This window comes from Acidobacteriota bacterium (assembly GCA_039028635.1).
GTDB lineage: Bacteria > Acidobacteriota > Thermoanaerobaculia > Multivoradales > JBCCEF01 > JBCCEF01.
The window spans coordinates 1-49,245 of sequence record JBCCHV010000050.1; the positions used below are offsets into that span (position 1 = coordinate 1).

Annotated in this window: 41 protein-coding genes; 20 read left to right on the plus strand and 21 right to left on the minus strand. The window is 68.0% G+C overall.

Annotated elements, in window-relative coordinates; genetic code table 11:
• Positions 1-366 precede the first annotated feature (366 nt).
• From AAF604_18150 to AAF604_18160, 3 genes are all read right to left on the minus strand, one after another.
• Positions 367-903, minus strand: a complete 537-nt coding sequence (locus AAF604_18150; GenBank protein ID MEM7051596.1) for a GNAT family N-acetyltransferase — start codon at positions 901-903, stop codon at positions 367-369.
• Between the two features lie 84 nt (positions 904-987).
• Positions 988-1,542: a DUF899 family protein gene (locus tag AAF604_18155; GenBank protein ID MEM7051597.1), complete on the minus strand. Its 555-nt coding sequence runs from the start codon at positions 1,540-1,542 to the stop codon at positions 988-990.
• Positions 1,543-1,618: 76 nt separating this feature from the next.
• Positions 1,619-3,172 (minus strand): 3,4-dehydroadipyl-CoA semialdehyde dehydrogenase, encoded by a 1,554-nt coding sequence (locus AAF604_18160; protein ID MEM7051598.1) that lies wholly within the window; start codon positions 3,170-3,172, stop codon positions 1,619-1,621.
• Positions 3,173-3,331: 159 nt separating this feature from the next.
• Between AAF604_18160 and AAF604_18165 the strand changes: the two genes are divergently transcribed.
• The 5 genes from AAF604_18165 (at position 3,332) to AAF604_18185 (ending at position 6,805) form a co-directional block, all read left to right on the plus strand.
• A complete protein-coding gene (locus tag AAF604_18165) occupies positions 3,332-3,877 on the plus strand; it encodes a hypothetical protein (protein ID MEM7051599.1) in 546 nt (181 codons plus the stop codon).
• A 28-nt stretch (positions 3,878-3,905) separates the two neighbouring features.
• Positions 3,906-4,556, plus strand: a complete 651-nt coding sequence (locus AAF604_18170) for an RES domain-containing protein (protein MEM7051600.1) — start codon at positions 3,906-3,908, stop codon at positions 4,554-4,556.
• Between the two features lie 107 nt (positions 4,557-4,663).
• Positions 4,664-4,993: a 4a-hydroxytetrahydrobiopterin dehydratase gene (locus tag AAF604_18175; protein ID MEM7051601.1), complete on the plus strand. Its 330-nt coding sequence runs from the start codon at positions 4,664-4,666 to the stop codon at positions 4,991-4,993.
• A 28-nt stretch (positions 4,994-5,021) separates the two neighbouring features.
• Positions 5,022-6,137 carry an alpha-hydroxy acid oxidase gene (locus AAF604_18180; GenBank protein MEM7051602.1) on the plus strand — a complete coding sequence of 372 codons (1,116 nt, stop codon included), beginning with the start codon at positions 5,022-5,024 and terminating at the stop codon, positions 6,135-6,137.
• Positions 6,134-6,805 (plus strand): peptidylprolyl isomerase, encoded by a 672-nt coding sequence (locus tag AAF604_18185; protein MEM7051603.1) that lies wholly within the window; start codon positions 6,134-6,136, stop codon positions 6,803-6,805. The genes AAF604_18180 and AAF604_18185 overlap by 4 nt, the downstream gene beginning before the upstream one ends.
• 4 nt (positions 6,806-6,809) lie before the next feature.
• Here the strand turns inward: AAF604_18185 and AAF604_18190 are convergent, their stop codons facing one another.
• Positions 6,810-7,976, minus strand: coding sequence for an alanine--glyoxylate aminotransferase family protein (locus AAF604_18190; GenBank protein MEM7051604.1), 1,167 nt, complete (start codon positions 7,974-7,976; stop codon positions 6,810-6,812).
• Between the two features lie 143 nt (positions 7,977-8,119).
• Here AAF604_18190 and AAF604_18195 point away from each other — a divergent pair, with 143 nt between their 5' ends.
• Both AAF604_18195 and AAF604_18200 read left to right on the plus strand, forming a co-directional pair.
• Entirely contained in the window at positions 8,120-9,718 is a 1,599-nt protein-coding gene (locus AAF604_18195; protein ID MEM7051605.1) for a VCBS repeat-containing protein, read from the plus strand.
• Complete coding sequence (locus tag AAF604_18200) at positions 9,715-11,118, plus strand: hypothetical protein (protein ID MEM7051606.1); 1,404 nt, start codon at positions 9,715-9,717, stop codon at positions 11,116-11,118. Before AAF604_18195 ends, AAF604_18200 begins: the two co-directional genes overlap by 4 nt.
• On the opposite strand, the gene AAF604_18205 is transcribed toward AAF604_18200, so the two are convergent.
• The gene (locus AAF604_18205) at positions 11,091-11,459 is read right to left on the minus strand and encodes an Hpt domain-containing protein (protein MEM7051607.1); all 369 of its coding nucleotides are present in this window, start codon (positions 11,457-11,459) and stop codon (positions 11,091-11,093) included. The genes AAF604_18200 and AAF604_18205 overlap by 28 nt on opposite strands.
• 55 nt (positions 11,460-11,514) lie before the next feature.
• Between AAF604_18205 and AAF604_18210 the strand changes: the two genes are divergently transcribed.
• The 4 genes from AAF604_18210 to AAF604_18225 all read left to right on the plus strand — a co-directional run bounded on the left by AAF604_18210 (position 11,515) and on the right by AAF604_18225 (position 14,587).
• Complete coding sequence (locus tag AAF604_18210; GenBank protein ID MEM7051608.1) at positions 11,515-12,711, plus strand: SpoIIE family protein phosphatase; 1,197 nt, start codon at positions 11,515-11,517, stop codon at positions 12,709-12,711.
• Positions 12,708-13,178 (plus strand): ATP-binding protein, encoded by a 471-nt coding sequence (locus AAF604_18215; GenBank protein MEM7051609.1) that lies wholly within the window; start codon positions 12,708-12,710, stop codon positions 13,176-13,178. The genes AAF604_18210 and AAF604_18215 overlap by 4 nt, the downstream gene beginning before the upstream one ends.
• Before the next feature lie 95 nt (positions 13,179-13,273).
• Complete coding sequence (locus tag AAF604_18220; protein MEM7051610.1) at positions 13,274-14,038, plus strand: class I SAM-dependent methyltransferase; 765 nt, start codon at positions 13,274-13,276, stop codon at positions 14,036-14,038.
• A 9-nt stretch (positions 14,039-14,047) separates the two neighbouring features.
• The gene (locus AAF604_18225) at positions 14,048-14,587 is read left to right on the plus strand and encodes a GNAT family N-acetyltransferase (GenBank protein ID MEM7051611.1); all 540 of its coding nucleotides are present in this window, start codon (positions 14,048-14,050) and stop codon (positions 14,585-14,587) included.
• 26 nt (positions 14,588-14,613) lie between these two features.
• On the opposite strand, the gene AAF604_18230 is transcribed toward AAF604_18225, so the two are convergent.
• On the minus strand, positions 14,614-15,510 hold the full coding sequence (locus AAF604_18230; GenBank protein MEM7051612.1) for a haloalkane dehalogenase: 897 nt from the start codon (positions 15,508-15,510) through the stop codon (positions 14,614-14,616).
• Between the two features lie 78 nt (positions 15,511-15,588).
• Here AAF604_18230 and AAF604_18235 point away from each other — a divergent pair, with 78 nt between their 5' ends.
• Positions 15,589-15,759 (plus strand): hypothetical protein, encoded by a 171-nt coding sequence (locus tag AAF604_18235; GenBank protein MEM7051613.1) that lies wholly within the window; start codon positions 15,589-15,591, stop codon positions 15,757-15,759.
• Positions 15,760-15,783: 24 nt separating this feature from the next.
• Here AAF604_18235 and AAF604_18240 read toward each other — a convergent pair whose 3' ends face one another.
• From AAF604_18240 to AAF604_18295, 12 genes are all read right to left on the minus strand, one after another.
• Positions 15,784-17,019, minus strand: a complete 1,236-nt coding sequence (locus AAF604_18240) for a hypothetical protein (GenBank protein ID MEM7051614.1) — start codon at positions 17,017-17,019, stop codon at positions 15,784-15,786.
• A gap of 61 nt (positions 17,020-17,080) precedes the next feature.
• The gene (locus tag AAF604_18245; GenBank protein ID MEM7051615.1) at positions 17,081-17,371 is read right to left on the minus strand and encodes a hypothetical protein; all 291 of its coding nucleotides are present in this window, start codon (positions 17,369-17,371) and stop codon (positions 17,081-17,083) included.
• A 311-nt stretch (positions 17,372-17,682) separates the two neighbouring features.
• The gene (locus AAF604_18250; protein MEM7051616.1) at positions 17,683-20,154 is read right to left on the minus strand and encodes a tetratricopeptide repeat protein; all 2,472 of its coding nucleotides are present in this window, start codon (positions 20,152-20,154) and stop codon (positions 17,683-17,685) included.
• Positions 20,144-20,719 (minus strand): sigma-70 family RNA polymerase sigma factor, encoded by a 576-nt coding sequence (locus AAF604_18255; GenBank protein MEM7051617.1) that lies wholly within the window; start codon positions 20,717-20,719, stop codon positions 20,144-20,146. Before AAF604_18255 ends, AAF604_18250 begins: the two co-directional genes overlap by 11 nt.
• A gap of 260 nt (positions 20,720-20,979) precedes the next feature.
• Positions 20,980-21,561 (minus strand): nucleotidyltransferase family protein, encoded by a 582-nt coding sequence (locus tag AAF604_18260; GenBank protein ID MEM7051618.1) that lies wholly within the window; start codon positions 21,559-21,561, stop codon positions 20,980-20,982.
• Positions 21,552-22,592 (minus strand): XdhC/CoxI family protein, encoded by a 1,041-nt coding sequence (locus AAF604_18265; protein MEM7051619.1) that lies wholly within the window; start codon positions 22,590-22,592, stop codon positions 21,552-21,554. The genes AAF604_18260 and AAF604_18265 overlap by 10 nt, the downstream gene beginning before the upstream one ends.
• Positions 22,593-22,644: 52 nt before the next feature.
• A complete protein-coding gene (locus AAF604_18270) occupies positions 22,645-23,541 on the minus strand; it encodes a lysophospholipid acyltransferase family protein (protein MEM7051620.1) in 897 nt (298 codons plus the stop codon).
• A gap of 67 nt (positions 23,542-23,608) precedes the next feature.
• Entirely contained in the window at positions 23,609-23,839 is a 231-nt protein-coding gene (locus AAF604_18275) for an acyl carrier protein (protein MEM7051621.1), read from the minus strand.
• A 52-nt stretch (positions 23,840-23,891) separates the two neighbouring features.
• Complete coding sequence (locus tag AAF604_18280) at positions 23,892-25,583, minus strand: AMP-binding protein (GenBank protein ID MEM7051622.1); 1,692 nt, start codon at positions 25,581-25,583, stop codon at positions 23,892-23,894.
• Entirely contained in the window at positions 25,580-25,708 is a 129-nt protein-coding gene (locus AAF604_18285; GenBank protein ID MEM7051623.1) for a hypothetical protein, read from the minus strand. The genes AAF604_18280 and AAF604_18285 overlap by 4 nt, the downstream gene beginning before the upstream one ends.
• Positions 25,709-25,893: 185 nt before the next feature.
• Positions 25,894-27,039 (minus strand): VWA domain-containing protein, encoded by a 1,146-nt coding sequence (locus AAF604_18290; GenBank protein MEM7051624.1) that lies wholly within the window; start codon positions 27,037-27,039, stop codon positions 25,894-25,896.
• Positions 27,040-27,062: 23 nt separating this feature from the next.
• Positions 27,063-27,953, minus strand: coding sequence for a MoxR family ATPase (locus AAF604_18295; GenBank protein ID MEM7051625.1), 891 nt, complete (start codon positions 27,951-27,953; stop codon positions 27,063-27,065).
• A gap of 223 nt (positions 27,954-28,176) precedes the next feature.
• Here AAF604_18295 and AAF604_18300 point away from each other — a divergent pair, with 223 nt between their 5' ends.
• Positions 28,177-29,931 carry a hypothetical protein gene (locus AAF604_18300; GenBank protein MEM7051626.1) on the plus strand — a complete coding sequence of 585 codons (1,755 nt, stop codon included), beginning with the start codon at positions 28,177-28,179 and terminating at the stop codon, positions 29,929-29,931.
• A gap of 150 nt (positions 29,932-30,081) precedes the next feature.
• Here the strand turns inward: AAF604_18300 and AAF604_18305 are convergent, their stop codons facing one another.
• Entirely contained in the window at positions 30,082-30,819 is a 738-nt protein-coding gene (locus AAF604_18305; GenBank protein MEM7051627.1) for a PDZ domain-containing protein, read from the minus strand.
• 296 nt (positions 30,820-31,115) lie between these two features.
• On the opposite strand from AAF604_18305, the gene AAF604_18310 reads away from it, so the two are divergent.
• The 4 genes from AAF604_18310 to AAF604_18325 all read left to right on the plus strand — a co-directional run bounded on the left by AAF604_18310 (position 31,116) and on the right by AAF604_18325 (position 38,355).
• Positions 31,116-32,843 carry a CRTAC1 family protein gene (locus tag AAF604_18310; GenBank protein ID MEM7051628.1) on the plus strand — a complete coding sequence of 576 codons (1,728 nt, stop codon included), beginning with the start codon at positions 31,116-31,118 and terminating at the stop codon, positions 32,841-32,843.
• Complete coding sequence (locus AAF604_18315; protein ID MEM7051629.1) at positions 32,840-34,423, plus strand: tetratricopeptide repeat protein; 1,584 nt, start codon at positions 32,840-32,842, stop codon at positions 34,421-34,423. The genes AAF604_18310 and AAF604_18315 overlap by 4 nt, the downstream gene beginning before the upstream one ends.
• Before the next feature lie 321 nt (positions 34,424-34,744).
• Entirely contained in the window at positions 34,745-36,382 is a 1,638-nt protein-coding gene (locus tag AAF604_18320) for a hypothetical protein (protein MEM7051630.1), read from the plus strand.
• A 134-nt stretch (positions 36,383-36,516) separates the two neighbouring features.
• Positions 36,517-38,355, plus strand: coding sequence for a methyltransferase domain-containing protein (locus AAF604_18325; GenBank protein ID MEM7051631.1), 1,839 nt, complete (start codon positions 36,517-36,519; stop codon positions 38,353-38,355).
• Positions 38,356-38,384: 29 nt separating this feature from the next.
• Here AAF604_18325 and AAF604_18330 read toward each other — a convergent pair whose 3' ends face one another.
• Positions 38,385-40,214 carry a sulfatase gene (locus AAF604_18330; GenBank protein ID MEM7051632.1) on the minus strand — a complete coding sequence of 610 codons (1,830 nt, stop codon included), beginning with the start codon at positions 40,212-40,214 and terminating at the stop codon, positions 38,385-38,387.
• Positions 40,215-40,449: 235 nt separating this feature from the next.
• On the opposite strand from AAF604_18330, the gene AAF604_18335 reads away from it, so the two are divergent.
• From AAF604_18335 to AAF604_18345, 3 genes are all read left to right on the plus strand, one after another.
• Complete coding sequence (locus tag AAF604_18335) at positions 40,450-43,875, plus strand: glycosyltransferase (GenBank protein MEM7051633.1); 3,426 nt, start codon at positions 40,450-40,452, stop codon at positions 43,873-43,875.
• Positions 43,865-45,241 carry a hypothetical protein gene (locus AAF604_18340; GenBank protein ID MEM7051634.1) on the plus strand — a complete coding sequence of 459 codons (1,377 nt, stop codon included), beginning with the start codon at positions 43,865-43,867 and terminating at the stop codon, positions 45,239-45,241. The genes AAF604_18335 and AAF604_18340 overlap by 11 nt, the downstream gene beginning before the upstream one ends.
• Positions 45,242-45,320: 79 nt before the next feature.
• The gene (locus AAF604_18345) at positions 45,321-47,081 is read left to right on the plus strand and encodes an ATPase, T2SS/T4P/T4SS family (protein MEM7051635.1); all 1,761 of its coding nucleotides are present in this window, start codon (positions 45,321-45,323) and stop codon (positions 47,079-47,081) included.
• Between the two features lie 1,254 nt (positions 47,082-48,335).
• Here the strand turns inward: AAF604_18345 and AAF604_18350 are convergent.
• A partial coding sequence (locus tag AAF604_18350) for a hypothetical protein (GenBank protein MEM7051636.1) occupies positions 48,336-49,245 on the minus strand: 910 nt, incomplete at its 5' end.

Below are 49,245 nucleotides of genomic sequence, written 5' to 3' on the forward strand. Positions count from 1 at the left end.
CGGGCCCGACGGTCCAACTTGGGATGAGGCCGCACGACATGGGCGCGCTGGCGGGCCGCGCAGGCCCGAGGGGGGAGCCTCTAGCCACTGCTGGCCGGGCCCCCCTGAAAGAGACAGCAGGCTCTGAACAAGTCGCGAAGCGGACTATTTCACCCGCCTGCTAGCTGGCTGCTTAAATAGTTCTGGTGCGTGGACTCCCGGCCCGGGGGGCCCCCCGCGCCCAGCGGGCGTGGCGGCGCCTTTGGCGCCGAGGACGGGGGTGAAGGCGCGCGACATGCGCGCGCGCCTGAGGGGGGCGCCTTTTAGCCCCCCTGAAACAAACAGCAGGTGCTGAATAAGCCGCCACGCGGCTTTTTCAGCAACCTGCTAGAGCGCGAGGACCATCTTGGTCATGTCGTGCGCCTGACCGTCCGGGTCGGTACCGTAGCCGGGGAACTCGGTCGGCTTGAAGCCGAGGCCCTTGAGCACCTTGACGGCGTCGTCCTCGAGGTCCGAGATCAACATGCAGGTGAGGTGACGCAGGCCGTTGGCCCGGGCGATGTCGATGAAGTGGTTGACCAGCAGGGAACCCAGTCCCATCTTGCGATAGTCCGGATCGATCAGCCACTTGATGCGGCCGACGAGACGCAGCGGTCCACCGGCACGGCGGTGCAGGGTGGCATCGGCGACGACGTTGCCGCCGTCGATGACGAGCAGCGGAAAGGCCTTGCCGTAGTCGAGGTTCCGCCCCCAGGCTTCGACCAAGCCACGATCATCGATACGGTCCCAGGCGAACCGGCGGGTGTCCTCCGGCAGGGTGCGGAAAAACTCGTAGAGGGCATCCGTGTCCTTCTCCGTGAAGGGTCGGAGCAGGACACGGCGGCCATCCCTCAGAGCCGCCTCCTGTGGATATCGGCTGAGCATGCTTCCTCCTCGAACTGAGTGTCATGACCGGCACCGAAGTCGGCGACGCCCACCCGCGGGGCGCCCCTGCGACCGGAGCCTCGGTCAATATTTCATCTTCGGCTCCCAGCCGGCGACGCCGTCCGGAAGCAATTCGAACAAATGCCATGGACTGCAAAAATCGTCCCCGGGACCGAAGGAAGTCCAACCGGTTCGTTCGATGCCGGCCTCGCCACGGCGGAAGAAGGAAGCGCCCGGCAACCAGGCGCCCTCTTCCCCGAAGCCCATCTCCTGGGTGAATTCCGAATCGCGGGTCGAGACCATGGGGAATCGCCAACCGCGCGCCGTCGCCAAGGCGGACTGCTCTGCCGGCGAATCCGGCGACGCGACCACGAAGGGCGCCCGGTTCTCGAGGTGATCGAAGACGCCGTTGAACCCGTCGGCCCACAGCGTGCAGTAGCTGCAGCCGCGCCCCATGTTGTGCACCACCACCAGCTCGGAGTGCGTACCGAAGAGCTCCGACAGGCGCACCGATCCACCCTCCGAGGTCACCAACTCGTAATCTCGGACCGGCGTGGGTGGGCGCTCGCGGCGCAGCTCCGCGAGGCGCTTCTTGAGTTCCAGGATCTGGTGTTCGAGACGTTCGATCTCGCGATCCATCATCTCCTCGTGTCGTCTTTGCGCACCCACGATACCTCAAGACCGGGCTGCGGTCGAACTCTCGTCAGGGCGCCGCCTACTCGGCAACGCCGGCGAGGGCCTCGACCTGCTGCCGACTGCCCTGCAGGGCGACGCGCTGGAGATAGATGCCGAGGCCCACCTCGCCGCCCAGCTCCTCTCCCCCACCGGCCCGGCCAGGGCCGCCATGGAGGGTCTGGGGCAAGGCCACGCCGGAGCCCGGCGCCTCCTCCGCCGCCGCCTGGGAGCCGAGATAGACCCGACCGGTGGTGCAAGCCCCGTCGGCGAGGAACTCCGCCACCCACTGGCGATCGTCGCCATAGACGGAGGTCACCAAGGTGCCGCCGCCAAGGGCCACCAGGGCGGCCGCCGAAGCCGCCCGGCCGTCATAGGGAATCACCGTCGCCACCGGGGCGAAGACTTCGCGCTGATGCACCGCTATCGCCGCCGCCGAGGCCTGTAGCAGGGTCGGCGCGAAAAAGAAGCCGCGGCCGGCCGGCGCACCTTCACCGTCGACGCGCCGGCCGCTGCCGAAGAGAACTTCGGCGCCGGCCGCGACCAGCTCCGCTACCCCCTCCTCGGCGTCGGCGAGCTGACTCGCCGTCGCCAACGGCCCCATCCTCACGCCGTCTGCCGCGGGGTCCCCGGTGACCACCTTCGAGAGGCGCTCCGCGAGGGCTTCCCGAACCGTCTCCAGCTCTGCCTCGGGAACCATGATGCGGCGCACGGCGGTGCACTTCTGCCCCGCCTTCTGGGTCATCTCACGAGTTGTGTCCTTGATGAACAGACGAAAGGTCTCGGCCTCGAAGTCGGGCGCCAGCACGGCGGCGTTGAGGCTGTCCGCTTCGACGTTGATGCGGGTGTTGGTACGGCGCAGATTGTCGCGATCGCGCAGCGCCAAGGCGGTGTCGGCGGAGCCCGTGAAGGCCAGCACATCCTGCGCCCCCAAGCGATCGAGCAGATCGCCGGTGCGACCGCAGATGAGCTGCAGGGAGCCCTCCGGCAGCAGATCCGCGGCGATGATCAGCTCGACCATGCGAGCCGCCACCAGGGACGTCGCCGTCGCCGGCTTGGTGATCACGGGCATGCCCGCGAGGAGCGCGCAGGCGGCCTTCTCGGCCAATCCCCAGGCCGGAAAGTTGAAGGCATTGATGTGCACCGCCACACCGTGCCGCGGCACCAGGACGTGCTGGCCCCAGAAGCCCTCGCCGCGGGAGAGCTGGATGCCATCGCCCTCCGCCAGGAAGCGACGCGGCCCGAGCTTCTTGCCGACGAAGGCGTAGTAGGCGAGGGTACCGCCGGCCCCGTCGACGTCGAAGGATCCGTCACCGCCGGTGGTGCCGTTGCACTGCCGGGAAAGATCGAGGAGCTCGTCCCGGTGCTCACGCAGCAGCTTCGAAATCGCCTTGAGCAGGGCTCCTCGCTCGGCGAAGGTCAAGGCGCGCAGGGCAGGCCCGCCGACATCGCGAGCGTGGTCCAGCACCCGGGCGAAGTCGACTCCGTCACTCGAGGCGCGAGCGATCACTTCCTCGGTCGAAGGATCGACGAGCGAAGCGAAGCCCGACTCGGCCTCGTGCCAGGCCCCGTAGACATAGCTCTTGAGGGTCTTCATTGGGTCTCTCCTGCCTCCTTGGAAGATGACGACGGAACCGCCGCACCTGGCGAAGAGTACACCAATTCGGGCTCCTTGACCACGCTCCGGAAGGCCCCCCTTGACAACCTTGCACTTGACGACCTTGACAAGGCTTTGGACAGGCTCTATCCTGCCTCCATGGCCGGCCCGAACCCCACCCCTGCTCGTCACTATCTGGAGCGCCTGACCCATTACCTGCGGGAGGGTCTCGAAGAGCGTCTGGCGGCCTACGACCGCAGCGGTCACTCCCTGCACGAGATCGGCCCGGCGGAGGACATTGCCCGGCGCATGCTGCAGTCGGTGCCGGAGCCCTCGCGCTGGGACGATCTGCTGGGCCCCTTCTACACCACCCGCCAGATCTCCGAGCTGTTCGGCGGCATCAGCCGACAGGCGGTCGCCGACCGCCGTCAGCGGCGCACCCTCCTCGGCCTGCGCACGGCCGACGGAGTGGTCGTCTTCCCGACCTTTCAGCTCGACGACGAGCAGCGCGTTCTCGAGGGTCTGCCGGCGGTGCTGCGCTGCTTTCCGGCGGATCTCGTCGACGAGTGGACCCTGGCCGGATGGCTGGTAGCGCCGCAGCACAGCCTCGGTCGCCGGTCGCCGATCGACTGGCTGCGCCGGGGAGAGGATCCCGAGCCGGTGATCGCCCTGGCCCGCGACACGGCGCGCCGCTTCGCCCAGTAGCTTTCCCCGATCAACTTCCCCTGCCTTCATGTCGCGCCGTCGCCGACGCCCGACCCTCGCGTCGCCACCGCGAGCCGAACGCCTGCAGGCTTTTCCGGCCCGCTCCCTCGGCCTCGAGCGTCAGCTCTTTCGGGTCGTCCGGCGAGGCCGAGGCCCGTGGTGGTTCGGCAGCTCCATGGCAGGGCGGTTCGATCTCCCCAAACCCCACGGGACCTGCTACCTGGCGAGTGACGAGATCGCGGCGCTGCTCGAGGTCATCGGCCCCAATCGTCTCGGCGGCGGTGTCTGCCGCGAGTTCTTCGACGCCCGCCGGCTACGCCGCCTCAGGCTGCCTGCCAAACGCCGCCTGGCGGACCTCGTCGCCCGCCGCGCCGCCGCCTTCGGGATCACCGGAGAGATCGGCAGCCTGGTGCCCTACGACCTGCCGCAGCGCTGGGCCCGACGTCTCCATCGAGCGACCTTCGAGGGCGTCATCTTTCATCTGCGTCACGATCCCAGTGCCGCCGAGGGCTTGGCCCTGTTCGGCCCCACCGGCGAGCGCAAGGCCTGGCGCCGCGGCCGCGAAGAGCCCCTCGACGATGAATTGCTGGGCCGCCTGGAGCGCGATTGCGGCCTCGAGATTCTCGATCGGCCGCGCGCCTCGCAGCTGCGTTTCGCCGACCTCCCCCGCCCCTCTTGAGGCCACCCGGGCTGCTATCCTCGAGCTCTCGAAACACGCGCCCCGACCTTCTCAGCAAGCCCACCGGCGCCGATTGATCCAGCGCACCACCCGAGGAGCAACGAACCGTGACCGACCTGGCCTCCAAGAACTGTGTCCCCTGCCGCGGCGGAGTGCCGCCGCTGGCCGGCGAAGAGCTCGCCGATCTCCATCGACGCCTGGGCGCCGACTGGCACCTGGTGGATGAGCACCACCTCGAGAAGGAGTTTCGCTTCCCCGACTTCCGTGGCGCCCTCGACTTCACCAACCGCATCGGCGAGCTCGCCGAGGAGCAGGATCACCATCCCGAGATACTGCTCACCTGGGGGCGGGTGAAGATCACTATCTGGACCCACAAGATCGACGGTCTGACGGAAAGCGACTTCGTGTGGGCCGCCAAGGCTGAACAGCTCGCCTGACCACGGTTCGACAACCGGCTCCCCGGCGATGGAATCCGCGATCAATCTCTTCGACCTCGAGGCGGCGGCCCGCGAGGCCCTCGACCGGATGGCCTACGACTACTACGCCAGCGGCGCCAACGACGAGCTCACCCTGCGCGCCAATCACCGCGCCTACGAGAAGCTCTCCCTCGCCTACCGGGTGCTGGTGGACGTGTCGCGGCGGGACCCCGCCACCACCCTCCTCGGGGAGCCCGTCGCGATGCCCATCGCGGTCGCTCCGACGGCCTTCCACGGCCTCGCCCATCCGGAGGCCGAGCGCGCCACCGCCCGCGCCGCCGGCGAGGCCGGCACGGTGATGATCCTCAGCACCCTGTCGAACTCGCCGGTCGAAGAGGTGGTCGCCGCCAGCCGCGGACCGGTCTGGTTCCAGCTCTACGTCTACAAGGACCGCGGCGCCACCGAGGCGCTGCTGGAGCGGGTCCAGGACGCCGGCTGCCGCGCCATCGTGCTGACCGTCGACGCGCCGGTTCTCGGGCGCCGCGAGCGCGACGTGCGCAATCGCTTCCGGCTGCCGCCGGGCCTCGCCGTCAGCAACCTCTCGGCCGCCGGTTACGGCGAGGTCGCGGCGAGTGCCGACGACTCGGGCCTGGCCGCCTACGTCGCCGACCTGCACGACCCCTCGCTGTCCTGGGAAGACCTCGACTGGCTGCGCTCGGTGACCGACCTGCCGCTCCTGATCAAGGGCATCGTGCGCCCCGACGACGCCCTGCGCGCCGCCCGCGCCGGCGTCGCGGGCATCGTGGTGTCGAACCATGGTGGACGTCAGCTCGACACCGCGCCGGCCCCCATCGAGGTGCTGCCGGAAATCGTCGACGGCGTCGCGACCGACCACCCGGAGGTGGAAGTCCTGATCGATGGCGGCGTCCGCCGCGGTACCGACGTGCTCAAGGCCATCGCCCTCGGAGCCCGCGCTGTCCTGGTGGGACGGCCAGTGCTGTGGGGACTGGCGACGGGCGGCTCGCCAGGAGTTGCCGCGGTTCTCGCCTTGCTGCGCCAGGAGCTCGACGTGGCGATGGCCCTGTGCGGCTGTCGCGAGGTCGCCGAGATCACTCGCGACCTGATCTGGCAGCCGACCTCCCATCAGCTCGGAGACCGACCATGACCCTCGACCCCTACACCGGCGCCCCCCGTCCCGGCGCCCCCTGTCCCGCCGACCCCCGCCCCGCAGCGACCGCACCCCGGCACCGGCTCACCGGCCTCGTCCTGGCGCTGGCCCTCGCCCTCGGCTGCGCGACGGCAGCTCCCGAGGCCGACCTGCCGCGGGTCCGTTTCGAGACCTCCTTGGGAACCATCGACGTCGAGATCGACCTCGCCGCGGCACCGGTGACCGCCGGCAATTTCCTGCGCTACGTCGACGAAGGGCGTTTCGCCGACGCCCACTTCTATCGCGTCGTGACCCCCGACAATCAGCCCAACAACGACATCCGCATCGAGGTGGTGCAGGGCGGATTGGGATTCGATCCCCACCCCAGCAGCCTGCCGGCAATCGCCCACGAGACCACCGAGGCGACCGGCCTCCGCCATCTCGATGGCACCCTCTCGATGGCTCGCAACGAGCCCGGCAGCGCCTCTTCGGAGTTCTTCTTCTGCCTCGGTGATCAGCCGGAGCTCGACTTCGCAGGCCGGCGCAACCCCGACGGCCAGGGCTTTGCGGCCTTCGGCCAAGTGGTTTCCGGCCTCGCCGTGCTGCGCACCATCCAGCAACGGCCGGCCCGCCAGCAGATGCTCGACGAAAAGGTCGCGATCCGGCGAATCCGGCGCCTGCCCTGAGGGTCTATCCGATCTCGCGGCTCAAGGCCGCGACGGCGGCCTCCGGATCGCCCTCGTGGCCGAGGTCGGCGAGAGCCTCCCCCACCGCCCGGACCGTGCGTTCGAGCCACTCCCCTTGTCCGACACAGTGGCCGAGGTGGCCGACCCGGAAGTAGCTCTGGCGAATCGCCGGATGGAGGCCTCCGGCCACCACCACTCCGCGCTCGGCGATGGCGGCGATCAGCTTGCCATCGACGCCGGACGGAAAACGCAGGGCGCTCAGGGTGTTGGCGGCGAGCTCGGGACGCACCGGAATCGCCTCCAGGGCGAGCTCGGCCCAGGCCGCCCGCATCCCTTCGGCGACCTGCCGGTGGCGGTCCACGGTCTCGTCGAGCCCACGCTCGAGAATTTCGCCGAGGGCGGCGTCGAGGGCCAAGACCAGGTTGGTGGCGGGGGTCGAGAAGTAACTCGGCCGCCCCTCCTCATAGGCCTTCATGATCGGCAGCCAGGCATCCCAGTCGAGACTCAAGGGCGGCGGTCCGGGCAGTCGCCGACGGGCCTCCAGGGCTCGGTCACTGACCACCATCAGGGCCAGGCCGGCGGGCACAGCCAGAGCCTTTTGAGAACCGGTGAGATAGACGTCGACACCCCACCCTTGCATGTCGAACTCCTCGCCGGCGGTGGCGCAAACGCCATCGAAGACGGACAGGATCCGGCGCTCGCGGGCCAGGCGGGCGATCGGCGCCGGATCGAGCCGCACGCCGGTGGAAGTATCGACATGGGTGGCGAAGACGGCTCGCACGCCGCCATACAGGCCGAGGGCCTGGCGCACCTTCTCGGGATCCGGAGCATCGCCGATCTCGGCTTCGACCTCGACCAGGTCGGCCCCCAGGCGGCGCAGCATCTCCGCCATGCGGTCGGAAAAGTAGCCGGTCTTCAGAACCAGCACCCGGTCTCCCGCCGCCACCAGGTTGGCGGCCGCCATCTCCATCGCCAGGGTGCCGCTGCCGGCAACGATGAAGGGTTGACCGGCGGGTGCCTTCCAGACCGCCCGCATGCGCTCGAGGGCGGAGCCGAAGGCCGCGATCAGATCGGGCGCGGTGTGACTCGGCGGAGGCACCGAAAAGGCCGCCTGCACCGCCGGCGAGATCTCCACGGGACCGGGAATCATCAACAGGGATTCGTCACTCATGATCTTCTCCAGAACCGCGACATTTTATGCTCAGGCTGTAACATCGCAAGGTGGGAAGCGTGTCTTCCCGCGGGAGAGCCGACAGGCTCCACCCAGCGATCACGAAACATGACGGCAGGACGACCTGACGAGGCAAAGCTGCGATGCCCAAGGTAGCCGTGTTTCTTCTCACCCTGTGCCTGCTGGGAGCGACTCCCGGCAGCGCCACCAAGCTCCGACTCCAGCCCACCCGCATCGACCTTCCAGGACCACCGGTGGCGATGGTGGCCAGCGACCTCGACGGCGACGGCTGGCAAGACCTCGCCATCCTGGTGGCCTCCACCCGCTGGGACCGCATCGGAATCTCCGAATCGGTCGAGCTCGACGAGGTCGACGGCCTGGTCGAGGTCATGACGGTGGTTCCGGCGCTGCTCGACCAGCGCGCCCTGTGGATTTTCCGCGGTGCCCCGACGGGTCGCTACGAGGCCGCCGCCGAGCCCCTCGATCTGCCGCCGGAGGTGCTCACCCTGGCCGCCGGCCCGGACGCCACGCCGCTGCTCGCGCTGACCGACGAAGGCGTTTCCGAGATCACCATCGAGGGCGACGCGATCGTGCTCACGGCGGTCATCGCCGAACCGCCGGTGATCGCCGGAACCGGAGCCTTCCTGCCGGACCTCGAGCTGCTGTGGGATCTCGACGGCAACTCTCAGAAGGACCTCATCCTGCCGACGGCGGCCGGCTTCGCCATCTACCTCGCGGACGACCAGGGCCAGCTTCCGCCGCAACCTTCCCAGCGCGCCCCGCTGCCGGCCTGGGATCGCGACCACGAGGCTCTGCTCCAGCACCATTTTCCGCTCCCCAAGGTCGAGGATCTGACCGGCGACGGCGCCCCGGACCTGCTTCTGCTGGCGCCGGAAAAACCCTGGAAACGCCTGTTCGTGCTCCCCAACCGTGGCGATGGCACCTTCGCCGCCGCCCTCGGCCCCTTCGAGTCCACCGGCGAGGAAAAAGCGACGGTCTTCTTCGGCGACATCGACGGCGACGGTCGAGCCGAGTACATCACCGAAGAGAACCTCGCCGAAGAGGATGCCGGCATGCGTCAGGAGATGCGTGACGCCAAGCGCCCTCCGATCTTGGTTCGCCTGCACCGCAGCAACGACGGCCTGGCGCGTCGACCGCAGCCCTACCTCGAGCTCGCCGCTGAGGGCTACGCCTTCGGCAACGACGACGACTTCCCCCTCCCCGGCGGCTTCCAGGACATCGACGGCGACGGCCGGCGCGATCTGATCACCCTCACCATCGACTTCTCGATGCTGCAGGTGGTGCGCATCCTGGCCACCAAGAGCCTCTCCGTCGGGATGGATTTTCACCTCTGGTGCCAGCGGGAGAACGGCTCCTTCGAGCGCGTCGAGGGTCTCGACCTGTCGGGCAAGTTCCGCCTCGACCTCAACGATTTGCGGCTCGGTCGCCTTTCCCAGTTCGCCGGTGACTTCGACGGCGACGGCCGTGCCGACTTCGTCCAGATGGGGCGCGGGCGCAATGTCAGCATCCACCTCGGCCAGGACGGCTGTCGCTACCCGACTCGCCCGGATCTCACCCTGCGCCTCGCCGAGGCGCCCAAGAACCTTCGCCTGGTGCGCATCCTCGACCTCGATGGCGACCAGCGCTCGGACCTCGCCGTGATGCACCCCGGGAAGGCGGCCGAGGCCGGAGTGACACCACCGATTCGCCTCGATCTCTACCTCAGCCGGGGGCAGCGATGAGGCGCCGCCTACCATTGCTGGCGATCCTCCTGGCCCTGGCGGCACCGCTGGCGCAGGCCACGGAGATCGCCGTCGAAGAGGTCACGAAGCCCGGCTTGCGAGTGCTCAAGGCAGCGCTTCCGGGCGAGATTCGCGCCTCCCTCGCCGAGGCTTCGAGCTGGCTCCTGCTGGTCCATCGGCCGGACGCGCCGACCACCCAACTGGTGCGTTTCGAGCCGGCGAGGGCCGGTCTCGAGGTCCTGCGGGAAGACCTGCCTGAGGAGAGCGATTCCCTCGCCCTCAAGGATCTCGACGGTGACGGCGAGCTCGAGCTGTTGCTCGGTTCCACCGGCGGCATCGTGTCCCTGGGCCCATGGCGACGGCCCGACCGCCAGCCCGAGAGCTGGCTGGCGAGCCCGGGTCTCAGCCTGCGCAACCTGCGGGCCCGCGACCTCCTCGGATCGCCGGGCGATGATCTCTCACTCGCCCTCCCCAGCAGTGGTCGTCTCGAGTTCCGCTCTGCCGCCGGCCGTCGCGTCGTGCCGCTGCCGACCAAGGTGCGCCGCACCCCTTCGGGCCTCACCATCACCTCACCCCCGGTGCATCGTCTCGACGGCTACGGCTGGGTCGCCGGACCGGAGACCCACGGCACCACCCGCTTGCGAAGCCGCCTGATCTCGCAGACCGGCGGCGAGCCGGTCGACGCCTGGTCGCGATTTCCCACCGCAACCGCTATCGAAACAGCGAGCTACGACTTGCTCGATGGGCAGCCGATGCTGTTGGTGACCTCCTATCGCGGCGACAAGTTCGGCATTTTCGACCAGCAGAAGGTCAGCGTCTTCACCCTCGGCGAGGATCGCACCCGCGCCGGTCAGGGCCCGCGCTTCGAAATCGAGACCAAGAGCCACCGCTGGCAGCCCTGCGAGGCACGCCTGATCGATCTCGACGGCGACGAGCGCCGCGACCTGATGCTCTTTCACCTCAAAGGGCTCGACGGCGACGAGTTGCTGGTCGATGGTCATCCGGGCCGGGGCGGCGGACGCTTCGCGCCTCGGCGTCAGCGCTCGAGCTTCGACATCACGGCCCTCGCCTGGTCCTACGAACGCGACTACACGGCGGACGGCGAGCTCGACCTGGTGGTCCTGGGGAGCGATCGAGTCGATCTCTACGCCGGCGTGCGGCCGGGCCCGAAGGGTAAGCGGCTGTTCGAGCGCGAGGCGACCTGGAGCTACCCCCTGGGAGAGGCCCTCGAGGAGATCGAGGCCAGCGTCACGGTGGGCTCCGACGGCGCCGACGGTGAGATCTCGGCGGCCGGAACCCTCGCCCTCTCGGCGGAGACCGGCAGCGGACCGCCGGGCCTGCTGATCGGCCTCGAAGGCTCGAGCCGGCTGATCTACCTCGAGCCGGAAGGATCGAGGTAGAAGGCCAGATGCGGCAACAGGGCCTCGACCTGGGGAGTGAGATCGGTCACTAGAATCTCCAGGTAGGGGCCTCCCGCCTGGGCCGAACGCTCGATCGCCGCGCAATGGGCGGCGAGCGCTTCGGCCCCGAGATTCGCGCTCGCCCCTTTGAGACCGTGGGCGAGGCGTCGCAGCTCGCCTCCGTCGCCCGCCCGCCAGGCCGCGGCCATGGCCGTCGGCAGACGGTCGAGATCGCTCCGGTACTCGAACAGCACCTCCTCGAGGAGCTCCTCACCGCCGGCGTCGCGAATCTCCTCGAGCCGGTCGCGACTGAGAATCTTCGACTGTTCGCCTTGCTGCATCCCTACTCCTTCATTTACGATCTCAAGAGATGATACAAGACTTTCCACCGCCATCATGAGCCCACCCGCAGCAGGCCGCGTCCTGATCGCCGAGGACGTCTCGGTGAATCGCCGCCTGCTGCGCGGCTTCCTGGTGCGAGCCGGTTTCGAGGTCATCGAAGCGGCCGATGGCGCCGCCGCGTTGAGCCTGGCCCGCGAGCTGCAGCCGGATCTCGTCCTCCTCGACATCATGATGCCCGGAGTGGACGGCTACGAGGTCTGCCGCAGTCTCAAGGCGGCACCGGCGACCCGCCACACGCCGGTCATCTTTCTCACCGCCATCGACGAGCTCGACAGCAAGGTGCTGGGCTTCGAGCTCGGTGCCGCCGACTACATCACCAAGCCCTTCAACAACGCCGAAGTGGTGGCGCGAGTGCGCACCCACGTCGAGCTGCGCCGGGTCACCGGAGCGCTGGAGCGGGCCAATTCCGAGCTGCACGCCAAACAGCAGCTCTTGGAGGAAGACCTCGAGGCCGCCGGTACAATTCTGCAGAGTCTGCTGCCGGAGAAGAGCCTGCAGCTCCCGAGCCTGGAGGTGGCCTGGCGATTCCGACCCAGCGAACGCATCGGCGGCGACCTGCTCAATGTCCTGCCCCTCGACGATTCGCGGGTGGCCCTCTACGTCGCCGACGTCAGCGGTCACGGCGTGCCGGCGGCTCTGGTCGCCTTCTCGATTGACCAGAGCCTCGCCCGCGGCCCCGGCGAAAGTGGACGGCGCCTGCCCCTCGCGCAGCCAGCCGACCTGTTGCGCGCCCTCGACCACGACTACCCCCTCGAGCGCTTCGACAAACACTTCACCATCAGCTACCTGGTGCTCGACACCACCACCGGCAACCTCACCTACAGCAGCGCCGGCCATCCGGCCCCCTTGATCCAGCGCCGCGACGGTCGGCTCGAGTTGCTCGAGGCCGGGGGTCCCTTCATCGGCCTCGGCGAGTTCCTCGACTTCGACGAGGGCAGCAGCTCCCTGGCTCCGGGCGACCGCATCGTCCTCTACACCGACGGGCTGATCGAGCGCTCGGCGCCGGACGGCCAGCTATTCGGCAACGACCGCCTGCAGCAGCTAGTCCGCGATCAGCAAAGGGAGCCCCTCGACACGCTCTGTGAATCGATCCTCTCGGAAGTCGATCGCTTCGCCGCCGGTCAGCCGGCCCGCGACGATCTGACCCTGCTGGCGGTCGAGCGACGCAGCGCCCAGGAGCCCGCTCCATGAGCCCGCCGCTGCGCCGCATCGAGCTCTTGATCGAAAGCCAGCTCGACAACATTCCGCTCCTCGCAGCGTCCGTCAACCACATTTGCAACTATGTCGGCATGAACGAGATGCAGCGCTTCGAGGTCGAGTTGTGCACTGTCGAAGCGGTGACCAACGCGGTCGTCCACGCCTACGGCGGTGAGGCCGGTCACCGGGTCTGTGTCGATGTCGAGGCCGGCCCGGAAGAGCTGCGCATCTGCATTCGCGATCGCGGTCGCCCGATGCCGGCGGAAGCCCGGCAGGTTCCCCAGGAGCTCGAGGTCGATCCCGAAGACATCGAGAATCTGCCGGAGCGCGGCCGCGGCCTCTTCCTGATCCACCGCTTGATGGACGAGGTCGAGGTTTCCAGCGATGCCACCGGCAACCAGCTCGTGCTCGTCAAGAGGCTCCGTCGAGTCGAGCCCGCCGGCACAGATATTTCGCGATAACTTTAATCATATCTAGCCTTTAGCGCAGACCCACCAGTCGCCGTCGCGGCCCGAATCTGACAAGATAGGGCGGACGAAGGAACCCCTCCTCCCCCGTGACCGATTCCCTCTCGACCCGCGACTTCTACGACCGGCTGGCGTCCCACTACCACCTCGTCTACGGTGACTGGGAGGGCAGTCTCGAACGCCAGGGACAGGCCCTGCAGCGCATCCTGAGAGCCAAATGGGGAGACCGCATCACCAGCGTGCTGGACGCCGCCTGCGGTATTGGCACCCAGTCCCTTGCCCTCGCCAAGGCCGGCTACCGGGTCACCGCGTCGGACCTCTCCCCACAGGCCGTCGAGCGGGCTCGCCAGGAGGCCCAGGAACGCCTCCTCGAGATCGACTTCGCGGTCGCCGACATGCGCCACCTGGCGGACACCCATCGGCAGCCCCACGACCTGGTGATGGCTTGCGACAACGCCGTCACCCACCTGCTCGACGAGGCCGAGATCGGCCGTACTTTCGAGCAGTTCTACCGCTGCGCCAATCCCGGTGGCGGCTGCCTGATCTCGGTGCGCGACTACGCCCAGCTTCCCACCGAGGGCATTCACTTCGAGCCTCACGGCGTCCGCGAAGTCGACGGCAAGCGGCAAGTCCTGTTCCAGATCTGGAAGTTCGATGGCGCGATCTACGAGATGAGCCTCTACCGGGTGGAGGACGCCGGCGGCCGAGACTGCCAGACCATCGTCGGTCGAGCGCGCTATCACGCCATCACCATTCCCCGGCTGATGGCGCTGATGGAGGGCGCCGGCTTCGAGGGCATCGAGCGGGTCGACGGAGCCTTCTTTCAACCGGTGCTGATCGGCCACCGCCGCTGAGGTCGACGGGTGGAGATCGCCGCCGAGCCTGGCCTGCTCCGCCGCTGGCGCCGTGGCGACGAAGCGTCCCTGGTGCGCTACGCCAACAACCGTCGCATCTGGCGCCATCTCCTCGACCGCTTCCCCAACCCCTACGGTCCCGCCGAGGCCAAGGCCTGGATCGACAGCCAGCAAGGCATCGAGCGGCCGACCAACCTCGCCATCGAGTACCGGGGTGAAGCCGTCGGCAGCGTCGGGCTCGAGCCCTTCACCGACGTCTATCGGCGTACCGCCGAGGTCGGCTACTGGATCGCCGAGGCTCACTGGGGTCGCGGCCTGGCGACGGCGGCCGTCGTCGCCTTCACCGACTATGCCTTCGCCAACTTCGATTTCGAGCGCCTCCAGGCCACCGTCTTTGCCACCAACCCGGCCTCCGGTCGGGTGCTCGAGAAGGCCGGCTATCACCTCGAAGGCCGTCTCCGGCGCGCCATCTTCAAAGACGGCGAAGTCCTCGACGCCGTCCTCTGGGCCCGCATCCGAACCCCCGAGGACGGCGGCGCCGTGGAGTGAGGCTCGGAAGTCGCGCAGCGACCTGCTCAGGAGCCCGCAGCGAAGTCGATCACCATCTGGGCGAGCTCTTCACCGCAGTCTTCCTGAATGAAGTGGCCGCCGCCGGCGAGGCGGCGATGGGCCTGGCCGTGGGCGCCCGGTACTTTGGTCTCGAAGATGCGCTCGCCGCCAGAGAAGATCGGGTCGCTGTCGCCAAAGGCGGTCAGTAGCGGCTTTTCCCAAGCGGTCAGCTGGTGCCATGCGGCGAGATTGGCGAGGGCTTCGGGCTCTTCGTCCTGTAGTGGCACCAGCATCGGGAACTGGCGCGCTCCGGCCTTGAAGCTCTCGTCCGGAAAGGGAGCATCGTAGGCCGCCACGACCTCCGGCGGCAGCTCCTGGACCGTCGCTCCCTGGATGATTCGGCCGGCCGGAAAGACCGGTACTTCCTGCGAATAGCGCTGCCAGGCATCGAAGGCTTCGTTGCGGGTCTTGCTGCCGATCGGCAAGCCGGTGTTCGAGACCACCACGCGGGCGAAGCGCTCCCCCGCCTCGGCCACCAGCCGGAGCCCGAGGAGACCGCCCCAGTCCTGGCAAAACAGAGTGATCGCCGACAGATCGAGGCTCTCGAAGAGCAGCTCGCGCAGCCAGGCGAGATGGCTCTGATAGGTGTAGTCGGAGCGCTCCGTCGGCTTGTCCGAGCGCCCGAACCCGATCAAATCCGGCGCCACCACCCGATGCCCCGCGGCCGCCAAGGGCGGCACCATCTTGCGATAGAGGTAGCTCCAGGACGGCTCGCCATGGAGCAGCAGTACGGGAGCAGCATCCGCCGGCCCCTCGTCGACATAGTGCATGCGGAGGCCCGAGCCGAGCTCCGCATAGTGGGGCGCGAACGAGTAACCCGGTAGGTTCTCGAAGCGTTCGTCAGGGGTTCTCAACGCCTTCATCAAGCCTCCTCTCGAAGGCCAGGATGGTAGCAGCTCGGAATCTCTATGATATAAATAAATAGACATTACAGAATAATAATGAAGATCTTATTGCTGACCCTCGTCGCTTTGCTTCTGGCGTACTCGCTGGTCAGCGCCTCTCTGCCGGCTCCGGTTCCGGAGCCGGCCATCGAGGTCGAGCCCGCGGTCGATCCGCCACCCCGCCTCGGCGAGGTCTTTCGCCACCCGCAGCGGCGCCATATGCGCTGAGCTCTGGCCGCCGCAGAACCACCGTCAGAGGCCAGCACCACCGAAGACCAGGAAGAGCTGCGCCACACCGGCGAGCAGGCCCAGGACCGCACCGGTAAGGATGAGCTTGAACTCATCCTCCTGAAAACAGGGGCGGAGCAGGTCCTGGAACTCCTCCGAGGGCAGGGACTCCATGCGCTGGCGGAGCATCTCCTCCACCACCACCGCGCGCTCTTCGATGAAGCCCCAGTGATCAAAGGGCTCACCGGAGACCTCGACCGCCTTGTCCCCGATGGCGCGCCGAATCTCGGCGTAGCCCTCCGGCCCGACGGTGACCTGGGCCGCCGGGAGCAGCGCCCCGAGGGTGGCGTCGGCGAGGGGCTTCATGTGCTTCTGGATCAAAACCCGGGCTCGCGCCGAACGCGGTCCCCGCAGGATGGCGCGAATGATGCGGCGGACGGTGACGATCTCGCGGGTCACCAGGTGGCACCACACCGCCGCCACCTCCTGCTGACGGCGCAGAAAGAGACCGTGGAGGGTCCAGGGCCCGAAGCGCCGCGGATGCAGCGGCCGGAAGATCAAGTTGAGAGCGATCCAGTTGGTCGCCCAGCCGACGATCAAGCCGAAAACCGGCAGCACCCACCACTCGCGGTAGAAGATCCAGACCAGGAGCTGCACCAGCCCAAAGGCGAACCCGAAGTAGAAACCGGAGCGCACCAGAAAGCGAAACTCCTTGTGGCCGGACTCGATGAACAGGCGATTGAGCAGCTCCTTGTCACCGCTCAGCCGTTCGACCAACATGTGCTTGAAGTCGATCAGATCTTCGATATTGCGGCCGACATCGGTCACCAGATTCTCGACCAGAGGCGGCATCTCTTCGCGCGCCCGCAGGTAAATCTGCTCCTTGACGACGGCCGGCACCATGCGCCAGGTCGCGCCATGACCGCTCCAGTACATGACCTCGTCGGTCCAGGCGGGAAGATGACGATCGACGGAGCGGGCGACGTGGCGGGAGATGCGCTCCGGCTCCATCTGCTCGAACAGCTCGGACAGGGTGCCGAGCCGGAACATGGTCTTTTCGGCGAAGGTCGCGGCCATCTTCGCGGCCTTCGAGGGGATGATGCCCTGCCAGCCGAAGATCGGCCGAATGCCGCGGAACTCGAGGGGTACGAAGGTCAGCTTGATGGCCAGCCAGTTGGTCGCCCAACCGACCACGCCAGCCACCAAGGGAATGCTCGCGAACTTCCAGAATTCGGGCTGGCTGAGGAGCTCCGGGAGCATGCCGCCTCACCGTAGCACAGGCCGGCGGCAGGCTCACCGGGGGGAAGCGCTCAGGCCTTCGTCAGTGCTGGTGCTGGCGGAACCATTCGCATTCGGAGACGGTGGCGTGTGAGTTCTCGATCACCGAGGGACTGACACAACAGATCAAGCCGCTGTCGCTTTCGACGAACTCTCCCATCACGTCCCACTCGGCACAGACCAGCCCCGCTGTGCAGTCGTTCTGAGGACTCTTGGTCCACGCCCCGGCCTCTTCCTGGCTGCCATTGATGGTGGCCCCGACGACGGCGAGCAGCAACACCGACAGGATTCCGGACCACACGACGATTCGGAAAATGCGCGCACTTCGACCCATGACGAATGCCTCCTTGCAGAATTCGTCGAAGCCCTCGGAGGTTCGCTTCGGCTCCGGGGCTCCACATCCAACGAGTTGCGGATACAGATCTACTTTTCTACGCGCAAACAACGGCATGATCCAATCACCGGGGGAGAAATTTATCGGCTCACCGGCCCAGAAATGGCCGGCGGTCGGCTGAGAACAGGCTCGAAACGAGGGTCTTCCCATCGCGGCGATCGGAGGCCATCACCTGCTGCCGGAAGGCAGAGAGGCCCTGCAGGAAGCGCAGACAGGCTGATGAGAAGGTCAGCTCTGGAACGAGTCGCCGCTCAGTCCTCGGGCTTCCAACGCTCGACTTCGGCCGGTCGACCGACCCGCTCGTAGAAGCGGCGCAAGCGGTCGTAGGCATCGCGGGTGCGCTGGTTGTCCGGCCCCTGGGCCTCGGCGATCGCCCGGTAGCTGGTACCGAGCAGGGCCTCGGCTCGCTCGAGGCGTCCTTGGGCAGCGAGGGACCAGCCGAGGGCCCCCTCGGCATAGGCGATCATCCAGCTACCGTCGAGCCGCTCCCTCCAGCTCGGTAGGCCGGCCAACAACAGCGTTTCCGCTTCCTCGGGCCGCCCCGCCTCGGTCAGGGTCAAGGCCAACCCGGTCGAGACCACCAAGGCACCGTAGTGGCTCTTCCCCAGGCTGCGCTCGACCTTGCCGAGAGACGAGCGGTAGGACGCCTCGGCCTCCTCGAGGAGCCCACGGCGGCGCAACAAGGTGGCGAGGTTGTTCTCGGTGAGGGCAACGTTGGGGTTGTCCTCGCCGTAGAGACGCCCTTGAGTGGACAGAGTCTGACGGTACATCTCCTCCGCTTCGGCCAGCCGGTCTTGCTGCTTGAGGGCCAGGGCGAGGTTGTTGAGCAGCTCCGCCACCTCCGGATGGAGGTCGCCGACCGCCTGACGGCGCCGTTCGAGGGCTTCCCGATAGAGGTCGGTGGCCGCCGCGAAGTCGCCGCCACGGTTCTCCAGAAAGGCCCGATTCGACAGCGCCCGCGCCACCTCCGCTTGCTCCGGGGCTTGCCGGCGGGCTTCCTCCAGGGCCTGGAGCGAGAGCGGCTCGGCGGTGGCGTAGTCCCCTTCCCAGCAAAGCACCGTCACGAAATCGTTGAGAGTCTTGACGCGCAGAGGATGGGCCTCGCCGAGGTCCGCGAGCACTTGCTCCGACGCCAGGCGAGCGGCCTCGCGTCCGGCCTCGAACTCCCCCAGACGAGCCAACGCCACCGCCAGCGTACCCCGGCTCTCGGCAACCTCCGGACTGGCGTCGCCGTAGAGCGAGCGGCGCGCTTCGACCGCCTTCTCGAGCTGCCCCCTGGCTTGTTGCAATGCCCCCAGATTGAGGTAGATGGTGCCCGTGGTGTCGAGCAAGGTGGCGCGAATCTCGGGCTGATCCGACAATCCCCGATCCATCGCCGCCAGACTGCGGTCGACGGCTTGGCGGACGGTCAACTCTTCGCCCTCGCCGGCGACCTGGAAGGCTTGCTTGACGAAGGCGATAGCGGCGCGGGCTTGGTCCCGCTCCCGGGTCACCCGCAGGGACTGGAAGATCAGGCCGACGGTGCTCCCGGCCAGGGTCAACACCACCGCCGCCACGGAGGCGGCCGGCACCCAGTGGCGACGCAGGAACTTGGCGGCCCGGTACCCCAAGGTGTCGGGCCGCGCCCGCACCGGGTAACCCTCTTGATGCCGCCGCAGATCGTCGGCGAAGTCCGCCGCCGAGCCGTAACGGCGCTGCGGTGCCGGCTGCAGGGCCTTCAGGACGATGGTGTCGAGATCTCCCGAGAGGCGGCGGTCGAGGCGCTCCACCGGCGGCATTTCGGCCCCCGGCGTGGTGCGCACAGAGGTGCTCGGTTTGGTGATCCGGCCATCGGTGACGATCTTCTCCACCTCGCGTAGAGAACGCCCATCGAGGTCGTACGGGTAGCGCCCGGTGAGCAGGCGATAGAGCAGCACGCCGAGGGAGTAGACGTCGCTGGCGGTGGTCACCATCGAACCGCGAATCTGCTCCGGACTGGCGAAGTGCGGCGTCATCCAGCGCATCCAGGCGGCGGTGGCCTCGAAGTCGCCGCCGGCAATCTCCGGATCGAGCAGCTTGGCGATTCCGAAGTCGAGGAGCTTGGGCTCGCCGTCGGCTCCGACCAAGATATTCGAGGGTTTGAGATCGCGGTGGACGATCAGCTTTTGATGGGCGTAGTGCACCGCCGAGCAGACCTTGCGGAAGAGGAGCAGCCGCTCGTCGACGGAGAGCCGCTGCAGCTGGCAGTACTCGTCGATGGCGAGACCGTCGATGTGCTCCATCACGAAATAGGGCAGGCCGTCCTCGGTCATCCCACCGTCGAACAGGCGGGCGATGTTGGGGTGATCGAGGCCGGCGAGGATCTGCCGCTCGATGCGCAGGCGGCGGGCCGTCTCCACCGACTCCATCCCCCGCCGCACGACCTTGAGCACCACCTGACGCCGGAACTGCTCGTCGTCTCGGCGCGCCAGGAAGACCGTGCTCATGCCACCCTCGCCGATCTTGCGCAGCAAGCGATAGGCCCCGATCCGACGTTCCTCGCCGTTCGGAAGACCGCCCTCGAGGGCCGGCCGCTCGAGGAACCCGGCGGCTTCCGTTTCGGCCAGCAGAAGCTCCTCGACGGCCCGCACCAAGTCTTCGTCGTCGGCGGCCCGGGCCGCCAGGAAGGCACGACGTTCCGCCCGCGGCAGAGCCGCTGCCCCCTCGAACAACTCTTCGATGCGACGCCAGCGTTCAGAGGTCATCGGTCTCTCCTTGCACCAGGAAGCGGTAAAGCCAGGCGCGGGTGGTGCGCCACCGTCGAATCACGGTCGCCGTCGAGATCCCCATCACCGCCGAGATCTCCTCCTGGGTCAGGCCGCCGAAGTAGCGCAGCTCGACCACCCGCGCTCCTTCCGGATGGGTTTCCGCCAAGGTGTTGAGGGCGTCGTCGAGGGCCACCAGGTCCGGCGCCTTCTCCACCGGAATCGGATCGCTGTCGCTCAAGGACACACGATCGAAGGCAGCGCCGCGCTTCGCCGAACCGTGGCGGCGCGCATGGTCGACCAGAATGCGGCGCATCATCTGGCTGGCGATGGCGAAGAAATGGGCCCGGTCGCGCCAGCGCACGCGATCCTGATCGATCAGCCGGAGGAAGGCCTCGTTGACCAGACCGGGAGCTTCCAGGGTGTGGTTCGAGCGCTCCTTGCGCAGGTAGCGGTCGGCCATGCCCTGCAGGCGGTCATAGACCAGGGGCATGAGCTCTTCGAGGGCCTTGCGGTCACCATCGCTCCATTCGATCAGTAGCTGGGTGAGCTTTCCTTGCGCCATGGCAGCTCTCCTTGCGGAAGGGGACCTCGGACTCGCGACTCACGCCGCTCGGAAGGCACCGGGCCGAGCCGCCGGGAGCCCGTCCGGCGCCGACTCCGTACCGTTGCAGCGCGCTCCAAAAGACGTCCTTTCGGGCTAGCTTAACGCTGCCGATGGAAAAGCGAAGAACTTCCTTCGGACTGCCAGTTTCCGGGTGCTTTTTACGCGTAAGAGGGTATCTGCTGTGCCCGCAGGCAGCCGACCGGGGCGACGATCGCTCGCTACGGCGGCCGATGATCGAGGTCGTCGAGGGCCCGCGGATCGCCGATATCGCAGCGCCCGACGCGATCCGGAAATCGTCGCACCAACTGGCGTCCCCCGACATCGCCGACCAGGGCCGCCAGGTCGGCGAACTGGGAGCGATCAAAGATCGCCGGGGCACCGCTGCGTTCGCCGGCGGCGGCGACGACGATGGGCTCATCGCCGGAGCGAAAACGGACCAGTAAACGGCTGAGGGTCTCGGCACTCAGCCACGGTTGGTCGCAGGGCATGAAGAGGACGCCGTCGACCACCGCCGAAACCGCGTCCAGACCGGCCCGGACGGAGGTGCTCTGACCCTCCCGGTAGCGTGGGTTGAGAACGACCCGCAATGGCAGATCGGCAATCGCCGCCTGCACCCGCGGGGCGTGGTGGCCGACGACCACGATGACCTCCGCCAGGTCCACCTCGAGGACCCTGAGGGCGGCCCGGCGCACCATCGGCACGCCCTCGACCTCGAAGAGCTGCTTCGGGAGGGGGCCGCCGAAGCGACGGGAACGACCAGCCGCCAGCAGGACTCCGGCGATCGCCGTCCTCAGCGCGATGGCGTCAGCCTCCCGTGGCTCGCCGCCACCATCTCGGCGAGAATCGCGACGGCGATCTCTTCCGGCCGGCGGCCCCCGAGATCGAGCCCAATGGGAGCGCGGATGGTCGCCGTTTCCTCGCTTCCGAAGCCCTTCTCCGCCAACGCCGCCAGGCGCTTGCGATGGGTCTTGCGGGACCCTAGAGCCCCCAGATAGCGCAGCTCGCCGCGCAGCGCGACCGCGAGCGCCGGAAGATCGATCTTGGGGTCGTGACTGAGCACGGCGAGATAGGTGCCAGGGCCCAGCCGACGGTCGACCAGAGCGCGCCCCGGCGGCGCCACCACCAGCTCATCGGCGTGGCCGAAGCGCTCCGCCGTCGCGAAGGCGGAGCGGGGGTCGATCACGACGGTGCGAAAGCCCAGGGCCTTGGCGAAGGCCACCAGGTGGACCGCGACATGCACCGCTCCCACCAAGATGAGCTCGGGCCGCGGGGGATGGACATCGACGAACAGCAGGCGATCGCCGCAGGCCCCCCGCTGGCTGTCGAAGGTCGCGAACGCTCGCCGCGCCAGGACCCCGGCTTCGGCCTCGGCAGGACCGTCGTCCAACCCGCCGGCCAGCGGACCTGCCCCATCGAGGACCAGCTTCCGGCCGACACCGGGACCGGACAGGACCGTCGCCTCGGCCACCAGGCGATCTTCGGCCAGGGCCGCGGACAGCTGGCGGTCGATCTCGTCCTCGGCGGCGATCGCTTCGACGAAGACTTCGATTCGGCCACCGCAGCTCAAGCCGACGGCCCAGGCATCCTCGTCGGCGACTCCGAACTCGAGCAGCCGCGGCGGCCCTCCGGCAAGCACTTCGTGGGCCGCTTCGACCACCGCCCCTTCAACGCAGCCGCCGCTCACCGAGCCCGCCAAGGCACCGCTCGGCGCCACCACCATCTTGCCGCCCGGCGGGCGCGGTGCCGAGCCCCACACTGAAGTCACCATCGCCCGCGCCAGGCGGCCTTCGGCGGCCAGCCAGCGGTCCATTTCCGGTCTGACGTCGCGCATGTCTCCCCTTCCGATGCCGATTCCCGACGGCGCGAGAATTCTATGCCGCCACTCAGCGCTTCCAGCGCCGATGCAGCCAGAGCCAGAGAGCCGGGTGGCGCCTGACCTCGTCCTCGACGATGGCCGCATAGCGGGTCGTCAGCTCGGCCACCAGGGTCTCGCTCGGGGCTTCCTGCGGCGGGAACAACGGCTCCTTGAACTCCAGGCGATAGCGATCCGGCGCCACCGGATGGCAGAACAGCGGCAGCACCGCAGCCCCGGTGCGCAACGAGAGGTGAGCCAACGCCGGGCTGGTCCAGGCATCGTGGCCGAAGAAAGGCACCAGGATGCCATCCTTCGAGGGCACCCTCTGGTCGATCAAAAAGCCCACCGCTCGCCCTCGCCGGATCGCCTTCATCATGCCGAAGGCGGCGCCTCGCTTCAGGATGGTGCGACAGTCGGAGCGTTCCCGCATGCGCTGAACGTCGGCGGCAATCCAGGGATTGTCCGGCGGCCGGGCGACGAAATCGATACCTCCGAAGCGTAGGCCGAGGAGGTGGGTGGCGAGCTCCCAGGGACCGAAATGGCCGGTCATCAGGAAGAGGCCGCGACCCACATCACGACCGGCGGCGAGGGCCGCTTCGGCATGCGCCCAACCGACCACCTCGAAGCGTTCCTCGATCTCTTCGAGACTCCAGCGATCGGCCGCCAGGGATTCGCAGAGCCCCGCCCCGAGGTGCCGAAAACACTCCGCCGAGAGCTCTCGCCGGCGCTCCTCCGCCAGCTCGGGAAAAGCCAGCGCCAGATTGCCCTCGGCAAGGCGGCGGCGCGACCGCAGGAGCCGCGCCGCAAAGCTTCCCAAGCGCCGACCGAAGGCTCGCACCCGCCGCGGTGGCAAACCGCCGAGGAAGGCCTTGACGCCGCGATAGACAAAGCTCTCGAGGCGATGGCGAACGGGGGCGTTTTTCACGGCTGCCGCCGGTCCAAAGGACGACGGGCCAAGCGTCGAGGGAACCGCATCGAAACCACAGCCCGGCCTAGTCTTCGAGGAAGCTCAGGATTTCGCCGACGCTGTTCAGGCCAGCGGCCTGCTCGTCGCTGATCTCGATGTCGAGACGTTCCTCGAGGGTCATCAGCAGCTGCAGCGCCTTCGGGGAATCGAGCCCGAGGTGGGCCACCAGATCGTCCTCGGGCCGCAGCTCCGCCACCGGCTTGCCGCTGATCTCGGCGAGAATCTGGAGAGCGATGGTCTTCTTGTCCTGATTCAAGGTGATGTCCTCCTGCCCAGGGCGTTCTCGCCCTGGTCGGCCCCGGGCGAGCTCAGCTCGAGTCGCGACCGAGGCTTTCCAACTGCGTCGACAGATAGCGCGCCCGTAGCTCCCGACGCTGAACTTTACCGCTGGTGGTCTTGGGGATCTTGCCGCGACGGACGAAAACCACGTCGGCCAGCGGCAACGACAGCCGGCGCCCGATCGCGAGTCGAATCTCGTCCTCGAGGGCGGCGAGGGCCGCCGGCTCGCGCAGCTCCGTCTCCTGAACGATCACCGGCTGCTCGCCGGCGGCGCCGCGGTCGACGGCGAAGGCACCGCTGCGCAAGACACCGCCACCGCCGGCCAGCTCCTCGGCCACCCACTCCAGCTCGTGGGGCATGATGTTCTGCCCCCGGATGATCAGCAGATCCTTGAGGCGACCGGTGAGATAGAGCTCGCCGCCTTCGAGGAAGCCGAGATCTCCGGTCGCCAGCCAACCATCGCGCAAGGCTTCGGCGGTGGCTTCGGGATCGCGATGGTAGCCCTTGAAGACTCCCGGCCCGCGCACCAGGATCTCACCGATGTCGCCTTCTCCGAGCCGCTCTCCGGACGCCGCCACCACCGCCAGCTCGGTGTCGGCGATCGCTTCGCCGACGCACACCACCCGCTGATCGCCATCGGCGGCCGGGCTCGGTCGGCTCCTCACCCCCTCGCCGAGGAGATCGAAGGTCACCGCCAGGGTGGCTTCCGCCAGGCCGTAGCAAGGCCGCAGAGTGGCTGCCGAAAGGCCTTGCGGGCCGAAGGTCTCGAGGAAGCCATCCATGGTCTCGGGGCGGATCATCTCGGCACCGATCATGGCCGCTCCCCAGCGCGACAGATCGAGGCCCTCGAGCTCGTCGACAGCCAGGCGGTCGAGGCATAGCTGGTAGCCGAAGTTGGGCGCCGGAGCGATGGTCGTGCCGCGACGGCCGAGCTGGTCGAGCCACAGCCGCGGGCGGGCGAGGAAGCTGCGCGACGGCAGCAGCCAGAGATCGAAGCCGGCGACCATCGACAGCAGCATACAGCCCACCAAGCCCATGTCGTGGTAGAGCGGTAGCCAGGAGACCATCGCCTGCGCCCAATGGCGGGTGGCCTCGCCCCGCGGCACCCCCATCGCCTCGTCGCTGGCGCAGACATTGTGAATCGCCGCCCGGTGGGTGACCTCGACGGCACGCGGCAGACCGGTCGAGCCGCTGGTGAGCTGCAGGTAGGCGAGCGCGTCGGCGTCGGGATCGACCGCTCGCCAGGGAGCCGCCGTGAGCTCCGCCAGCTCCGCCGGCGTGCAGGTGCGCTCGGCGGTCGCCCGGGCCGCCAGCGCCTGGGCGTCCCGCCGCAGGCTGTCGGCCGCCACCAGCAAGCGCAGGTCGAGGCGCTCGGCGATCGCTTCGATGCGGCGTATCGAGGCTTCCGCCGATCCCATCGGGCCACCGGGCGCCAACGCCAGCGGGTGCGCCCCGAGCAGGAGAGCTCCCAACCAGTGATCGAACCAAGGCCAGGAGGTCGGCAAACAGACCCCGACGGCGTCACCGGCCGAAACCCCGGCGGCGGTCAGGCGACCGGCGGCGCTCTTCGCCGCCGCCTCGACCTCGCTCCAGGAGCGCCGCTCGCTGACCCGGCCGCGGCGATCGAACAGGCCGATGCCGCGGTGCGGGAACTCGGACGCAGCCCGTTCGAGGGCGCGGGGCAAACTCCGCACCGGCAAGTCCATGGTTCCAGAGATCATCCGAAGGTCGGCTCCAGCTCGCCCTTGGCAGCGGCGAGGTACTCACGGGCGGTGGCGGCCCCCCGAGGAACGCGCTCGCCGCGTCGGATCGAGGTCTCGAAGCGGCGCCGCCACTGGGTAGACATCAGAGGCCCGATATTCTCACGATCCATGCCGGCCTCGTCCACCTCCGTCGCCAGATCGCGAGCCCTCGGCGGCACCTTCGCCGGCAGCGCGCCGCGACACCGCCGTCCTCGACGGGGAGCGGAGAATCGCGCATCCGCTGGAGGCTTAGAGGGCCGGGCGGCCGAGAGCCGGCGAGAAGAACGGACTAGCCCTGCCGCAAAAGCTCGGCGAGGTCCTCGAGGCTGGCCAGATCGTGGGCCGGCAGAAAGCGATCGCAAAGCGGCAGAATCTCGCGCAGCCCGCGAGTGAGAGGTTGGTAGCCGGGAGTCCCGAGGAGCGGAGTGAGCCACCAGAGGCGATGGCAACGCCGCTTCAGCCGCGCCACCTCGCGGCGCAGGACCTCCGGTGAGCCACGGTCCCAGCCATCGCTCACCACCAGGACGAGGGCCCCCCGGCCCAAGACCCGCGCCGACCAGCGGCGGTTGAACTCGCCGAGGATCTCACCGATCCGGGTGCCGCCACTCCAGTCCGGGACGCGACCGGCAGCGCGCGCCAGCGCTTCGTCCGGGTGGGCTCGCCGCAGGTCCCGGGTGACGTGGGTCAAACGGGTCGCGAAGACGAACGACTCGACGCGCGCCATGGTCCGTCGGCGCGGGCCACCGCCGAGGGCGTAGAGGAAACACAGCAGGAGGCGCGAGTAGACCGCCATCGATCCGCTGACATCGACCAGGGCGACCACCGGTCGGGGTCGTGCGCGGCGCCGGCGGCGAGCCAGCGCCAGCACCTCGCCGGCGGTGCGGCGACTGCGCCGCAAGGACTCTCGAAGATCGACCTGGGATCCCCTCGGCCAAGACTCCAGTCGCCGGCTGCGACGCGGTGCGATGGTGATCGGCAGCTCGCTGAGCCAGCGTCGGACCGCCGCCGCCTCGGACTCCGTCAGGCTGGCGAAGTCCCGCCGTCGCAGCGCCTCCCGACGACTCGCCGATGGCATCGCGGCGGCGACTTCGGGAGCTTCCGACGGTGATTTCTCGCCACCGGCAACGGCCAACTCCCAGCGCCTCGCCCGCCGCAACCGGAGCTCCAGCCGGCCGAGGTCCGGGAGCAGCGCCGGGCTCCAGAAGAGGTCGAAAGCGCGCTCGAAGAGCTCGATCTCCTCGGCGCGCCCCACCAGGACCGCCCGGGCCGCCGTCCGCACTCGCGAACGCCGAGCCAGCCCGACCAGCGGCAGGGCCTCGAGCACACTGCCGACGGCCTCCGGCCCCACTTCCATGCCGAGCTGACGCAGCAGGCGGCCGAAGGCCAGCCAGTTGGCCGGCAGGGCACTCGGCGACGGCGAGCCGGGATTCTCCATCGAGGACTCCGAGGGACGCCTCGTCAACGCGCCGCCGCGATCATCCGCTCGAGCCCCTGCTGCCGCACCGTCGCCTGATCTTCGCGGTACTTGAGGAGCGAGCCGAGGGTGCGATCGAAGGTCTCGACCGTGACTCGCCGTTGGTCGAGGGCCACCAGGGCGCTCGCCCAGTCGAGGGTCTCGGCCACCCCCGGACGCTTGACGAGGTCCCTCTGACGCAGCTCCTGGACGACCGCCACCACCTGAGTCGCCAGAGCCGTGGCGGCGTCCGGAACCCGGTGCTCGACGATGCGGAGCTCACGCTCGAAGTCGGGGTAGTCGAGCCACTGAAACAGACACCGGCGCCGCAGGGCATCGGCGAGATCGCGGCTGCGATTCGAGGTCAGAACGACCGCCGGCGGCTGCGCCGCGCGCACCGTCCCGAGCTCTGGGATCGTCACCTGATGCTCCGCCAGCACCTCGAGGAGAAAGGCCTCGAACTCCTCGTCGGCGCGGTCGAGCTCGTCGATCAGCAGGATCGGTGCAACCCCCGACGGTGGATCGATGGCCTCGAGCAGAGGTCGGCGAAGGAGGAACTCGGGGGCGAAGATCTCCCGCCGCAGCCCCTCTCGATCGCCCTCACCGGCGGCTTCGGCGAGGCGGATGTGAAGCAACTGTCGAGCGTAGTCCCACTCGTAGAGGGCCGAGGCGAGATCGAGCCCTTCGTAGCACTGCAGGCGCAGAAGAGGTCGCTCGAGAACCTCCGACAAAACCTTCGCCACCGCCGTCTTGCCCACTCCCGGCTCGCCTTCGAGCAACACCGGTCGTGCCAGCCGCAGGCCCAAGAACAGGCTGGTGGCGAGATCGTCATCGGCGAAGTAGCCGGCGTCGGCGAGACTCTCCCTGAGCTCCCCGATGGAGCCCGGCGCGCTCATGGCGCGCCGAGACCGATGACGAAGACGTCATGGCCGCGCCTCTCGGTGCTGCCGACTGCTTGCCTCGGAAGGGCGCACATGGCTTCGGTTTTACCACAGCGTTTCTCTCCACCGGCGTGCCCGCCGGGCCGTCCCCGAGCTGCTCTCGGAGGTCGGTCATCCACCTGCCCCGGCGACCAGCCGTATAATTCGCCTTCACCCGCAGGATGCCGGAGGATTCGCTTTGGCCAAGACGCCGTCGAACCAGCCCCACAGCGTGGTTCCTTTTCCGGAACCCGTCGCCGCCAGCGGGTTGCCACAGCGCTATGAGCTGCGGCAGGGGGAAGAGCAGCGCTACCTGCGCTGCCGCGATGCCCCCAACCTCGAGGTCACCGTCGATCGCGCCCTGGCCTTCAACGAGACCGAGGCCCGCCGCCTCGGCGAGCGCGTCATCCTGCTCGACGGCGTCGGCCAGTTCCCTCCCCTGGTCGATCCCGATCGTCAGCTCTACAACCTCGACCACCACGAAGGCTGCGTCCGCGCCTTCACCCTCGCCACCTGCGAGCAAGCCCTGGTTCTGGTGGTCCAGGGACTCGAGCTCGAACGTGGCGTCTGGAAGATCTACGCCAACGAGCCGGACCTCGACACGGTGTTCGCCCTCTGGGTGCTGCTCAACCATCGTCGTCTGGTCACCATGGATGCTGCCGCCCGCGACCGCATCGCCCCCCTGCTGCGGCTGGAAGGCGCCATCGACGCCAACGGCCGGCGAACCGCCGACTTCTGCGGCCTGCAACAGGACACCCTGAGATCGGCGAAGCGCAGCCTCGACGAGCTGCAGGCCTACGAGAAAAGCCACAAGGACCTCGATGGCGATCCCCTCGGCTACACCCTCGGCGCCCTCGCCGCCATCGACCGCAAGGTCTATCGCCCCGGCGACTTCGATGAAGTCCCGATGGTCGCCAAGGAATACGGCCACTACGACATCGGTGGCGACCGGGTGGCGGTGGTCTGCCGGGACGACGAGGGCATCTACGAAGTCGAAGAGCGCCTCAAAGCCCAGTGGGGCGATCGCCTCGGCCTGGTCGCCCTCGAGAAGGAGCCGGGGCACTTCACGCTGCGCCGCAGCGCGGCCCTGGCGGGAATCCAGCTCAGCACCGCCTACGCCCGTCTCAACCTCGAGGATCCCGCCGTCGACGGCCGACCGCGCAACAAGAAATGGGGCGGCTCGGAAGAAATCGGCGGCTCGCCACGCCCCCATGGCAGCGGCCTCGAGCCAACCCGCATCGGCGCCATCCTGCGCCGCGCCTTCTACCGGCCGACGCCCGGCGACCGCCTGACCGCTCTGGGCCTCGCCGCCACCACCCTGCCCCTGTTCTTGCTCTCCCTGGTGGCCGCCAAGGAAGTGCCGTGGGGCTTCCCGGCGGAGTGGGCCCTGGCCGCGCTCTTCGCCTTGGCCCTCGCCGCAGTGGCCGGGCGACACTACAGCGGGCGCCGCCTCTGGCTCTTCGGAGTCCGCCTGCCGAGCCTCGACCTGCCCAGCTTCGGCCTCGCCCTGGTCGGCGCCGTGGCGGTTCTGCCGATGCGCTGGCTGGGAGCAGCCGACGGCGCCTCGATGCCGGCGACCCTCGCCGCCCTCGGTCTGCTCGCGATCGCCGCCGAGGGCGCCTTCCGCGGCGTCGCCCACGGCATCCCCATGCTGCACTTCGGAGGCCACTGGCCGCTGTTGCCGCGGCGCCTCTCGCCGGCCGTTTGGTGGACATCGGTGCTGTGGACGGGCACCCTCCTCGCCGCCTGGGCCCTCGGCCTACTCGGCGGCTGGACCGGCCCGGCCGGTGCCCTCGGAGAAGGCATCTCCCTGGGCGTCAGCGGATTGCTTTCTGGGCTCTTCCTGGGACTGCTGAGGGAACGCACCGGCAGCCTGTGGCCCGGTGCCCTGGCCCTCGCCGCCGGCTGGATCACGGCCTACTTGGTCGACCTTCCGGCGCTCCTCGGCCTCTGACCGAACAAGTCGAGCTAGCAGGCAGCTGAAAAAGTCATCGGCGACCTGCGACCGAGCCCGGGACGCGCAGTCAGGGGCGCGTAGCCCCTCTCGGAAAAAACGGCTAGCAGAGCTGGAAAAGGACGCGGAGCGGACTTTTTCAGCAACCTGCTAGTACGCGCGCTTGCGGTCGACGGGGGCCTCGGCGAGCTCGAGGTCGAGCTCGAAGAGGGTGCCGTGGCTACTCACTTCGAGCAACATGATGTTGCCGACGCCGGCGGTGCGGATCAGCGACACCAGGGTGCCGACACTGCCCACCTCGTAGCCATCCATGCGCAGGATCATGTCGCCCGGCACCAGGCCCGAGAACTCCGCCGGGCTACCGGGCTCGATCTCGCCCACCAACACACCCTGGCCTTCACCACCGCCCCAGAACTCACGTAGCTGCAGGGGTAGATCGATGGCCTTGAGGCCGGACCAGGCGCGCTTGTAGGAGAGCCGCCCCTCGGGGGCTTCCTCGAGATCGAGGTCGACGTAGAAGAACTCACCGCGGCGCAGCAGATCGACGGAAACACTGTCCCCCGGCTCGTAGCTGCGGATCATGCTCGAGAAATCGCGCGAGGAAGAAACCGCCTCGCCGTCGATGCGGTAGATGATGTCGCCCGAGCGCAGGCCCGCGTGATCCGCCGGACCGTCCTTGGCGACCTTGCCGATCATCGCCCCTCGACCACCGAGCTCGGCGAGGGCCTCGGCGAAGTCAGGGCGCGGCAGATTCGACGGCACCGCTTTGACGGTGACTCCCGCCCAGCCTGGAATCTGTTCATCCTCCTGTCCCGCCGCGAAAAGCGCGAACACCAGGAAGGAGAGCAGCGTCGAGAAGACGATGATCGTGGCGGAATACCGTTTCATCAGCAATCGTTCTTCACTGTCCAAGGCGCCACCATCGAGAGATCGCGCGAGGCAATCCGAGGCACCACCACAAGAATGCGCAAGGGAGTACTTGAGGTCTGCTCCCATTTTGCTAGATCAATGCTCCTATGAGCACCGATTTCCTCCCAATACGCCCTCGAAGGCCGAATGGTTGAGGTCGCGTCTCTCCAAATGATGGCTCGCCGAGGCTGTGCGCGACTGCTAGGATTCGATTTCGCCGACCCAGAAACCGTGGGCAGCCCGACGCCCGAGACTTCACGCCAGCGATGCATACGATGACCCGCCTTCTCACCAGATCGCCGGCTGCGAGCCTTCTCGCGATCGCCTGGATCTGCCTCGCGACCGCGACCACCCCAGCCAACGGCCAGGTTTTCGAAGACGCCACCACCGCTGCGGGACTGAGCTTCGAGCATTTCAACGGCATGACCGGTGAGTTGTATTTTCCCGAGATCGCCGGTTCCGGCGCGGCCCTCCTCGACTACGACGGCGATGGTGACCTCGACCTCTACCTGGTTCAGGGAAGCTTCCTCGACCCTGCCAAGAAGGCCGAGGACGCTCTGCTTCAGCCACCCGCCAAAGGCGGCGACCGGTTGTTTCGCAATGACCTCGGCAAAGATGGCAAGGTCCGTTTCCGGGACGTCACGGCGACCGCCGGCCTGCGCGCCGACGGCTACGGCATGGGGGTCGCCGCCGGCGACTACGACAACGATGGCCACGTCGACCTCTATGTCGCCAATTACGGCTCCAACCAGCTATGGCGCAACCGCGGCGACGGCACCTTCGAAGACGTCACCGCCAAGAGCGGCACGGACGATGAACGCTGGTCCGTCGCCGCCACCTTCAGCGACTACGACGGCGACGGTCGCCTCGACCTCTTCATCCTCAACTATGTGCAGTTCGACCGCGCCAACAAGGTCCGCTGCTACGAGTCGAGTAGCCGACGCGACTACTGCGGTCCTTCGTCTTTCCCGCCGGAACCGGACCGTCTGCTGCGCAACCGTGGCGATGGCACCTTCGAAGACGTCTCCCTGAAAAGTGGCATCGGCCGCCAGAAGGGTGCCGGCCTCGGTGTCCTGGCCGCCGACTTCAACGGCGACCGCCGAACCGACTTCTACGTCGCCAACGACGGCATGCTGAACTTCCTGTGGATCAACCGCGGCGACGGCACCTTCCAGGAGGACGGTCTGTTCACCGGCACCGCCGTCAACCGCAACGGCAAGGCCGAAGCCAGCATGGGGGTGGACGCCGCCGACTTCGATGGTGACGGCGACCTCGATCTCTTCATGACCCACCTGGCGGGCGAGACCAACACCCTCTACATCAACGACGGTAGCGCCCTGTTCGAGGACCGCACCCTCGACCGTGCCCTGGCCGAGAGCAGCCTGCCCTTCACCTCCTTCGGCACCGCCTGGCTGGACTACGACCACGACGGCCGCCTCGACCTGGTGGTGGTCAACGGCGCGGTCACCTTCGACGATCGCCGCTCCACCCCGGCGGACCCCTACCCCCTCGGCCAGAGCAACCAGCTCTTCCGGCAGCTCGCCGACGGTCGTTTCGCCGAAGTCGGCAAGGCAGCCGGGGCGGCCTTCGCCCTGTCCGAGGTCAGTCGCGGCCTGGCCTGCGGCGACCTCGACAACGACGGTGACCAGGACCTCGTTCAGATCAACAACAGCGGCCCGGCCCGGTTGCTTCTCAACCGCGCCGGAAGCACCGCTCGCTGGATCGGCTTCGAAGTCCGCGACGGCACGGGCCACGCCCTGGGGGCGAGGGTCGAGCTGCGCGACAAGGCGGGCAAGAGCCGCTGGAGCCGAGTTCGCCGGGACGGCAGCTATGCCTCTTCGCACGACCCCCGGGTGGTCTTCGGCCTCGGCGACGGTTTCGCCGTCGCGGCGGTGCGAGTCCACTGGCCCGATGGTGAAGTCGAGACCTGGCCGGCTCCCGAAAACGGCCGCTACACGCGCCTGATACGAGGTGCGGCCCCGTCCGAGGAGAAGAAACCGTGATCGCGACCCGTGTCTTTATCCTGCTCACCTGTCTTGGCCTCGGCAGCGTGGCGGCCCTGGTCGGCCAGAGCGCAGCGCCCACGGCCGGCTCCGACGACCGCCCCCCCAATCTCCTGATGGTGCCCTCCTTCGACATCGACGCCCTGGAAGACGAGGTCGCCGAGCAGATCCGCGTCCAGCGGGTGGATCTCCAGTCCACTTTGCGCCGCGCCGACTCCAGCCGCGCCGCCAAGGGCGCTGCCTTTGGCGAAATGGGGCGGGTCTTCCACGCCTACGGCCTGCGCCGTCAAGCAGAGGTCTGCTACCGCAACGCCCTTCTCTTCCACACCGAGGACTTTCGCTGGCACTATCTCCTCGCCTTTCTGCGCCAGCGAGAGGGCAACCTCGAAGGCGCCGAAGCGAGCTATCGGGATTCTCTCGAGCATCTGCCGGAGAGCGTGTCCGCCCGCGTCCACCTGGGCGAGATCTATCTCGAGCAGAGTCGCCTCGAAGACGCCGAACGGATGTTCAGCGAAGCTCGCGACCTGGGGCTCCAGAACGGCGCCGCCGAAGCCGGCCTCGGGCAGGTCGCGCTGTCGCGGAAGGACTACCAGCGCGCTGTCGACGAGCTCAGCCGCGCTCTCGAGCTCGCTCCCCTGGCGCGCCGCCTCCACTACCCCTTGGGCCTCGCCTACCGTGGCCTCGGCAACGATGAAAAGGCGCGCTGGCACCTCGCCCGTCGCGGCGACGTCGGGGTGCGGCCACCGGACCCGCTGATCGACGATCTCGAGTCTCTGAAGAGCGGCGAGCGAGTGCACCTGCAGCGTGGCCGCCAGGCTTTCCGCGCCGGCGACTACGGCGCCGCCGTCGAGAGCTACGAGAAGGCCGTTGCGGCGCAACCGGAAAGCGCCCGGGCGCGCGTCAACCTGGCAGCCGCCCTTTCCGCCCTCGGCCGCACCGACGAGGCCGAAGAGGAGCTCGAGGCCGCCTTGCTGATCTCCCCCAACAACCCGACGGCACGCTTCAATCTCGGCACCCTGCTGGCGAGCCGCAAGGCTTACGCCCTTGCCCTCGAGCACCTCGACAAGGCCGCCCGCCTGGCACCCAAGGACGTCGGCATTCGACTCGAGCTGGCCCGCGCCCTCGAGTCCTCCGGGCGGCAAGGCGAAGCCCTCACGGAGTACCAGAAGTGTCGCCAGCTCGATCCCGTGCAGGAATCGGCCTGGCTCGGCGAGGCGCGGGTGCTGACCGCTCGCGACGACTGGCCGGCCGCCAGGCAAGTCCTCGCCGAGGCTCACCGGACGCTTCCCGAGGCCGGCCTGATCGCCCACGCCCTCGCCCGGTTGCTCGCCGGCGCTCCGGACGAAGCGGTGCGCAACGGCGCGGTGGCCGTCGACCTGGCGAAGCGGGTCTGGGACGCGCTGCCGGATCCGGAGCACGCCGCCACCCTCGCCCTCGCCCTCGCCGAATCGGGCCAGTGCCAAGAGGCCGCCAAGCTGCTGGCGCAGAATCTCGGCGACTCGCCGACTCCGGAGACTCACGCCGCCTTGGCCCGCTACGCCGCCGGCCCGCCCTGCCGTCCGCCCGTCGGCTCGCCCTGATTCGGCCCTCCGCCGTCCCTGCGGCCCCTCCCGCCGAACGCTGAAACGTTTCTCGGTCTGCCGACACCCCGGGTGTGCAGCCATTGAAAACGCACCAACGTCCCGGAATATGGGAAGATACACCCTGCAACGGCTTGGCCGGAGCCCATATTTTCGGCAATTGAGATTGGAAAAATTTTCGTGAGACGTTTTTCCGATTTCCTGCGCCTTGTTGGATAGACCTTCCTAGAAAGAAGGAATCGACCTGCGGCGGCCCCCCGATCGATCGCCAGTTGCGATTCAGGCCCCGCAGGGAGGGACACTCGAGAGGAGCTAAAGAAAATGAAGTCCTATAAGAACGCTTTCTGCATCGCCCTGATCCTTAGTCTGACCTTCGCCGGCTCGGCCTTCGGCGCCAGCAAGCTGGCTGAAACCTACACCGGCGACTCCGCCGTCCAGTTCAACCCCAACATCGCCTACGAGAGCCTCACCCTGACCGTGTCGGGCCCGGACGGTTCCGAGCGCTACGTCTTCGATTCCGCCGAGGTGCCCTTCGTCAGCGTCTTCGACGACTTTGGCAACCTGCGTGCCGATGGCCAGTACACCTGGGAGCTGCGCATCGCTCCGGTGCTCAGCAGCGACGTCAAGGACGCCCTCGCCGACGCCCGCCAGCGCGGTGACGACGACGTCGTCGCCAAGCAGCTCGCCAAGTCCGGCCTTCTGCCGGACGAGGGCCTGCGCACCCAGAGCGGCTCCTTCCGCATCGTCAACGGTCTCATCCCGAATGCCAATCTCGCCGAGGAGCGCGCCCAGAGCCCGGTGAGCCTCGAGGCTCCCGCCCTCGACGGCCCGACCTCGATGTCCGCCGCCGCCCAGACCTTCGCCACCGACCTGATCGTCCAGGGTTCCGCCTGCATCGGTTTCGACTGCGTCAGCAGCGAGAGCTTCGGCTTCGACACCCTGCGCCTGAAGGAGAACAACCTCCGCATCCACTTCAACGACACCAGCGCGAGCGCCAGCTTCCCGTCCAACGACTGGCGTCTGGGCGCCAACGAGACGACCAACGGCGGCGCCAACAAGTTCTTCGTCGAGGACTCGACCGCCGGCCGCAACCCCTTCACCATCGAGGCCGGTGCTCAGGTCAACACCCTCTACGTCGAGGCCGATGGTGACGTCGGCATCAAGACTTCGGAGCCGGTGGTCGACCTCCACATCGTCGAGGGCAACACCCCGACGCTGCGCCTCGAGCAGGACGGTTCCGACGGCTTCGCGTCGCAGACCTGGGACCTCGCCGGTAACGAGGCCAACTTCTTCATCCGCGACGTCACCAACGGCTCGAAGCTCTCCTTCCGCATCAAGCCGGGTGCGCCGGAAGACAGCATCTACCTCGACAGTGACAACCAGGTCGGTCTGGGTACGGATAATCCGGCCGCCGCGGTGCACGTCCGCCGCACCGATGGCACCGCTCAGCTCCTGGTCGAAGACACGCTGTCGCCGGCCGCCGCGATCACTCGCCTGATCGAGGTCAAGGCCCCGGGCCGCGCCGAGATCGCGCTCAACAACACCAGCGTCAGCTCCATCTGGGGCTTCTCGGCCGACAACGGTGGCAGCTTCGTGGTCACCAAGGCTGGCTCCGGTGTCAACGAGATGGTCCTCAGCGGCACCACCGGCGATGTCGTCTTCCAAGGCACCGTGAGCGCCAACGCCGGTGCCAACACCCTGCCGGACTTCGTCTTCGAGCCGACCTACAACCTGATGCCGCTGGACGAGCTCAAGTCCTTCATCGAGACCGAGCGCCACCTGCCGCGCATTCCTTCGGTCGACGAGGTCGAGGCCAACGGTGGCACCATCGACATGTCCACCATGCAGCTTCGTCTGCTCGAGAAGGTCGAGGAGCTGACCCTCTACACCCTGCAGCAGCAGGACACCATCCGCCAGCTCCAGGAGCGCCTGGACGGCATGGAGTCGGCCCAGCAGTAAGCCTCCTCCACGCGTGAAGTGACCTGCGGGCGGTCGTCCGGCTTCGGCCAGAACGACCGCCCTTTTTGCGTTTCCGGAACGGACTCGGCCCAGCGACGCCCGAACCGTCGCCCCGAAGCAATAGAATCTCCCCCATGGCAAATCCCCATTCCCAGGCCGACGACGCCGAGCGCCGCCGTCTCGAGCAAGAGATCGCCCGCTACCGCGACTGCGTGGACGTCCACGACCTTCCCGCCATCTACCATTTCTGGAGCCACCGCTGGGTCTTGCCGAAGCTCCAGGCCTGTGGCTATGAAGGCGTCGACCATTTCTTCAGCTCGCACATCGCCGCCCAATGCCAGAGTGGGGGCCGCGGCAAGACCCATCAGGTGGTCAGCATCGGAGCCGGCAACTGCGACCTCGAGGTACGCCTCGCCGAGCAGCTCCGCGCCGACGGCGTCACCAACTTCCGCTTTCGCTGCCTCGAGCTCAATCCCTTCATGATCGAGCGCGGCCAAGAGCTGGCGAAGCAGGCGAAAGTCGACGAGCACTTCCGCTTCGACGTCCTCGACATCGACGATTGGCAACCCGAGGAGCCGGTGTCGGTGTGCCTCGCCAACCACTCCCTGCACCACATCGTCGACCTCGAGAGCCTGTTCGCCAAGATCCACCGCGCCATCGGCCAGGAGGGCGTGTTCCTCACCAACGACATGATCGGGCGCAACGGTCACATGCGCTGGCCCGAAGCTCTCGCCCTGGTGAACGAGATCTGGTTGGAAATGCCGCAGCGCTACAAGTACAACCACCAGCTCTCGCGCTGGGAAGAGGAGTACGAGAACTGGGACTGCTCCGTCGAAGGCAACGAGGGGATTCGAGCCCAGGACATCATGCCGCTGCTCCTCGAGACCTTCGCCTTCGAGAGCTGCGTCGCCTTCGGCAACCTGGTCGACATCTTCGTCGACCGTTCCTTCGGCCACAACTTCGACCCCGAGAAGGCTGAAGACCTGGCCTTCATCGAGCGCGTCGCCGAGCTCGACGAGGCCAAGATCGACGGCGGCGAGCTCAAGCCGACCCACTTGCTGGCGGCGATGCGCGCCCGGCCGGTGGCGGCGACCCGGGCCTACCGCCACTGGACGCCGGACTTCTGTGTCCGCTGGCCGGACCGGGCTCCCGAGCCGCGGCCAGGGGTGGTGCCGGCCGAGGCTCCGCCCCAGGTGGCGGCGACCCGCGCCCCATCGGACGACGAACAGGCGATTCTGGCGCGCGAGTGGTTCTACGAGTTCACCCTGCCGAGCGGTCGCCGCACCCGCAGCTATGCACCGGCCAAGGTGCGCGAGATCCATCGCAGCCGCGAGACGATGCTGTTCGCCGAGCTCGAGCGCCGGCTGGGGTCTTCCGCCTGGCCGCGGCTACGCTGTCTCGATCTCGCCTGCCATCAGGGCTACTTCGCCGCCGCCCTGGCGCAGCACGGAGCGCAACATGTGCTGGGCGTCGATGGCCGCCGCCGCCACGTCGAGGACGCCCGCCAGATGTCGCGCGCTCTGGGCCTCGGCAACGCCTCGTTTCTGACCGCCGATCTGCAGCAGATCCGGCCCGAGGCACTCGGCCGCTACGACCTCACCTTGCTCTTCGGTGTGCTCTACCACCTCGAGGATCTGATCAGCGTGCTGCGGCTGGCGCGCGCCGTCAGCCGCGATCTCTGTGTGATCGAGACCCAGGTCGGTCCCGACCTCTCCGGCAGCATCGAGTGGGGCTCCGTCGACTACCGACAGCCGATCGTCGGCGCCCTCTCCCTGGTCGATGAGCGCCGCGACAGCGAGCGCCCGGAGCACGGCGAGTCGAGTCTGCAGGGCCTCTCGGTGGTGCCCTCTCTCAACGGCTTGTCGTGGCTGCTGCGCGCCGTCGGTTTTTCCGAGGTCGAGGTCCTCGAGCCGCCGCCGGACGCCTATGAGCAGATCGCTCGCGGTCAGCGGGTGATGGTCGTGGCGTCATGAGCCGAGGGCGCCCGCCCGCCGGGCGCTGTTCAGTCGTAGAGGCCGATCGACTCGATCACGGCGCAGAGGAACCGGCGGTCGCCGCCGGGAGGGGCGAAATCGTTGTCGCACTCGATGTCGACACGCACCCGGTCGCGGCCGAGAACCCACGGCGGCAAGCCGCCTTCGAGATGAAACCATCCCGATTCGCTCACCGTGCGGACTTCCCCACCCTCGCCGTCGAACTGCAGGGTGAGGGTGAGCTCGTCCTGACCATGGGCGGCGAGATCGACCCACCCCTTGATCCGCCACTGTCGTTCGGTGACCCGCCCCAGCAGCGCCGACGACCGACCGGCCATCCACCGGCGTCCGTTCTCGGGAGCGTAGTAGCCCTCGAGAACCTGATCGCCGGGATGATCCTCGCGGGTGAAGTCGAGCACCGGCAGCGGTTGTTCGGGGCCCGCCGCGGAGGGTCGGCGAGGCCGCCCTTCGACGCGCCCGTCGGCCCCCAGGTAACCCAACGCCTGCAACCCTTTCCGGGTCTCGTCGTCGAGCTCGTCGAGGCCGATTCGACCGCTGCCGATGACGTCTTCCTGGAGCTCCTTGGCGAGGCCGCCGAGCAGCCGCGCCAGCTCCGAGCGCTCGCGGTTGCGCCGCCGATTGAGGTTGGTGCGCTCGCTGGGGTCCTGCTCGAGATCGTAGAGCTCGAGGGCGTCGACCTTCGCCACTCGGCCGCGGTTGCGGATCAGCTTGAGGGAGCGCCGCCGCAGCGTTTCGTAGTTGCGGCCGTCGAGCTCGACCTCGGAGTAGACCAGCTCCTGGCGCCGGCTGCGGTCGTCCACCGCCAGCAGGTCGGCACCGCGAAAGTCTCCCGGCGATGGCAGGCCGACGACGCGCAACACGGTTGGCGCAATGTCGATCAGGCTGACCGGCTGGCTCACCCGCGCCCGTGGCGGTGGACCGGCGGCCGTCGGAGCCTTGAGAATCAAGGGCACCTGGATCATCTCTTCGTAGAGGTCGTAGCCGTGCCCGCGAAGTCCGTGATCCCACAATCCCTCGCCATGATCCGAAGTCACCAGCCACAGCACCTTGTCGTCGAGGCCACGCTCCGCCAGCCCTTCGCGCAACTTTCCGACCCAGTGATCGCAGTACTTCACCTCGCCGGCATAGAGGTGACGAATGCGGGCGACATCGTCGGCGGTGCGCTCGCCCGCGGGCAGGCGATCGAGGCGCCGCAGATCGGCCCGCGAGCCGTTGAAGCGCCCCGGCGGCTCGGGCTCCGTCAGCAGCCCCGGGTGGGGCAAGTAGGGGTCATGGGGATCGACATAGTGCAGGAAGAGAAAAAACGGCTGGCCGGGTCGCAGCTCGTCGACCATCTGCAGGGCCTTGAGAGTCACTCCTTCGGCGGTGTAGATCTCATAGTCCCCGGGATATCCGGCATAGAGATCGGGCACCTCGAAGCGGTCGAACCCCTGGGCGAAGCCGAAGGGCCGGCCAGCGTTCTTGTTGGTGCTGACGGCGATGGTCTGGAAGCCGCCCCGATCGCGCAGAGCCTCGGCCAGGGTGACCGCCTCCGGCGCGATGGCGTCCTCTCGCCCGAAGACTCCGATCGAGGATGGGTATCGCGAGGTGAACATCGCAGCCACCGACGAGCGCGTCCAGGCGGACGGAGCGATCGCGTTCTCGAACACGATCCCTTCCTCGGCCAGGCGATCGAGCTGGGGCGTCAGTTGGCGCGTCGAGCCGTAGACGCCGACGTGGTCGGCGCGCAGCGTGTCGATCAGCACCAGGACGACGCCCGGGATCTCACCGAAGGGCTTCTCCACCGGCGCTGGCGGCGCAAGTTCGGCCGACGGCGCACACCCGGCGAGGCAGATCATCAGCCATCCCAGGGCGGCCCAACGTACTCTCGTGCTCGGTTTTCCCATAGTGCTTACAACAGCGACGGCGAGAGGCTACCACGGCCCCTTCAGAATTGCGCTAAATCATTGACTCTAGAGCCTATTGCAGAAATAATTGCAACATTCTCTCCAAGCCTCAAAGGGATCCCTCGAGGGGCCGTTCCGGCCGCTCCTTCGGATCTCTCCGGGAACGGCCTTCGGGAGGAGCGGAGTTATGTTCGATCTTGAATTCACGGGCGAGCGCATGGTCCCCGGCAAGGTGGAGCCGGAACTGCAACTCGAACACGCTTCACGGTACCACTTCGCCGGCCAGCTAGCGCGCGGTCGGCGGGTGCTCGACTTCGGCTGTGGCGCCGGCTACGGCGCCGCCATCTTGCAGAAGGCCGGGGCCCGATCGACCCTCGGCTGCGACCTGGCAGCGGACGCCATCGCCTTCGCCCGCAGCCGCTATCGCCTCCCGGACCTGCAGTTCTTCGTCACCGACTGCGAGCAAGCCGCCCTGCCGGACGGCGCCTTCGATCTGATCGTCGCCTTCGAGATCATCGAGCACCTGCGCTCCTACCGCAGCTTCCTCGCCGAGGTCCGTCGGCTCCTGGCACCGCAAGGGCTGTTCATCCTGTCGACGCCCAACAAGGAGACCTACCGCAGCGAGCCGGGGGCGGCACCGAACCCGTTCCACGTTCACGAGTTCGAGCTCGGCGAGCTGCTCGATGAGCTCGAGCCGCTCTTTCCCACCGTCCAGGTTCTCGGCCAAAGCCACACCGAAGGGGTGTTCTTTTCGCCGGCTTCTCATCAGGGGGCGCCGGAAGCCCGCCTGCAGCGGCCGCGACGGCAGCGCCGCGAGCCCCAGGCCGACTACCTGATCGCGGTCTGCAGCGATGCCGAGCTGGCACCCTCGGCGAGCTACTTTCACATCGCCGAGAGCAACGCCCTGCGCAACCGCACGGAACGCGTCCTGGAGCTCCAAGGGGAGCTCGAAGAGCGCACCCGTTGGGCCAAAGGACTGGAGGACGAGTCGGCGCGCCGGGGCCAGCGAATTCTCGAGCTGCAGGACGAGCTCGAAGAGCGCACCCGCTGGGCCAAAGGCCTGCAGGAAGAGTCGGAAGGGCGGGCGCGACGCATTCTCGAGCTGCAGGCGGAGCTCGAAGAGCGCATGCGCTGGGCAACCCAGATCGAGAAGGAGCGCGAAGAGAGCGGACGCCGGGTCCTCGAGCTGCAGCGCGAGCTCGAGATCGTCGGCCAGTCGGTGCAGCGCCTCGCCGGCCTCGAAGACAAGGTCGCCGAGCGGCTGCAGGCCATCGAAGCCTCGGTCAGTGACCGTCTTGCCCCCTTCGAGGGCACCGAAGAGCGCTTGATCCAGCGGCTGGCCACCCTCGAAGCCCGTTTCGAGCACGGCGAGAGCGAGCTCGAGCAAGCCCTGCGCTGGCACCACGAGAGCCTGCTGCGCCAGCGCCAAGAGCTCGAGAGCCAGCGCGATGAGCTGTCTCGCGGTACCCGCCAGGCGCGCGACGCGACTCGCCGGGTGGCCCGCCACGAGATCGAGCTGCAAACCCTCACCCGCCGGGCGCGGGAGGTCGAGACCGCCGCCAAGACCGCCCAGCAACTGATCGACGTGCTGTGGGGTAGCCGCTCCTGGAAAGTGTTCGCGGCCCTGCGTCGCTCCCTTTCCCTCGGCGGCCGGCGCAAGCCCCCGGCGGGCGCGCCGAGCCGTCTCCCGGAGGCGCCGCGCGCCCTCCAGGAGCCCTCGCCGGCGCCCGCCCTGGCGGGCCTGCCGGAGGTCACCCAGGCCACCGAGGCAACCCTCGAGGTCGTGGTCCACGTTCCCGAATCGAGTCCCCTCGCCTGCCTCCCGGCGGTCGCCGAAGCATCCCGCCAGCACCCCTTGCGGGCTCACGTCGCCGGACCCGGCGCCGAGGTGGTGGCCGCCCTCGGCAATCTCAGCCCGATCGCTGCCGAGGAGCCGATCTCAGCCCTGCTGGCGGCGGCCCGCAGCGCCAGCGCTCCCTTCGTGGTTCTGGTGTCGGGCGACGTCGCCCTCGAGACGGACGCCTTCGATCGCCTGCTCGAGACCTTCGAGGCGGAACCGCAAGCAGGTCTGCTGAGCGGCAAGATCCTCGACCCCCAGGGGAAGGTCGCGGAAGCCGGCTCGGTCCTCTGGCGAGACGGCTCGAGCACACCCTATGGTGCCGGCCTCGAGAGCGATGCCGCAGAGATCTCGTTTCCTCGCTGGGTCGACTTCGGTCGCTCCCAGTTCCTCGCCCTGCGCACCGCCGACGCCGCCGAGCTCGAGGTCTCGTCGCGGGACGAGGAGGCCACCATCGAGCTCGCTCTGGAGCTTCGGCGCCGCGCCCTGGGATGCCTCTATCAGCCGGCCATCACGGTGCGCTCGGCGCGCTCCCTGGCGGCGAGTCCGGCGGCGCCACGCCCCGAGCTTCGTCAACGCTGGAGCGAGTCCCTCAGCCGCCAAGGGGCGGTCAGCGAGGACCTCGACCGCCATCGCGAGCCCAGCCGCCGCCGGCGCGCCTTGATCATCGATCATCGCGTGCCGACACCGGACCAGGATGCCGGCTCGGTGCGCATGACGGCCCTCGTCGAGGCCCTCCGGGAGACCGATTTCCAGGTCACCTTCCTGCCCGAGAACCTCTACGAGATGGCCCCCTATGGCCAGGCCTTGAGGCAGCAGAAGGCAGAGCTCATCGTCACCCCTCAGTACACGTCCCTCGAGTCCTATCTCGAGCGCCACGGCGAGGCCTTCGACCTCGTGCTGGTGTCGCGCTTCCATATCGCTTCCGGCTGTCTCGATCTGGTGCGCCGGCTCTGTACCCACGCTCGCCTGGTGTTCGACACCGTCGACCTGCAGTTCCTCCGGCTCGAGCGCCGGGCGGCCCTCGAGCAAGACGCCGATCTCGAGGAAGAAGCCCATCGCCTGCGGGAGTCGGAGCTCCAGCTCGCTCGCAAGGCCGACGCCACCCTGGTGGTGAGCCGCAGCGAGGCCGAGATCCTGGGGCGCGAGGCGCCCGACCTCGACGTCCGCCTCCTGTCTCTGATCCACTCGACCACGGCCCCGGCGCAGGGCTTCGAGGAGCGCCGAGACTTCTACTTCGTGGGCGGCTACGAGCACCCTCCGAACATCGACGCCGCGCGCTGGTTCGTGGGCGAAATCCTGCCCAGGGTGCGGCAGGAGCTTCCGACGGTCCGCTTCCTGCTGATCGGCAGCAAGGCTCCCGCCGAGCTGCGCGCCCTCGCCGACGAGCACACCGAGATCGTGGGCTTCGTTCAGGACATGGATCCCTACCTCGACGGCTGCCGGCTCTCGGTGGCACCGCTGCGCTACGGTGCCGGCATCAAGGGCAAGGTCACCCAGAGCCTGAGCCATGGCCTGCCCTGCGTGATGACCTCGGTGGCCGCCGAAGGCATCGGTCTGAGCCACGGCGAGGACGCCATGATCGCCGACGACGCCGACTCCTTCGCCCGCGCCGTCATCGAGGTCTACCGCGACGCCTCCCTCTGGCAGAGCCTGTCGCGGGCCGGCCTGCAGCGCATCACCGAAGACTTCTCGCCCCGGGCCGCTCGACGCGCCATCGAGTCCCTGTGCCACGATTTCGGACTGACCGCCGGAGCTCCTCGAGATGAACGCTGAAGGCTGTCGACTGGCAGTCGTTTTCGCCCAGCACGATCGCGACAAGTACCCGCGCTCCCTGCTCCGGCTGCTCGGAGTCCTGGGCGAGATCCCGACCCTCGAGACCACCATTGTGGTGGTCGACAACCTGAACGCCGGCGACTGGAGCCACGCCGTCTCGAACAATCTGTTCCACATCGGCGGAGACAACAGTGCCTGGGAGTTCTCCGCCTTCGAGCGCGGCCTCGAGTGGCTCGACGGACAGAACAACCGGGCCGATGTCTACCTCTTCGCGACCGACGCCCTGCTCGCCTACGGCGAGGACTTCCTCGCCCTGGTGGATGGCGAGGTGCTGGAGGCCAGCCATCAGCTCGGCGCCTGCATCGGCTGGATCGACAGCTTCATGGAGCCCTGCCGGATCCTCGACTTCTCCTACGACTCCTGGATTCGCACCAGCCTGGTGTTCGTCCCTCAGCCGGTGTTGCACAAGGTGCGCCCGCTGGCCTGGCCGCTGCGCCACGAACAGTTCTTCGGCAGCGGGTTCTCCCAGCCCTTTCTGCCCGATGCGCCGATCTCGGCCAACCTGCAGAAGCTCCTGCTCGAATGGCTGACCCACAACGTGATCGAAGAGAGCCAGCTCGAGGAGACCTGGCACTCGCGCTTCGATCTCGCCCCGGAGACCTTCCATCGCTTCCGCGACAAGGTGATGGCAATCCTGCGCGAGCACCTGCTGTCGGCCCGCCTGCACGCCCTCGGGGTGCCCTGCTTCGACTACCGGGCCGTGCGCAAAGCCGGCGGCATCGAGGCCTGTGATCTCCTCGGGAGCAGCGCGGGACGGGCCTGGCAATGGCTCGGCTGGATGCAGATGGACTCGGCCACGCCGCGGCGGCCGCTGGGCGCCGTCGGATCCCGCGTCGAAGCCCCGACCTTCGTTCTGATGATCGGTGCGGAAGACGGCGAGCTGGCTCGCGGACTCTGCGAGGAAGTCCTGCCCCTGGTTCTGCAGCGCCACAGTCGCTCGCGCTTCTTGGTCTTCGGCCAGTCGATTCCGGGGCGCGTGCGTGAGCTCCATTGCCAGGGCAACGTGCTCGTCGCCGAGGACGGCGAAGCGCCCCAGGAGCGACTCGACCACGCCACCGCGCTGCTCGCCCTACCCTCCGCGGGCGGCGTGACCGAGGCCATCGAGCGCGGCGTGCCGATCATCTCGGCCGACCTCGCCCTCGGCGACCGACGCGGGGAGCCCGGTATCCACTATCTCTCGGCCAGCAATCGCTGGCAGGTGGCCACCGCCTGCTGCCGTCTGATCGAGGAGTCGGAGCTGCGCCCGGCCCTCGCCGAAGCCGCCCGAGAGCTGCTCGCCAAGCCTGCCCTCGCCCCCGGCGCCTAGCGGTCGGCAAGGGCCTCACGCAGGTCCCCGAGGGCCTCCGAGGCGCTCCTACATCCTTGCTGGCTGGTATCCTGAGCCCATGAGCCTGACGCCCGATCTGGTCGCCGATATCCTGGTCCGCCAGGGTTCCATCACCGAAAAGCAGGGCCAGCAGATCAAGGCCGAAGCCAAGATCCTTCCCAACCGGCTGCGCTCGGCCAAGAGCTACGCGCAAAAGGCCTTGGCCTACGACATCGTTCAGCAGCTCCGACTGCGGGACCAGCGCCAGGGCGTGGCGCTGACGGAGAACGAGATCGCCGAGGCGATCGCCGCCGATGCCGGCCTCGACCACGTCCGGATCGATGCCCTGAGTCTCGACGCCGACCTCATCGAGACCAAGATGTCGCGGCCCTTCGCCAAGCGTCATCGCATGCTGCCGCTGGCGATGACCAACGGCCGTCTGCGCCTCGCCTGCGCCAACCCCTACGACATCGAGGGTATCGACTCCTTCCGGCGCCTCGCCGGCCGCGACATCGAGCTGGTGGTGGCGAGCGAGCCGGACATCCTGAAGGCGATCACCGAGTTCTATGGCCTGCGCCACTCGGTAAAGCGAGCCGAGCGGGACCTGCGCGGCGGCATCGATCTCGGCAATCTCGAGCAGCTCGTCCGGATGAAGAGCGAGAGCGAGATCGAGTCGAGCGATCAGCACGTCGTCAACGCCGTCGAGTTCATGCTGCAGCACGCCTTCGACTCGCGGGCGAGCGACATCCACGTCGAGCCAAAGCGCGACGAGAGCCTGATTCGCTTCCGCATCGACGGGGTGCTGCACGACATTCAGAAGATGCCGAAGGTGGTGCACAAGGCGGTGGTCAGCCGCATCAAGACCATGTCCCGCCTCGACATCGCCGAGAAGCGTCGACCCCAGGACGGCCGGGTCAAGACGCTGCGCAACGGTCGCGAGGTCGAGCTGCGCGTTTCGACCCTGCCGGTGGCCTTCGGCGAGAAAGCGGTGATGCGGATCTTCGATCCCGAGGTCCTCACCCAGGAGCTCGTCGGGCTGGGCTTCTACTCCGAAGAGCAGGTCCTCTTCGAAGACTTCATCAGCCGCCCCCACGGCATCATCCTGGTCACCGGGCCCACCGGTTCCGGCAAGACCACCACCCTCTACTCGGCCCTCAGCCAGATCGGCAACGCCGAGATCAACGTCACGACCATCGAAGACCCCATCGAGATGGTCCACGAGGCCTTCAACCAGACGGCCGTGCAGCCCAAGGCGGGGGTCACCTTCTCCGCCGCCCTGCGCCACATCCTGCGCCAAGACCCGGACGTCATCATGGTGGGCGAGATCCGCGACGCGGAAACCGCCGGCTACGCCATCCAGGCCGCCCTCACCGGCCATCTGGTGCTGTCGACCCTGCACACCAACGATGCCGCCTCCTCGATCTCCCGTCTCGCCGACCTCGGCGTCGAGCGCTTCCTGATCAGCTCCACCCTGATCGGTGCCATGGCCCAGCGGCTGGTGCGCAAGATCTGCCCCCACTGCACCACCGACCGCCACCTGACCCAAGACGAAGTCGCCAGCCTGCGGCTGACCGTCCCCGAAAAGCACCGAGTCAAGGTCAAAGAGGGTGCCGGCTGCTTCGAATGCCGCAGCACCGGCTACCTCGGGCGCTCCGGAATCTTCGAGATCCTTCCCCTCGACGAAAAACTTCAGGAGCTCACCATCGCCGGCGCCGACGCCGCCGAAATCAAGCGCGAAGCCATCGGGCGCGGCATGAAGACCCTGCGCCAGTCCGCCCTGAGAAAACTCGCCGAAGGCGTCACGACGGTCGAAGAAGTCATCCGCGTCACGGGAATCTAGCGGTTCTTACTGACCGATCCAAGTCCGACAACACCTGAATAGTCCTCGCGCGAGAAGGGTTGGGTTCGGCGGGTCTCTGCGCTCCGCTGGACCGCCCGCGAGAAGGAGTGTCAGCCTCCGAATCGGCCCGTTCCGGACCAAGCCTACCTTTCTCGCCAGCCTCCTGCTGCGCGGTTGTGAGTTACCGCATCTCCGGCGTCTTGCGACCTCTTCGCGTCCTCGACGTACTGAAAGTACGCCTGTGGCGCTCCGAAGCCGCACTCCTTGGATCTGCAGCAACTCACAGCCGCTCGCGACGGAGTTGGCGAGAAAGTGCAGGCTCAGCACAACTCGCCTTCGGCTCAAACAGATGCCTCCGTTCCTCCTCCACGGGCCGAGTCTCGGACTTCCAAGAACCTTGCCCGCGGGCTCACGCTCCGCTCCAAGACCCACCGAACCCAACCCACGGACCGGTAGAGCGCCTGCGACCACCCACTACACCGATCTCTGAGATTTGAGCCCCCGAGCCACCTCCAACGGAGTCTTCCGGGGCCTGGTGAGCGAGCACGGAGCGCAGGTGTTTGAGCGCCACTGACGAATCCGAAGCAAAAAAACCGTCAAAGGAGCACCCCCTCCTCGAAGCCACTACCAGACGCGCGAGTTCCGAGCACCGCGCGCAGCCACCAGGACACGGACGACGGCCCAGCAAGATCCACCTCCCCCTCCCCACCTTCGGAGCCCGCCGCGCCCCCGCAAGCCCAAACCCCCAGCCACCTCCATCGGAGTCGTCCGGGGCCTGGTGAGCGAGCACGGAGCGCAGATGTCTGAGCTCCACCTACGAATCCGAAGCCGAAACCCTCAAAAGAGCAACGCTTCATCGAAGCCACCAACAGAAGCGCGAGTTCCGAGCACCGAGCGCAGCCACCAGGACACGGAAGACGGCACAGCAAGCTCCACACCCCCCTTCAACCCTTCGGAGCCCGCCGCGCCCCCGCAAGCCCAAACCCCCAGCCACCTCCATCGGAGTCGTCCGGGGCCTGGTGAGCGAGCACGAAGCGCAGATGTTCGAGCTCCACTTACGAATCCGAAGCCGAAGCCCAACGCTTCATCGAAGCCACCAGCAGACGCGCGAGTTCCGAGCACCGAGCGCAGCCACCAGGCCCTGGACGACGGCCCAACAAAGAAAAAGCGGCCATAAGAAAACGGCGGGCCCCCGAAGGAACCCGCCGTTTCATCCCTGCCCAACGAGGTGGGAACAGGCCTCTGAATCAGCTCCTACGGACGCACGATCCAGAGGTCATAGGCCCCGCTCCCAGAGTAAGAGGAAACCCTCCAGTAGTAGTAGCCGGCACTACCGTCGTAACTGATCGACTCCGACGAGCTGTAGGTCCAGGCGCCCTCGACCCGTTGCCAACCCGAGCCGTTCCAGCGGTAGAGCTCGAGATCGAAGTCGGTCCCGGAAGCGCCCTCGAGGTTGCCCTCGTGGCGTCCAGCCTCGGAGTAGTAGTAGGTGCCGTTCGGCTCTACCGCGGAACCACCGTGTTGCAGATGACCGCTGTAGTGCTCACCGCTCGTCGTCGGCTCCTCGCAAGACCAGGTGATCTTGACGAAGCGCAGGCAGAAGAACTCGTGCTGCCCGCCGTACTTGTTCGACACCCGGAAGCGCACCTGAGTCTCGCTCGAGATGAAGGCCGAGATATCGAAGCTCCGGCTCTCCTCCACCGTGCCGCTGATCCCGGTGATCACCTCCAGCACCGTCCAGGTCGCGCCGCCGTCGTTCGAGACCTCCACCGTCACCGCATCGCTCGGGTCGACGCCGTAGCCGGTGTCGAAAGCGAACTCGAGGGTCGCCGAGTTGGCCCCGGACATGTCGACCTCGCGCGCCGCGCTCGGCTCCGTGCCGGTGTTCGGATAGTCGTCGAGGAACATGAACCCATCGTTGATCCGCACCCGGCCAGCCTGCGGACCCGGCGACGACACGTCGTCCTCGATCCAGTCACCAGCCCAGTCGTCCGGACCATCGTTGTTGCCGAAGGACACCTGGTTGAAGGAGTCCTTCACCTGGCCGCCGCTGATGCAGATACCGCCCTCGCAGTCGAACACCAGGCCCGCCACCGCACCACTGCCGGTGAAGCGAACCTCGAGCTGCGAGACGCCGTTGGCGCCCAACACCAGCGTCTGCACG

Excerpts from the sequence above, each read along its gene's own strand:
- AAF604_18345 (MEM7051635.1), top strand. The coding sequence starts at position 45,321 with ATGAGCCTGACGCCCGATCTGGTCGCCGATATCCTGGTCCGCCAGGGT.
- AAF604_18250 (MEM7051616.1), bottom strand. The coding sequence starts at position 20,154 with ATGACCTCTGAACGCTGGCGTCGCATCGAAGAGTTGTTCGAGGGGGCA.
- AAF604_18165 (MEM7051599.1), top strand. The coding sequence starts at position 3,332 with ATGGCCGGCCCGAACCCCACCCCTGCTCGTCACTATCTGGAGCGCCTG.
- AAF604_18330 (MEM7051632.1), bottom strand. The coding sequence starts at position 40,214 with ATGATCTGCCTCGCCGGGTGTGCGCCGTCGGCCGAACTTGCGCCGCCA.
- AAF604_18335 (MEM7051633.1), top strand. The coding sequence starts at position 40,450 with ATGTTCGATCTTGAATTCACGGGCGAGCGCATGGTCCCCGGCAAGGTG.
- AAF604_18160 (MEM7051598.1), bottom strand. The coding sequence starts at position 3,172 with ATGAAGACCCTCAAGAGCTATGTCTACGGGGCCTGGCACGAGGCCGAG.
- AAF604_18180 (MEM7051602.1), top strand. The coding sequence starts at position 5,022 with ATGGAATCCGCGATCAATCTCTTCGACCTCGAGGCGGCGGCCCGCGAG.
- AAF604_18170 (MEM7051600.1), top strand. The coding sequence starts at position 3,906 with ATGTCGCGCCGTCGCCGACGCCCGACCCTCGCGTCGCCACCGCGAGCC.
- AAF604_18155 (MEM7051597.1), bottom strand. The coding sequence starts at position 1,542 with ATGGATCGCGAGATCGAACGTCTCGAACACCAGATCCTGGAACTCAAG.
- AAF604_18295 (MEM7051625.1), bottom strand. The coding sequence starts at position 27,953 with ATGAGCGCGCCGGGCTCCATCGGGGAGCTCAGGGAGAGTCTCGCCGAC.
- AAF604_18280 (MEM7051622.1), bottom strand. The coding sequence starts at position 25,583 with ATGATCTCTGGAACCATGGACTTGCCGGTGCGGAGTTTGCCCCGCGCC.
- AAF604_18195 (MEM7051605.1), top strand. The coding sequence starts at position 8,120 with ATGCCCAAGGTAGCCGTGTTTCTTCTCACCCTGTGCCTGCTGGGAGCG.
- AAF604_18325 (MEM7051631.1), top strand. The coding sequence starts at position 36,517 with ATGGCAAATCCCCATTCCCAGGCCGACGACGCCGAGCGCCGCCGTCTC.
- AAF604_18205 (MEM7051607.1), bottom strand. The coding sequence starts at position 11,459 with ATGCAGCAAGGCGAACAGTCGAAGATTCTCAGTCGCGACCGGCTCGAG.
- AAF604_18185 (MEM7051603.1), top strand. The coding sequence starts at position 6,134 with ATGACCCTCGACCCCTACACCGGCGCCCCCCGTCCCGGCGCCCCCTGT.
- AAF604_18290 (MEM7051624.1), bottom strand. The coding sequence starts at position 27,039 with ATGGAGAATCCCGGCTCGCCGTCGCCGAGTGCCCTGCCGGCCAACTGG.
- AAF604_18305 (MEM7051627.1), bottom strand. The coding sequence starts at position 30,819 with ATGAAACGGTATTCCGCCACGATCATCGTCTTCTCGACGCTGCTCTCC.
- AAF604_18340 (MEM7051634.1), top strand. The coding sequence starts at position 43,865 with ATGAACGCTGAAGGCTGTCGACTGGCAGTCGTTTTCGCCCAGCACGAT.
- AAF604_18200 (MEM7051606.1), top strand. The coding sequence starts at position 9,715 with ATGAGGCGCCGCCTACCATTGCTGGCGATCCTCCTGGCCCTGGCGGCA.
- AAF604_18215 (MEM7051609.1), top strand. The coding sequence starts at position 12,708 with ATGAGCCCGCCGCTGCGCCGCATCGAGCTCTTGATCGAAAGCCAGCTC.
- AAF604_18245 (MEM7051615.1), bottom strand. The coding sequence starts at position 17,371 with ATGGGTCGAAGTGCGCGCATTTTCCGAATCGTCGTGTGGTCCGGAATC.
- AAF604_18210 (MEM7051608.1), top strand. The coding sequence starts at position 11,515 with ATGAGCCCACCCGCAGCAGGCCGCGTCCTGATCGCCGAGGACGTCTCG.
- AAF604_18235 (MEM7051613.1), top strand. The coding sequence starts at position 15,589 with ATGAAGATCTTATTGCTGACCCTCGTCGCTTTGCTTCTGGCGTACTCG.
- AAF604_18240 (MEM7051614.1), bottom strand. The coding sequence starts at position 17,019 with ATGCTCCCGGAGCTCCTCAGCCAGCCCGAATTCTGGAAGTTCGCGAGC.
- AAF604_18285 (MEM7051623.1), bottom strand. The coding sequence starts at position 25,708 with ATGTCTACCCAGTGGCGGCGCCGCTTCGAGACCTCGATCCGACGCGGC.
- AAF604_18255 (MEM7051617.1), bottom strand. The coding sequence starts at position 20,719 with ATGGCGCAAGGAAAGCTCACCCAGCTACTGATCGAATGGAGCGATGGT.
- AAF604_18265 (MEM7051619.1), bottom strand. The coding sequence starts at position 22,592 with ATGCGCGACGTCAGACCGGAAATGGACCGCTGGCTGGCCGCCGAAGGC.
- AAF604_18150 (MEM7051596.1), bottom strand. The coding sequence starts at position 903 with ATGCTCAGCCGATATCCACAGGAGGCGGCTCTGAGGGATGGCCGCCGT.
- AAF604_18320 (MEM7051630.1), top strand. The coding sequence starts at position 34,745 with ATGAAGTCCTATAAGAACGCTTTCTGCATCGCCCTGATCCTTAGTCTG.
- AAF604_18310 (MEM7051628.1), top strand. The coding sequence starts at position 31,116 with ATGACCCGCCTTCTCACCAGATCGCCGGCTGCGAGCCTTCTCGCGATC.
- AAF604_18190 (MEM7051604.1), bottom strand. The coding sequence starts at position 7,976 with ATGAGTGACGAATCCCTGTTGATGATTCCCGGTCCCGTGGAGATCTCG.
- AAF604_18230 (MEM7051612.1), bottom strand. The coding sequence starts at position 15,510 with ATGAAGGCGTTGAGAACCCCTGACGAACGCTTCGAGAACCTACCGGGT.